The 57671-nt window shown below is 52.0% G+C and carries 46 protein-coding genes (2 of these 46 running past the window's edge); 34 read left to right on the top strand and 12 right to left on the bottom strand.

All coding sequences use genetic code 11. The annotated features are described in order from the left end of the window. The 3 genes from NST44_RS30060 to NST44_RS30050 form a co-directional block, all read left to right on the top strand. On the top strand, positions 1–419 hold the 3' end of the coding sequence (locus tag NST44_RS30060) for a Gfo/Idh/MocA family protein (protein WP_007131537.1). Its footprint begins 604 nt before the window's first position; only the last 419 of its 1023 coding nucleotides appear in the window; its start codon lies off the left edge, out of view; its stop codon occupies positions 417–419. A 150-nt stretch (positions 420–569) separates the two neighbouring features. Beyond that, on the top strand, positions 570–1358 hold the full coding sequence (locus NST44_RS30055) for a glucosamine-6-phosphate deaminase (protein ID WP_251536695.1): 789 nt from the start codon (positions 570–572) through the stop codon (positions 1356–1358). Then, positions 1351–2643, top strand: a complete 1293-nt coding sequence (locus NST44_RS30050) for an N-acetylglucosamine-6-phosphate deacetylase (RefSeq protein ID WP_340901366.1) — start codon at positions 1351–1353, stop codon at positions 2641–2643. The genes NST44_RS30055 and NST44_RS30050 overlap by 8 nt, the downstream gene beginning before the upstream one ends. A 92-nt stretch (positions 2644–2735) precedes the next feature. Here NST44_RS30050 and NST44_RS30045 read toward each other — a convergent pair whose 3' ends face one another. Both NST44_RS30045 and NST44_RS30040 read right to left on the bottom strand, forming a co-directional pair. Then, a complete protein-coding gene (locus NST44_RS30045) occupies positions 2736–3425 on the bottom strand; it encodes a hypothetical protein (protein ID WP_138919351.1) in 690 nt (229 codons plus the stop codon). Between the two features lie 133 nt (positions 3426–3558). Next, a complete protein-coding gene (locus tag NST44_RS30040; RefSeq protein ID WP_007131541.1) occupies positions 3559–4515 on the bottom strand; it encodes a helix-turn-helix transcriptional regulator in 957 nt (318 codons plus the stop codon). A gap of 242 nt (positions 4516–4757) precedes the next feature. On the opposite strand from NST44_RS30040, the gene NST44_RS30035 reads away from it, so the two are divergent. Next, a complete protein-coding gene (locus NST44_RS30035; RefSeq protein ID WP_007131542.1) occupies positions 4758–5246 on the top strand; it encodes a DinB family protein in 489 nt (162 codons plus the stop codon). Positions 5247–5428: 182 nt separating this feature from the next. Here NST44_RS30035 and NST44_RS30030 read toward each other — a convergent pair whose 3' ends face one another. The 3 genes from NST44_RS30030 to NST44_RS30020 all read right to left on the bottom strand — a co-directional run bounded on the left by NST44_RS30030 (position 5429) and on the right by NST44_RS30020 (position 7766). Beyond that, on the bottom strand, positions 5429–6877 hold the full coding sequence (locus NST44_RS30030) for an erythromycin esterase family protein (protein WP_340901364.1): 1449 nt from the start codon (positions 6875–6877) through the stop codon (positions 5429–5431). Between the two features lie 161 nt (positions 6878–7038). After that, positions 7039–7233 (bottom strand): helix-turn-helix transcriptional regulator, encoded by a 195-nt coding sequence (locus NST44_RS30025; protein WP_007131544.1) that lies wholly within the window; start codon positions 7231–7233, stop codon positions 7039–7041. Between the two features lie 23 nt (positions 7234–7256). Continuing rightward, positions 7257–7766, bottom strand: a complete 510-nt coding sequence (locus NST44_RS30020; RefSeq protein ID WP_007131545.1) for a DUF6773 family protein — start codon at positions 7764–7766, stop codon at positions 7257–7259. Between the two features lie 450 nt (positions 7767–8216). Between NST44_RS30020 and NST44_RS30015 the strand changes: the two genes are divergently transcribed. Together NST44_RS30015 and NST44_RS30010 are read left to right on the top strand one after the other, a co-directional pair. Next, positions 8217–9140, top strand: a complete 924-nt coding sequence (locus tag NST44_RS30015; protein WP_007131546.1) for a putative RNA methyltransferase — start codon at positions 8217–8219, stop codon at positions 9138–9140. 113 nt (positions 9141–9253) lie between these two features. Further along, complete coding sequence (locus NST44_RS30010; RefSeq protein WP_007131547.1) at positions 9254–9673, top strand: VOC family protein; 420 nt, start codon at positions 9254–9256, stop codon at positions 9671–9673. A gap of 98 nt (positions 9674–9771) precedes the next feature. Here the strand turns inward: NST44_RS30010 and NST44_RS30005 are convergent, their stop codons facing one another. Further along, entirely contained in the window at positions 9772–10821 is a 1050-nt protein-coding gene (locus tag NST44_RS30005; protein ID WP_007131548.1) for an S-layer homology domain-containing protein, read from the bottom strand. 377 nt (positions 10822–11198) lie between these two features. Here NST44_RS30005 and NST44_RS30000 point away from each other — a divergent pair, with 377 nt between their 5' ends. The 13 genes from NST44_RS30000 (at position 11199) to NST44_RS29940 (ending at position 30883) form a co-directional block, all read left to right on the top strand. After that, complete coding sequence (locus NST44_RS30000; RefSeq protein ID WP_028405814.1) at positions 11199–12107, top strand: hypothetical protein; 909 nt, start codon at positions 11199–11201, stop codon at positions 12105–12107. A 369-nt stretch (positions 12108–12476) separates the two neighbouring features. Continuing rightward, entirely contained in the window at positions 12477–13517 is a 1041-nt protein-coding gene (locus NST44_RS29995) for a LacI family DNA-binding transcriptional regulator (RefSeq protein WP_007131550.1), read from the top strand. Between the two features lie 427 nt (positions 13518–13944). Continuing rightward, positions 13945–15318: an ABC transporter substrate-binding protein gene (locus NST44_RS29990; protein WP_007131551.1), complete on the top strand. Its 1374-nt coding sequence runs from the start codon at positions 13945–13947 to the stop codon at positions 15316–15318. A gap of 66 nt (positions 15319–15384) precedes the next feature. Then, positions 15385–18336, top strand: a complete 2952-nt coding sequence (locus NST44_RS29985; protein WP_007131552.1) for an extracellular solute-binding protein — start codon at positions 15385–15387, stop codon at positions 18334–18336. Positions 18337–18349: 13 nt separating this feature from the next. Next, positions 18350–19318 (top strand): carbohydrate ABC transporter permease, encoded by a 969-nt coding sequence (locus tag NST44_RS29980; protein ID WP_007131553.1) that lies wholly within the window; start codon positions 18350–18352, stop codon positions 19316–19318. A 5-nt stretch (positions 19319–19323) separates the two neighbouring features. Then, positions 19324–20235, top strand: a complete 912-nt coding sequence (locus NST44_RS29975) for a carbohydrate ABC transporter permease (RefSeq protein ID WP_007131554.1) — start codon at positions 19324–19326, stop codon at positions 20233–20235. A 10-nt stretch (positions 20236–20245) separates the two neighbouring features. Beyond that, positions 20246–21691: a hypothetical protein gene (locus NST44_RS29970; RefSeq protein ID WP_007131555.1), complete on the top strand. Its 1446-nt coding sequence runs from the start codon at positions 20246–20248 to the stop codon at positions 21689–21691. Continuing rightward, on the top strand, positions 21688–22308 hold the full coding sequence (locus NST44_RS29965; RefSeq protein ID WP_007131556.1) for a Yip1 family protein: 621 nt from the start codon (positions 21688–21690) through the stop codon (positions 22306–22308). The genes NST44_RS29970 and NST44_RS29965 overlap by 4 nt, the downstream gene beginning before the upstream one ends. Positions 22309–22323: 15 nt before the next feature. Continuing rightward, the gene (locus NST44_RS29960; protein WP_007131557.1) at positions 22324–24900 is read left to right on the top strand and encodes a DUF5696 domain-containing protein; all 2577 of its coding nucleotides are present in this window, start codon (positions 22324–22326) and stop codon (positions 24898–24900) included. Next, positions 24897–25796 carry a carbohydrate ABC transporter permease gene (locus tag NST44_RS29955; RefSeq protein ID WP_007131558.1) on the top strand — a complete coding sequence of 300 codons (900 nt, stop codon included), beginning with the start codon at positions 24897–24899 and terminating at the stop codon, positions 25794–25796. Before NST44_RS29960 ends, NST44_RS29955 begins: the two co-directional genes overlap by 4 nt. A gap of 98 nt (positions 25797–25894) precedes the next feature. Then, entirely contained in the window at positions 25895–26893 is a 999-nt protein-coding gene (locus tag NST44_RS29950) for a carbohydrate ABC transporter permease (RefSeq protein WP_040739841.1), read from the top strand. 226 nt (positions 26894–27119) lie between these two features. Next, entirely contained in the window at positions 27120–28136 is a 1017-nt protein-coding gene (locus NST44_RS29945) for a glycosyl hydrolase (protein WP_007131560.1), read from the top strand. Between the two features lie 185 nt (positions 28137–28321). Next, entirely contained in the window at positions 28322–30883 is a 2562-nt protein-coding gene (locus NST44_RS29940; protein ID WP_007131561.1) for a beta-mannosidase, read from the top strand. 220 nt (positions 30884–31103) lie between these two features. Here the strand turns inward: NST44_RS29940 and NST44_RS29935 are convergent, their stop codons facing one another. The 3 genes from NST44_RS29935 to NST44_RS29925 form a co-directional block, all read right to left on the bottom strand. Next, the gene (locus tag NST44_RS29935; protein ID WP_007131562.1) at positions 31104–31688 is read right to left on the bottom strand and encodes a hypothetical protein; all 585 of its coding nucleotides are present in this window, start codon (positions 31686–31688) and stop codon (positions 31104–31106) included. Positions 31689–31711: 23 nt separating this feature from the next. Next, positions 31712–32269 (bottom strand): matrixin family metalloprotease, encoded by a 558-nt coding sequence (locus NST44_RS29930; protein WP_007131563.1) that lies wholly within the window; start codon positions 32267–32269, stop codon positions 31712–31714. Positions 32270–32666: 397 nt separating this feature from the next. Continuing rightward, positions 32667–34027, bottom strand: a protein-coding gene (locus NST44_RS29925) for an IS1182 family transposase (RefSeq protein WP_213617301.1) whose coding sequence is annotated in 2 segments (ribosomal slippage) — positions 32667–33460 and positions 33460–34027 — 1362 coding nt in all. Because the reading frame shifts where the segments join, the coding sequence is not laid out codon by codon here. Positions 34028–34230: 203 nt separating this feature from the next. Here NST44_RS29925 and NST44_RS29920 point away from each other — a divergent pair. The 5 genes from NST44_RS29920 (at position 34231) to NST44_RS29900 (ending at position 38542) form a co-directional block, all read left to right on the top strand. Continuing rightward, positions 34231–34788: a protein-tyrosine phosphatase family protein gene (locus NST44_RS29920; RefSeq protein ID WP_007131564.1), complete on the top strand. Its 558-nt coding sequence runs from the start codon at positions 34231–34233 to the stop codon at positions 34786–34788. A gap of 532 nt (positions 34789–35320) precedes the next feature. Then, positions 35321–36799, top strand: coding sequence for an Lsa family ABC-F type ribosomal protection protein (locus tag NST44_RS29915; RefSeq protein WP_340901358.1), 1479 nt, complete (start codon positions 35321–35323; stop codon positions 36797–36799). A 219-nt stretch (positions 36800–37018) separates the two neighbouring features. Continuing rightward, positions 37019–37498: a GyrI-like domain-containing protein gene (locus tag NST44_RS29910; protein ID WP_340901357.1), complete on the top strand. Its 480-nt coding sequence runs from the start codon at positions 37019–37021 to the stop codon at positions 37496–37498. Positions 37499–37634: 136 nt separating this feature from the next. Continuing rightward, on the top strand, positions 37635–38120 hold the full coding sequence (locus NST44_RS29905; protein ID WP_007131567.1) for a hypothetical protein: 486 nt from the start codon (positions 37635–37637) through the stop codon (positions 38118–38120). Continuing rightward, entirely contained in the window at positions 38117–38542 is a 426-nt protein-coding gene (locus NST44_RS29900) for a DoxX family protein (RefSeq protein WP_007131568.1), read from the top strand. Before NST44_RS29905 ends, NST44_RS29900 begins: the two co-directional genes overlap by 4 nt. Before the next feature lie 1458 nt (positions 38543–40000). On the opposite strand, the gene NST44_RS29895 is transcribed toward NST44_RS29900, so the two are convergent. The 3 genes from NST44_RS29895 to NST44_RS29885 all read right to left on the bottom strand — a co-directional run bounded on the left by NST44_RS29895 (position 40001) and on the right by NST44_RS29885 (position 44863). After that, the gene (locus NST44_RS29895) at positions 40001–41824 is read right to left on the bottom strand and encodes an ABC transporter substrate-binding protein (protein WP_028407038.1); all 1824 of its coding nucleotides are present in this window, start codon (positions 41822–41824) and stop codon (positions 40001–40003) included. Between the two features lie 74 nt (positions 41825–41898). Next, positions 41899–43407, bottom strand: a complete 1509-nt coding sequence (locus NST44_RS29890; protein ID WP_340901355.1) for an ABC transporter permease — start codon at positions 43405–43407, stop codon at positions 41899–41901. 13 nt (positions 43408–43420) lie between these two features. Further along, positions 43421–44863 (bottom strand): ABC transporter permease, encoded by a 1443-nt coding sequence (locus NST44_RS29885; protein ID WP_340901352.1) that lies wholly within the window; start codon positions 44861–44863, stop codon positions 43421–43423. A gap of 134 nt (positions 44864–44997) precedes the next feature. Here NST44_RS29885 and NST44_RS29880 point away from each other — a divergent pair, with 134 nt between their 5' ends. The 10 genes from NST44_RS29880 to NST44_RS29835 all read left to right on the top strand — a co-directional run. Next, positions 44998–46740 (top strand): ABC transporter ATP-binding protein, encoded by a 1743-nt coding sequence (locus NST44_RS29880; protein WP_028407035.1) that lies wholly within the window; start codon positions 44998–45000, stop codon positions 46738–46740. Positions 46741–47396: 656 nt separating this feature from the next. Further along, complete coding sequence (locus tag NST44_RS29875) at positions 47397–48032, top strand: SGNH/GDSL hydrolase family protein (RefSeq protein ID WP_007131573.1); 636 nt, start codon at positions 47397–47399, stop codon at positions 48030–48032. 771 nt (positions 48033–48803) lie between these two features. After that, on the top strand, positions 48804–49925 hold the full coding sequence (locus NST44_RS29870; protein WP_007131574.1) for a sugar ABC transporter substrate-binding protein: 1122 nt from the start codon (positions 48804–48806) through the stop codon (positions 49923–49925). 141 nt (positions 49926–50066) lie between these two features. Further along, a complete protein-coding gene (locus NST44_RS29865) occupies positions 50067–51557 on the top strand; it encodes a sugar ABC transporter ATP-binding protein (protein WP_340901351.1) in 1491 nt (496 codons plus the stop codon). Beyond that, positions 51554–52549, top strand: coding sequence for an ABC transporter permease (locus tag NST44_RS29860; RefSeq protein ID WP_007131576.1), 996 nt, complete (start codon positions 51554–51556; stop codon positions 52547–52549). Before NST44_RS29865 ends, NST44_RS29860 begins: the two co-directional genes overlap by 4 nt. A 762-nt stretch (positions 52550–53311) precedes the next feature. Further along, positions 53312–53770 carry an acyl-CoA thioesterase gene (locus tag NST44_RS29855; RefSeq protein WP_007131577.1) on the top strand — a complete coding sequence of 153 codons (459 nt, stop codon included), beginning with the start codon at positions 53312–53314 and terminating at the stop codon, positions 53768–53770. Positions 53771–53791: 21 nt separating this feature from the next. Then, positions 53792–54784 (top strand): Gfo/Idh/MocA family protein, encoded by a 993-nt coding sequence (locus tag NST44_RS29850; protein ID WP_007131578.1) that lies wholly within the window; start codon positions 53792–53794, stop codon positions 54782–54784. Positions 54785–54964: 180 nt separating this feature from the next. Further along, positions 54965–56041 (top strand): fatty acid desaturase, encoded by a 1077-nt coding sequence (locus NST44_RS29845; RefSeq protein ID WP_007131579.1) that lies wholly within the window; start codon positions 54965–54967, stop codon positions 56039–56041. A gap of 124 nt (positions 56042–56165) precedes the next feature. Then, the gene (locus tag NST44_RS29840; protein WP_213616688.1) at positions 56166–57299 is read left to right on the top strand and encodes a sensor histidine kinase; all 1134 of its coding nucleotides are present in this window, start codon (positions 56166–56168) and stop codon (positions 57297–57299) included. Beyond that, positions 57296–57671, top strand: the 5' portion of a protein-coding gene (locus NST44_RS29835) for a response regulator transcription factor (RefSeq protein ID WP_007131581.1). Its footprint extends 227 nt past the window's final position; the window shows 376 of its 603 coding nt (coding positions 1–376); its start codon is at positions 57296–57298; its stop codon lies beyond the right edge, outside the window. Before NST44_RS29840 ends, NST44_RS29835 begins: the two co-directional genes overlap by 4 nt.

The following is a 57671-nucleotide window of genomic DNA, read 5'->3' as shown; positions in this document are numbered from 1 at the left end:
CGGCCAAAGCCAAGGCGGTGCTGCGCAGCATCGAGGTGGAGGATACGGTGACGGCGGCGCTGGAATTTGCCAGCGGAGCCCTGGGCATTCTTGAGATTACGACGACGGCCAGGAACGCCAAGGGACAGCGGCTGGCGATTCGCGGCGAGCGGGGTGAACTGGTGATTGAAGAAGACGATATCGTGTCTCTGCAAATCGATGGCGAGGACGTGACGCTGCCTGAATTTGAGGCTTTCCGCATCATCCCGGACGGGCACCGCATGCAGATCGAAGATCTGGCGAGAGCGATCCGCGAAGGGCGGCAGCCGATCGTGCCGGGAACGGAGGGCATCCATTCGCTGGAGATCATCCTTGGCACCTATGAGGCATCGCGACAGCGTAAAGACATCAGCATCGGAGAGAAGGCACCTGCAATATAGAAGGAACGAACCGGATCAGCTGGAGTATAGGGGAAGACTCAGCATGCCGGGAAATGCATGTTCTGAGCAGGTTCTTGCATGCAGGGGAATTAGCCATAATGGGAGAAGTCTTCCAAGCTAGGGAAGTGCACAGATGAAGGAGGTGGGGATATGCACGATCAATCTTTCGGGCTCGTGAATACGCAGGTGAAGGACCGGCTCAAGGTCCGCATCTATGACAGCCGCGAAGCGATGGGAATGGCGGCGGCGGCCGATATCCGCGCTGCGATGCAGGAATTGCTGGCCGCAAAGGAACGTATCCGGATGGTGTTCGCCGCGGCTCCTTCCCAGAATGAATGCCTGGAGGAGCTGGTCCGTTCCGAGGGGCTGGACTGGAGCCGGGTGACGGCCTTTCATATGGATGAATATATCGGGCTTCCGCAAGCTGCACCGCAGCGGTTCGGCACCTTTTTGTCCGAGAAGCTGTTTGACCGGGTTTCCCCCGGAGCCGTGCATCTGCTCGACGGCTTGAATGATCCGGATACGGAGTGTCAGCGGTATGGCCGCCTCCTGGCTGAAGCGCCGATCGATATCGTGGTTCTCGGCATCGGCGAGAATGGGCATATTGCCTTTAATGATCCGCCGGTTGCCGATTTTGACGATCCGGCGCTCGTGAAGCCTGTCGAGCTGGACGAAGCATGCCGCCTGCAGCAGGTGAATGACGGCTGCTTTGCCAGCCTGGATGATGTCCCCAAGCGGGCGCTTACGCTGACGATACCGGCGCTTATGTCGGGGACGCAGCTGTTTTGCATCGTTCCTGGAGCAAGAAAGCGGCACGCCGTGGGGAGAACGTTAACCGGTGATATTAGCGAGGCTTGCCCGGCCAGTATTCTAAGGCGTCATCCGGACTGCACGCTGTATCTTGACCGGGACGCCTATGGGGAAGGTCTCCATGACTAGTAAGGCGCTTGTCCGCGAAGGCCTTCATTACGCAACCGGCGAACGGATTCGAATTACCATAAGTAGCGAAGGTCGCATTACAGAGATAGTTACAGAAGATGGCGTTGGCCGAATAGAAGAGATGTCTGCAGACGGCATAGACAGCAAAATTTCAGGGGCGGCGTCAGCTGAAGCTGGCAGCGATGGCGGCGAGGCTTTGGCCACCTACGGCGAGCATTCGGTTCGCGGCGGCGACGGAGAGGTTTGGATCGCGCCGGGACTGATCGACCTTCAGTTGAACGGCGGGTACGGGATTGACCTTAACTCGCTCCCGCTGACAAGCGAATCCGTCATTCGGCTGACGCGCCGTTTGTGGGAGACGGGGGTAACGACGTATTACCCGACCGTCATTACGAACGGCGACCGGGAGATTGAAGAGCTTGTAAGCGCCATCGATCAAGCCTGCCGGGAGGAAGCGCTGACAGGGAAGAGCATCGGCGGAATTCATCTGGAGGGCCCTTTCCTTTCGCCGGAGGAAGGGCCGCGCGGAGCCCATGATGAACGGTATATCAGGCCGCCCGATTGGGAACTGCTGCAGCGGTGGCAGGATGCCTCCGGCTCCCGGATTCGCATCCTGACCCTGTCGCCGGAGTGGCCGGAAGCACCGGAGATGATCCGCCGCTGCGTGCAGAGCGGCATCATCGTTTCCATCGGGCATACGGCGGCTACGCCGGAGCAGATTCGCCAGGCCGCACTGGCCGGAGCAAGCATGTCCACCCACTTTGGCAACGGCGCGCATCTGACGCTGCCGCGGCACCCGAATTATCTGTGGGAGCAGCTGGCATTGGATGAGCTGTGGTGCGGCTTCATCGCCGACGGTTATCATGTGCCCGATTCGGTCATTAAGGTGCTTCTCCGGGCCAAAGCGGGGAAAGCGCTGCTGGTCAGCGATGCCGTCTATTTAAGCGGCATGGCACCGGGAAGCTACCGAACGCATATCGGCGGCGAGGTGGTGCTGACCCCCGAAGGAAGGCTCCATCTGGCACGAAAGCCTGAGCTGCTCGCTGGATCAGCAATGATGCTGGCCGATGCCGTTCAGCGGCTTGCTGCATCGGGTCTATGCTCATTTGCCGAGGCCTGGGACATGGCTTCCAGCGCGCCGGCCAGAGCAATCGGACGGGAGAAGCTGTACGGGCTTACTAAAGGAGCGCGGGCGGATTTCGTCATGTTCGAGCGGAATGGAGGAAAGATCCGTATTGTCGAGACCGTACTTGGAGGCGTGCCGGTGTATCAGGCGAGCTCCTGAAATCCCGCTGGCGGCAGCCGCGGTTCCAAGCATGAATGGCTGATATTCTAATACAGGGGAGCCCTTCCGGGATGGAAGGGCTCCTTGCCTGATTAACGCTTGGGGTCACTTTCAGCTTGCTTGACTGCCGTGCCGATCTGCTCATATAAATCTTCGGCGGGTAGTCCCGAGATTTCATCAATGGCTTGTATATCTGTGAAATCACGCCGGAATGTAATCCGGTCTCCATTAGCGCTCATCGTTTCCTCCACGGCTAGAGCATTATAGTCAAGATGGCTTTTCCCCTCGGTATCCAGGCGTACTTGGAACGGAACGCTTGCAGGGAACAGCACGTCCCTAAGCTGCGATTTTGTCAGGAACAGCACATAATTTTCCTCTAATCGGATGGCATCGAAATAGGGCAGCTGAATTTTAGCTTCAATTACCTGCTCCTCCAGCGGATATTGAACCACCTCATACTTTGGAATCGCAATTTGAATCTGTCCGTCCAAATCGCCCAGCAGCTGCTCCTCTACGTCAAAAGTATAAATCTCGCTTACGTATCCGGGAGCCATTTCCCATGTCTCGACCGGCTTTATATATCGCCCCCGTACAATGTACTCGGAACGCTCAACGATGCCGGGAATATTCCCATTGACCGCATAGTCGCTTTCTACATGAACCTCAAAGGTTTGCGGTTCATTGGCGGGCTTGCTAACAAAAACCAAGGTTACTAGTAGAGAAACGGAAATGGCAGCGATAAGAAGTGCAAACATCGTCTTCCTTCGACTGGATCTGCTCAAAGGCAATACGCTCCTTAGGGTTCAGCGCGGTTACTGGATATTTCCTTTGCTAAGCTTAAATATATAAGCATCCTTAATGAAAAACAATTACAGCAATCAACGGAAAATATCATAAATAAACGAACTTTTACACTTATACACCCTGCCCATACTTCTCCGTAAGCTCTCTCAGAATATCTCTTATGCTGTCCACGAGCTCCTTGGGCTCCAGCACGACAGCCTCGTTACCCAGCCCGAGGAAAAACTTCGCGAAATAGCGCATTTCACTTGTAGGCACTTCCTGATCGAGCCGGCCGCTTCCATCGGGCTTCACGTCGATCCGGGGGACGGGGCATAATTCAGCCTCACACCGCTGTACGCCCTCTCTCGTCAGTTCGGCAATCATTCGGACATAGACGGCTTTTTCCGCCGCGAATTCTCTCCAGTTTCCCAGATGAATATAGCGGTGATCCAGCGGTTCTACCCCGCTCTCGTCGAAGGCGGCGGAATGCATGCGGTCGCAGCGGAACAACCGAAAGTCCCCGCGCATAAAGCAGTAAGCGGGACAGTACCAGAAGCCGTTGCTGGCATAAATGCCGACAGGCTGGATGCTTCGCTCCGACAGGCCCTGCTTGGTCTCATATTGGATGCTGACGACCCGCTGCTCCACGGCTGCATCCAGCAATACCCCCAGGAATGCCGCCTTCTGCTTCCGGGTATGGGTTAGAAAATCGACCCGGTTCTTCATCTCGTCAATCCGGTCACGCACATCGCCCGGCATGTAATAATAAAATTTCTGGAGCGCTGCGGACGACTCGGCTTCGAAGGGAAGGAACAAATAATGGCGAAGGGCGTGGCTGGCAAAAAACATCGCGACCGCTTCCTCCTCGCTAAACGCGATCGGCGGAAGGATGCGTTCTCTTAGCACTTGGTAGCCGCCATGCGGACCTACCTCCGAGTATAGCGGGACGCCAAGCTCGCTAAGCTCTTGCAGGTCCCGCAGGATCGTACGGGCCGAAACACCGAATTGGTCGGCCAGCTCCTTCACCGTAAACTTTCGCATCCGATTGACGGTCATCATCAGTTCGATCAGCCGCTTGGATTTCGACATGGGATCAGCTCCGTTTTTTTGAATGACTATGACAATAGTTGTCACTATTATAGCCTATACTTGTATCATAACCCTAGAGAGAGCAGAATGGAAAATGATACAACATAGCGCGCAGGACGCTACTGAGTAATGATAACCATAACGGCCTGCGGTTGCCGGAAAAAGCGATGCCACGGCTGCGCCTTCCTGTCGCTGAATCTCTTTCCATTATCATTCAAACTAAAAAGCAGGAGTGAACGCCCATGAGTCAACTGGTTGAAATGAAGCAATTGCTGTTTGAGGAGCTGGAGCATATCGTGAAAACCTCCTCCAATCTCATCATGAAAATTTCGGACAAGGATTGGGATTACCGTCCTGCCTCCAATATGCGATCGCTCCTGGAGCTCGTCCATCATCTGGTGTCGGTTCCCGGAGCCGATCTGTTGATCATGCGGGAGAAGCCTGAAGAAGAGGTGCGCCAGCTTGAAGGGGCCATCGCTGCAGACGGCGGCGACAAGGACAAGCTGATCGCATGGATGAACAAGGGGCTGGCCGACTTGAAATCGTATATGGACGGCCTGTCGGATGATGACTTTTTGCATAAAAAGACGACGCCATTCTACTTGGAGCATGGCTCGGCACAAGCCAAATGGCTGATCGAGGTCGTGACGCATGCCCAGCATCACCGGGCTCAAATGTTCAATTACCTCAAAGCCCAAGGCTATGAAGTGAGCATGTTTGATTTGTATTAATTACACAGCAGCTGTGAAGATGATCTTGGGACACCGTCCATAGGTTCGGGCGGTGTTCTTTTGCATTGGTTCAGACCGGGGAGGTAACAAAAATCCCTCAGAATCCGGCATGCGTCATGCTTTAAACCAGACTCTAAGGGATGTCGTGTTGGAATAAGATTATACAAAAATGCCGATTTCTTTTACTCGTCCTGTGTTGAAGCTTTGGATGAAGCGGTCGATCTCAGATATTGGGGCGGATTCACGTCATCGATCAACAATATGCCGTCGTATTGATCCCGGGCGATCAGGCTCTCGGGAATCATGCCCCAGCTGTACGCGAAGCGGGGTTCAAACATCCAGGAGTTTCCGGATTCATGGCTGCGATAGCGAAGATCCATGAAGGTATATGGAGCTCCCGATGCCGCTAGAATCGATTCGATCGATCCCGGCTCCGGCGGCAGCACGTCATGGACGGCACCCGTATTGTCGGCGGTTTTGCCGCTGGCCGGATAAAGACCGATTACATAGCTGTATTTTTTCACCTCGTCCGACAGCATCTCGCCCATCAGTTTAACCGGGTACGGGGAGCCCATCACTTCGGTCTGGGCCTTGCGGATGTGATCGTTATGTCCCCAGACGATGAATTTTTCCGTAGGATATGCCTCGGTGGCAAGCCACATGAGATTATCGTGCATTGCCTGATCCCGCCATTCCATCGTTTCCAGGAACGGCATATAGTCCCCTTTTTCCAAGGCAGCAGTGGATTCGATGGACAGCTCCACATATTCCTCCGCTACCCGGATTCGGTCTCCTAGAGCTCTCTCCAGAAGGAGGGAAAGCTTCGGATTGTCCGGGTAGAGCTGCTTGATATGGGCCTGATTCGCCTCGGTTTTCAATGCTTCCTGAGCTTCCTTGTACACGCTGATCAGATGTTTTTTCTCTTTGCGGTATGCGGCTGCGTCCGTAGCTACCGAATAGTCGGACAGCTTTTTGTCGGCATCCGCAAGCCGCTTCGCGAGAGCTTTATCCTTCAGCCATCCTCCGTCAAGGAGGGGGAACTGGAGCTGCATGTCGAACCCGGTCAGTACAAGCGGTTGTTCGCTGTTATGCGACGCTTTGATGTAATCGAACAACGGCAGCGTTTCTTTGGACCACCAGACGCCGAAAATCGAATCTTTCATCGTCTGCTCAGCGCTGCGGCCGCTGACTTTTCCGTATGCGATGGAGGCAGGAGCCAGCCCGCTCTCGAATGCCAATACGTTGTATCCCATCTCCTGATGGAGGAATTGGATCAAGCGCGTCTTGGCGAGATTGAATTCGGCTACGCCGTGGGAGCTCTCACCAAGGAACACGAAACGTTTGTCATGCAGGAGCGGCTTCAGCATTTCCAGATCTTGAAACGAGTCCGGCTTGCCGTCCGGGCCAACCGGCTGAATCGTATCAAGCTTATAAGCATGATCCGCAGCCCAGGCCTCCCATTCGGCAATTTTCTCTTCATGGGTTCGGGCTGGCCGGATTTCCGTCACCTTCCCCTGAATGGTGTCAGGGGCGGCTGCTTGAGCGCTCCCCGCATAAGACGCTGTGCCTCCAAGCAGGACAGTCGCCAGCATTAGCGCGGTAAAAGCTTTTCTTGTCTTATGTAGTGTCATTTCGAAAGAGTTCACTCCTTGGTCTTTGGTTTATTCAAGTCGTTCATTCGGTCGACGGTTCAAAGGGCAGAAGCACGGCAGTTTACGGCTTTAATAGACGCGGCATCCCCTCCTTTCAAAAGTCATGAATGTCTTGACGAATGTACGGGTTTCCCCATAACTCATTCATCCCAGAACAGGTCGTCCAGCGTACGGGACAGCGCCTTGCATATGGCAATGCAGAGGCTGAGTGAAGGGTTGTATTTGCCGAGCTCGATCAATCCGATCGTTTGTCTCGATACCCCGACGATCCGGGCCAATTCTTCCTGCGAGAGATCCTTTTCCACCCGGGCCATTTTCAGCTTGATATTTTTCATGCAAAATCACCTTGTCTCCCTTCTTATGAGTCCAGTTGGTCATTTTGCGATATTTTTCGGCTCACTCGATTCGCGAAATGGTGAATGGCCGTCATCGTTCCGGCAAACAGCGGGATGTAGAAGATTAGCGAAAACAGGAATACGGAAAGGAAATACTTCCAAGCGGTCTGACTGCTGCCATCCCCATATACGACGGCGCTTCGTATCCCTAAGATGAGGGCGAGGATCAAGCCGATGGCCAGTCCGGAAATCGCCGTGCGCCGGCTAAACGACATTTTGTTGCGCTGGTCATGTACCTCCACCTCATCGGAGTATATCCCCATCGCCACGCTTCGGATGCTAAAGTACAAGCTGCCTCCCAGGATGACCAGCATTTCGGTCAGAACGGATCCGCGGTCCGGTAAAAACCAGGTTTTGATTACGGCCGAAACGCTGCAGATCAGCATGATCAGAATATAGGCCTCTTTATAAATGCTGTTTTTCAGGTTGACGATACGTTCGTCATCGACTGCTTTCTTTTTAAACCAATTCATTTGTGTACGGCTCCTTTCTAGTAAAAGACAAGTTCGTGCGTTTATTACTTATCCGTATTCTACAGCTATGGATGTCATTATGCAATATATATATGTCATTTTGTTAAAAATAATAATCATGCATGAGCTTGTCCATCCACGTAACTGCCAATTCGTTATATAACGATTTCATCATGATAGCAGAAGCGGAGCCCTCATTTTTTGATCCGTTTTGCTAATTTGTTGTTTAGATTCTATCCGCTCTCCAATTGTGATAGAATTGGCAATAGGGCAATTTTGTCCTATTTAAATTAAGGGAGGCTTCGTTATGATCTATTACATTCGGTTGCGATAATCAGAGGTGCAGATTTAGAGATAGGCCCGGTCCAATTTTTTGAAAATTATGGGACAAGGGTTTATTTTGCTGCACCTTTATTCATCGACTAATCGAATGGAAAGGGTGGAAACGAAATGTCCCGTTATAATTCAGAGGAGGCATTAACCAAAGCAAGTTTGGTTGCTTCCCAAGAGCAGCTGTTTCGCTGTCCGATCTGCAAAAGTTCGATGCGCGTCAACCGGTTGTCCAGCCTGGACTGCAGCAACGGCCATTGCTTCGATATTTCGAAGCATGGATATGTCAATTTGCTGCCGCGTCCTTCGAAGAGCAAGTATGATAAATCATTGTTTGTTTCGCGCAGCATGATCAGTAACAGCGGTTTCTTCGATCCGCTGATCGAATATGTATGTGATCTATTGATCCGTAGGCGGGAATCGCATTCCGAGATTCAGACTTTACTGGATGCCGGGTGCGGCGAAGGCTCCCACCTTCGGTCAATTATTAGCAATTTGGAGGAAAGGCCTGGCCGCAAGCGCTATTTAGGAACGGGTATCGATATTGCCAAAGAAGGGATCCTGCTGGCTTCCAAGGCTTCGCCGGACCTGGTATGGTGCGTAGCCGATCTGGCGAACAGCCCGTTTGCTGACCGTCAGTTTGATGCTATCGTGAATATATTGTCGCCTTCCAACTATGCTGAGTTCGGAAGATTGCTGAAGGAAGATGGCTTGCTGATTAAGGTCATTCCAGGGAAGTCGTATTTGCAGGAGCTTCGTCAGCTATTATATGGCAGGAAGAGCAGGGAGCGCGATTCGAGCGGCCATACGATCGAGCTGTTCAGCCGTTACTTTGAGCTCATCGAAACCAAAGAAATTCGGTACCGCAAGAGACTGAGCCCCGAGGAGAGCTCTCTTCTGGTACAGATGACGCCATTGGCATGGGGTGCTTCCCCGGAGTTGAAAATGTCGGATAACCTTCCGAGGGAACTGGAAGTCACGGTGGATTTCACCGTGCTCTACGGCAAACCAAAGCCTGTTCCCGCTGCTGAAGAGAGCGTGTGAACAAGCACATTGCAGGGAATATAAACCAGTTTTGCCCCCGTTGCTAAAACGGCAAGGATTTGGCGATAATGAAAGTCGATACGTACATTGAACAAAAGGTAGGTGGATCCATCATGACACTGCGTTTGAATCCGTACATTATCCTGGATGGAAATGCGAAGGAAGCGATCCGTTTTTATGAGCAGGTACTGGGAGCCGAGACCGTGATGATTCAGACATTTGGCGAAATGCCGGCAAACCCTGATTTTCCGCTGCCTGAAAGCGCCAAGGACCGCATATCCCATGCACTGCTGAAGGTGGGCGGCAGCGAGCTCATGTTCTCGGACACGTTCCCGGGCCAGCCCGTACAATCGAGCAATCAGGTTCAGATTTGCATCATCTCGCAATCGGCAGATCATTCGAAGCGAATTTTTGAAGCTTTGCAGGAAGGCGGGAAGGTTGGCATGCCGCTGCAGGAAACGTTCTGGAGCCCGGCATATGGCATATTGACGGACAAGTACGGGGTGACATGGAATATTTCCACGGAATCCTGATTTCCGCAACAAGCATGACGAAGACCCCCTGGCGGTAAGCCAAGGGGTCTTCGTTCGTTTTTCATATCAATTGGGAATCAAGTTAGAAGGAAGGTGCTTTACGCACGCGACCCGTCCCACCATTTGTAATAAATAAGCACATGACCGGCCGGGCTCGCGACGAGCGGATCGATGACCAGAGTCTTGCCGCTGACTTTCAGCTCAAGCGCCTTTTTATTTTTCTCGGCTGCATCCACCTTGGCCAGGAAGGATGAATCCGCCTCGAAGCCGTATAGGCGAAGCAGGTCAAGCAGCATGCTGCGCTGGGTCTTGTCGGCTGCACTCGACAGCTCGATACCGCTGAAGCCCATAATTTGAGGCTCGAATTGCACGGATACGGCATAGTCCGTCTCTCCGCTTTGTTTCGTGCTGGTCATGACGATTTTGTTCTGGCCATCATCATAGATTCGGTAACCGCTGTAGTTTCCGAATACTTTTTGGCGAATGACGAGATACATTTCATCGCGGAACAGATCCCAAGGCGTCGGGAGCGCGGGAAGCATCGCTTCGGCGCTTGGTGCAGCCGGCCGGTCATATAGATTGGACATGCCGCGTTCCGACAAATTACGAATCAGCTGCAGAACCTCCGCACGGGTAATCGTACCGCTGCCGACATATCCCTCAATCGTATTTTCTCCTTTAATCCGGCCTTGGGCGTACTTTTTCCCCAGAACGTATTGAATGGCCTGATTGCCTGAATAATTGACGCCGTCGGCGCTTGCGATCAGCTCGGCCACATGGGCGCGCGTTATGTATTTGCCTCGCAGGCTTTTGTCAGCAAAGCCATGCACCGGATAGTTCTTAAAGTGCAGATAATTATAGTATTTATCCGACCACAGCTCGGTTAAATAGGTCTCCTGCAGATCTTTTCCCGTAATGCCGACGACGAGCATCCGGATAAACTCCGCTTCGGTTACGTTTTGGTTCGGCATGAACATGCCGTTCGCATACCCGTTCACAATGCCCTTATTGACGCCCCACTCAATGGTCGTTTTCGCCCAGTGGTTATCGATATCACGGAAGGTTACTCCTGCGAAAGCGCTGCCAGCACCAGCGATTAACGAAACAACCAGGAGTATTGGCACACATAATGCCCGTAACTTCAACATCTGTCAACCTCCATCATTATTTGCTAAATTGCTACAGATTCCATTGTATAGGCCTATTTTTCGACCGGTCAAGCGATTCAGGCTGCTGCTAATCAAAGATGGTTAGTTGTAACTAGCTTGCTTCCGATTCATTACTAAAGGACCATAGGACGAAGGATCGGGATGATGGGATCTTAAATGAAGGGAAGACCGTGCCGAACGAAAGGGAGAAGCTGTGTCCTGATGAGGAAAATAGACAGCTCGATATGTCCTTGTCCGAGAAAGCGGTTTCCATGCATCCTAGTCTGAAAGTCAGTGGGTCGTCATGCCTATTGGAAGGCAACTTTCGATTAAGGTACAATAGCCTTTGGTATATATTAGGAAAAGAGGCGATTGTGATGAGATTCATGCGGAAATGGCTGCTCATGGTCTGCGGCCTTTTGCTTGCAGTCTCCAGCATGATGCCGCTGACGGCGCATGCGGCGGACCAGAAATGGATTAATCAGGTATGGAATGATTACAAAGCGTACAATAAGAAAACCGTAAATGCTTATAACAATTACCAGAAGCAAATTGATAAGCAATATAAGCAGTTCTATGATGCTTCCCATGCGTCCTTGGATCAATTGGAGAAGACGCTGCTGGACGATCAGAAGCTATGGAACGAGAAGCTGGAGGCGGATCTCGAGCAGTTGAAGGCGAAGTATGAGGGAAATCGGGATATCCAGGATAAGCTTCGTGAGTATGCCCGGGAGATCAATCCCACCTCGATGAGAAGTTCAATGTGGAAGTATGTCTCGGAGGCGAAACGACATTATATGAGCAGCACATTGTGGAAGCTGGATAAGGAAATGAGCGATACTTATCTGAACAGCATGATGTGGACCTACAAAAAAACGATTACTCCGACCTATTTGAACAGCGCGGCATGGAAAATGTCGAAAAATGTCAATGAAAATTATTTGAATAGTCCGATGTGGAAGCTGAAAAACGGCTCCAACGCGCATTATCTGAATAGCCCGATATGGAAGTATAAAAAAGGACAGATCAGCAAGTCAGCCGCCAAGAGCCAGTACAGCAAGCTGTTTAAGACACAGACTGCTGCCCTGTCCAAGAGCAACGCAGCTCTGAAGCAGCAGATTACGGCTATGGCAAGCGGCACGGAGAAGAAGCTCGGCGAGCTGTATGCGGATTCGGTGAAATCCTTGGAAGCTCAGCGGGAAGAGACGCTGAGCCGAATTTCGAAGCTCCGTGCCGAAATTACGGGTGAGGGCTTTACTTGGGAGCCGCTGCTGATTAAAGAATAACAAGCGTCGAAACATGATCATCCTATAGTAAACGTATAGCCGCTTCCGGCGAGACTGTTAGACAGTCCTTCCGGAGCGGCTTTATTTTATTTTTTATCGATTTATCAAAAGGGCCGCTTATAGGCGAAACCACACGTTCATTCATGGGGCCGGATGAATGCTGGTGATGGCCTTTAGTCCTCCCCCCTCATACGTCCCAAGTCATATTTTTTATGAAAATGAAAACAAGAAAATGCAGGATATACTTTGACTTGCAAGCATTTCTCGAATAGTATTATGAATGTAACCTAACAAAAACTAACACAAATAACACGCATAACACACATGGGTTGGTACGGTTCTACAAATATGCTTAAGTAGGTTGATACGATGAAATCAAAAGTAACCATTCAAGAAATTGCGGATTTTACGGGCGTGTCCAAATTTGCGGTGTCCCGTGCGCTATCCGGCAAGTCGGGCGTCAGCCCGCAGACAAGGGAAATGATACTGAAGGCTGCCGGGCAGCTGGGGTATTTCAAGGATCAGCCCGGACATACGGCCGGTCGTTCCGAGCTTCAGGATCCGGAAAACCGTAAATGGGCAGGGGCTGTTCTCGTCCTCTTCCCTAACGTGCGGTACCAAAATCGGGAGTCTCTGTACTGGGGGCCTGTCTTCGACGGGATCTCTACCCGTTTAAATCAACGGGGCCTTGACATTCTGACACTGACCGAGCCGTCTAATGACCATATGTTCTCGCTGTTGAACCCGCAGGGCCTGCTCGGGATTGTCACCGTAGGCTCCGTGTCGACGCAAAATTTGATGGATATCAAAAAATTGAACATTCCCGTCGTCATGGTGGATCATATGGACCCGGCATTTCAGTCGGATACGGTGTTCACCGACAATTTGTACGGCATGCGGCAAATGATGACCAAGCTGGTGAGCCGGGGATACAAGAAGTACCAGTTCATTGGCAACATAAGCGATGCGCCGAGTTTTTACGAGCGGTATCTTGGGTTCACATCCGTGCTGGCCGATTACAAAATCGAGCATCGTCAAATCCCCGAGCTGATCAGTCCCGAGATTGACCAGGATCTGGCAGCAACGTTGAGCAAGGCTTTAGCAGGTCAAGAGCTGCCGGAGGTGTTCGTATGCAATAACGACATCACGGCAATGTTTGCGATGGATATTTTGAAGCAGCGAGGAATCGAGGTTCCGGGGGATGTACAATTCACCGGATTCGACAATACTTATGATCAGCTGCCCATTCTGGCTACGGTCAATATCGACAAGGAATTGCTCGGAATGAGGGCTGTAGATCAATTGTTGTGGCGGATTACGAACCCGGATTCCGGTTACGAGAGGATCCTGATCCAGGCTGACGTCATCGTCAGGGATCTTCAGCAGCCTTCCCGGGGAGAGACCGATTAGATTATAGCTCCATGGGGTGTATACGCATGGCTCCGATGCGGATTGAAGCATCGGGGCCTTTTTATATTCATAACAAACAAATAACATTTTAGGGGAATGGATGGTGGGAAATCAAGTAGGCGGAAAAGATGTCGATTCCTTGTGTTTAAAGGGGTTTTAAGGCGATGACGACATATTTCAACATACAAAATGAGTTGATTATTAATAACTAGAATGGATTATAATCGAAAAATATTAGGTTTGTTGTTATTTAAAAAATAATAAATATTGACGACTAGAAAAACTGATGTTATATTTTTTGGCAAACATAGATAACGGAATGGAGGGGGCATACCGAGGTTCAAGATGTTCCGTTTATCCAAAACCATCGCATCCGGGAACGACATCAAGTTAAATCGTGCTTTTACAAATAAGGGAGGTTTTTAAAGTGAGAAAAATGAAAGGGCTTTCTTTATTGCTTATCTGCTTGATGTTTGTCATCACTGCCTGCAGCGGCGGAGGCGGCGCCCAGACGGAAGCTCCCAAGACCGAGCCCGCACCGGCTGCGGAACAGGCGGGAAGCGAAACGCCGAAGGAAGAAGAGCCGGCACAGCCGGCGGCCGAGCCGGTTGACCTGGGCGGCCGAGTGATCAAGGTTGCCGCCTGGTGGGACCTGACGCCGGCGGGCAATACGGCCGACGAGAAGGCGCGCCTAGAGAAGATCGCCGAGGTCGAGAAGAAGTACAATGTCAAAATCGAGTTCGTTAACGTGCCCTTCGAGGAATATATGAACAAGTTTACGACGAGCGTGCTGGCCGGCGAGCCGTTTGCCGATATCGTGCAGCTGGAGTACAAGTCGGCTTTGCCTGCGATCATGAAAGGTCAGCTCCTGCCGATCAGCGAGTTTACGACCGATCAGAACAACATAAACAATGAGGCGAATCTGCAGATGAAATACCCTGCCATCGGCGGCGGCGAATACGGGTTCGACAACCCGATCTCCCTCGGGCTTGGGCTGCATTATAACCGCGAGCTGTTCAAGAAGCACGGTCTTCCGGATCTTCAGGAGCTGCATGCCAAGGGCGAATGGAACTGGGATAAGTTCATGGAGATTGCCAAACAGGCAACGAAGGATACGAACAATGACGGCAAGACGGACGTGTGGGGCTTCTCGGGCTGGGCAATCGACGCCGTGAAGCATTTCACCGCAGCCAACGGCGGGAAAATCGTCGACGATGCGAACGGCAAAGAAGGCTTGTCCGATCCGAAAACGCTGGAGGCCGCCGAATTCGTTAACCGTCTCTATAACGTCGAGAAGGTGGTCAAGGTGAAGAGCGGCAACAAGACGAACTGGGAAGAAACGAACACGTTCAAGGACGGAGATGTCGCCATGTTCCCGGCTGCGGAATGGATGCTGGGCGACGTGACCTTCGAAGTCGGCATCGTACCGATTCCGAACGGACCGCAAGGCTCGCCGGAGGCGACCTACGCGAATACGGCCGCTTCCGCGAAGTTCATTCCGAAGGGCGTCGAAGATCCGGCCATCGTCTATCAAATCTATGAAGAAACGTTCGACATCCAATCGACGGAGGAATATCCGGGACAGGACTACCTGGAGGGCATTTACACCAATCAGGAAGATATCGACATGATCCGCGAGCATATTGCGGGAACCGGCGTAATTACGGTTGACGAAGCGTATACGGATTATCCGACGGGTGCATTCATCGAGGACATTATCGTAAACAACCAATCCGTGACGGCGACGGCTGAAAAATACAAGCAGCAGGCGCAGGCCGCCGTCGACAAAATGGGCAAATAAGACGGATGGACGGGGGGCGAAGAGCGGCAGCCTAAGCCTCCCTTCTCCTGATAAGGGGGATGAACATTGACACGCCAATTGCAGCTGAAAAAATGGATGGGCAGACTCCTGATCCTTTTGTTGATCGTCGCGGCCCTGATGCTGTTCTTCAACCGGGGCAAGGATGATCCCGGCGAAATGCTGATCGGTGCTCCGGCGGAATGGAAGCTTGAACGTCCGGCCTCTTTGATACAGACCGGTGCTCAGGCCGGCAAAGCGATGCCCTACGTTCAGTATTTGTCGAAATATGAAGGTAGCGGTCGACCGGGACAAGAAATCATCATCCCCGCTTCCGAGTACAGCCGTGCAGAAGGCGGAGAATTCCGGAAGCTCGACCATTATGAAGGCAGGCCCGGCACATCGCTCTACACCGGCGAGAAGGGCGAGGTGGAGTGGAAGCTCCGAGTGCAGGAAGAGGGACTATACAATCTGTCCGTGCTGTATTACCCAGTAGAGGGAAAAAGCTCCTCGATCGAGCGCTCGCTTCGGATCGATGGCAGCATTCCTTTTCAGGAAGCCGCTTATTTACAGTTCGACCGGATTTGGGGCAATGCGAAAGACAGTGTGGACCGGGACAATCAGGGCAATGACCTTAGGCCAAGGCAAATAGAGCACCCCGCGTGGATCGAGGCGGTATTGAAAGATGCGGACGGCTATGAAACCGAGCCGTTTCTATTCTACTTCACGGAGGGCGAGCATACGATCTCGCTTACCGCCGCCAGGGAGCCGATGGTGATCCGGGAGCTGAGGCTGCTTCAGCAGCCGGAACCGCTTCCTTACTCCGAAGCGAGAGCCAAATACGAAGCCGAGGGAACACCGCAAACCGAGGGAATCCTGCTTGAGATCCAAGCGGAAGCGTCAACGGCCAAATCCTCCCCGACGCTGTATCCGCTGAGCGAGCGTGCAAGTCCGAGCGTGCGCCCGTACAGCGCATCCGAGGTACGGATCAATACGATCGGCGGCTTTAACTGGCGACTGCCGGGTCAGTGGATCGAGTGGGAGCTGGACGTGCCGGAAACGGGGCTGTACAAAATCGCCTTCAAATCCCAGCAAAATTTCGTAAGAGGGATATATTCCACGCGGAAGCTGACGATTGACGGGAAAGTGCCATTTGACGAGATGAATCGTATTCCGTTCCGCTTCAAGAACGGGTACCGAATGGATGTGCTTGGCGGCGAGGAGCCGTACCTGTTCCACTTGACGCGCGGGAAGCATGTGCTGCGCCTTGAAGTGAGCCTCGGCGAATTCGCTCCGCTGATTCACGAAGTGGAGGACAGCTTGCTGAATCTGAATGCGATGTACCGCAAAATTTTAATGATCACCGGCACCAATCCGGATGAGTTCCGGGATTATCGGGTGGAGCAGCGCATTCCTGAGCTGATTGAGACTTTGCAGTTTGAAAGCGACAGATTGAAAGCGATCGCCGCCCGTTTGGTAGAGCTGTCGGGACAGTCCGGCGATCAGGAGGCGCTGCTGAAGACCATGGTGCTGCAGCTCGATGAGATGATTGCCAAGCCCGACACGATTCCGCGCCGGCTGGAGGCATACAAGACCAACACCGGAGGCCTCGGTACATGGCTGCAGCAGGCCAGGGAGCAGCCGCTTGAGCTCGATGCCTTATATGTCGCTTCTCCTGACGTCAAGCTGCCGAAGAGCGGAATGGGGGCAGGAGATAAAGTAAAGCACGAGCTGAATACCTTTGCCAGCTCCTTCTTCATCGATTACAACAACATCGGCAATGTGACGGATGGGAAGAATCAGCATTCGATTACCGTATGGATCGGCAGCGGCCGGGATCAGGCGAATACGGTAAAGGCCATGATTGACGAGACCTTTACGCCCGAGACAGGGATCAGCGTCAATCTGAAGCTGGTCAACATGGGTACGCTCCTGCCCGCAACGCTGTCCGGTCAAGGACCGGATGTTGCCATGCAAATCGGCAACGACCTGCCGGTGAACTTCGCGATGCGCAATTCGGCGGCGGATCTGACGCAGTTTGCAGATTTCGATGCCGTTGCGGGCCGGTTCCGGGACAGCGCGCTGGTACCGTATCAATACCGCGGGGGCGTATACGCCCTGCCGGAGACGCAGACGTTCAACATGATGTTCTACCGGAAGGATGTGCTCGAGGAGCTTGGGCTGGAGGTGCCGGAAACGTGGGACGAAGTGGCAAGCATGCTGGCCGTGCTGAACAAGAACCATATGCAGTTCGGGCTTCCCGTCGTTGCGCAGGCGCCCGACCAGTGGACCACGCTGCCGCCAAACTCCATGTTTGCGGCCCTGCTCATGCAATCGGGGGGACAGTTCTACCGCAACCATGACCGGGAGTCGGATCTGGATTCGAAACCCGCGCTCGAAGCCTTTAAGCGATGGACCGAGTACTACACCGACTACAAGCTTGAGCGGGAGTATGATTTTGCGAACCGCTTCCGTACCGGTCAGATGCCGATCGGCATTTCCGATTACACGACGTATAATCAGCTGTCCGTCTTTGCACCGGAGATTCGCGGCGTATGGGGATTTGCCCCGATTCCCGGAACCGTACGAGAGGATGGAACGATTGACCGGACCGTACCGAGCGGAGGCAGCGCAGTCCTGATGCTCGAAGATGCGAAGGATAAGGAGGCCGCCTGGGAATTCCTCAAATGGTGGACCAGCGACATGACGCAGACGAACTTCGGGCGGGAGATGGAAGGATTGATGGGGGCCGCCGCGCGTTATCCGACAGCAAATATCAAGGCGCTGGACAGCCTGCCTTGGCCCGTGGCCGATTATGAAAATTTAAAAGCCCAGTTTGAATGGGTTCGGGGAATTCCGGAGGTGCCGGGAGGCTACTCCACGGGAAGACATCTGTTCAACGCGTTCTACCGTGCGGTGATCAGCGGTGTCGAGCCGCGGGAGGCTCTGATGGATTCTGTTCAGTATATTCATGATGAAATTCGAACCAAGCAAGAAGAATTCGGCGTGCCGGAGGGATAGGGGGGAATCCAAAATGCATAATGCCGGGCTTCAAGACCCTGAGACGGCGATGCCCGCCGCGGTTCGCCCCGTCAAGCCGCAAACCTGGCGGAGCCGGAAGCTGGCGGAAATCAAGGCCAGCAAGCATTCGTATATTTTGCTTGCACCATACATGATCCTGTTTACGTTGTTTACCGTGCTTCCGGTCGTCATTTCCATGATCCTCAGCTTCACGTACTTTAACATGCTGGAGTTTCCGCGGTTCGTCGGATGGGATAATTACACACGGCTGTTTCTCGAAGACGATATTTTTCTGATCGCACTTAAAAATACGCTTCTATTCGCTGCGATCACCGGGCCGATCAGCTATTTGGCATGCTTCCTGTTCGCTTGGGTCATCAATGAGCTCGGACCGAGGATGCGGGCCTTCATGACGCTGATCTTCTATGCGCCTTCCATCTCGGGGAACGTCTACTTCATCTGGCTTATGATTTTCTCGGGAGACCGCTACGGCATCATGAACGGGATGCTGATCAAGCTCGGGATCATCCTGGAGCCGATTCAATGGCTGAAGACGGAAGCCTTCATCATGCCGATCATCATTCTCGTGCAGCTGTGGCTAAGCCTGGGAACCGGATTCCTGGCCTTCATTGCCGGCCTGCAAACCGTTGACAAGACCTTGTACGAGGCCGGCGCGGTTGACGGGGTCCGCAACCGGTGGCAGGAGCTGTGGTATATTACGCTGCCGTCGATGCGGCCGCAGCTAATGTTCGGCGCGGTGATTCAGCTTACGACCTCTTTTGCCGTCGCCGACGTCTCCATTGCGCTTGCCGGATTCCCGAGCGTGAACTATGCGGCGGAGACGATCGTCACGCATCTGATCGATTTCGGCACGACCCGGTTCGAGATGGGGTTTGCTTCCGCGATTGCCACGGTGCTGTTCATCCTGATGGTCGGCACCAATCTGATCGTTCAAAAACTGCTGCGCAAGGTAGGTGAGTAGCACTCGTGAAAGCTGTATATGAACTGCCGAAGAAACGAAGCGGCCGCCTTCTAAGCCTATCGCTCAAGCGGCGCAGGAAGCGGGTAAACCGTTCTTTCATGGGCACCTTCTCCCTGTTTGCGCTCTTGGCGGTGTTCGGCGCCTTCATGGCGCTGCCGCTCGTGTACGCGATCAACAATGCGTTCAAGCCGCTGGACGAGATCTTCATGTTCCCGCCCACGCTGTTTGTCCGCAACCCGACATGGAACAACTTCTCCGATCTGATCAATCTGCTCGGACAATCGTGGGTGCCTTTCTCCCGATATATCTTCAATACCGTGTTCATCACCGGGATCGGCATCGTCGGGCATGTCATTCTGGCCTCGGCTGCGGCTTATCCGCTCGCGAAGCATCGATTCCCCGGGAAGACGTTTCTGTTTCAGGTCGTCGTACTGTCCCTCATGTTCACGCCGGTGGTGACGGCGACGCCGAACTACATGATTCTGTCGTGGCTTGGCATGATCGATACGTATTGGGCGGTCATTATTCCGGCATTCGCTTATTCGCTCGGCCTGTATCTAATGAAGCAGTTTATGGAGCAGATTCCCGATGCCCTGCTGGAAGCCGCGAAGATCGACGGGGCCAGCGAGTACCGGATATTCTGGTCGATCGTCATGCCGAACGTGAAGCCTGCCTGGCTGACGCTCATTATCCTGCTTTTTCAAATTTTGTGGGGGACCGACGGCAACGGCTTCATTTACAGCGAGCAGCTGAAGACGCTGCATTACGCGTCCAATCAGATTATTCTCGGCGGCATTTCCCGGGCCGGCGCAGGCGCCGCCGTGGCGGTCATCCTGATGAGCGTGCCGATCGTGCTCTTCCTGTTCTCGCAGAGCCGGATTATCGAGACGATGGCTACCTCCGGGATGAAGGATTAGGGGGGATAACATGTCAGCGAAACGATGGCTCATTTCGCTTGCGGCGGTCTCCCTGCTGACCGTCCTGATTCCGGGAACAGCCGCCGCCAGCGCTCCATACGAGAGCTATAACTACAATTATTGGGAGGAAGCAACGCCGGCTCCGGCACCGTATCTTCCGGTTCGCTCGGTTACGGGAACGGAGCTTGGGATCGGCGAATTCGCGGATCCCGGCGATATGCACGTGTCCGGCTCCGGCCATGTTTATGTGCTGGACAGCGGCAACGGGCGGATCGTCTGCCTGGACGACAGCTGGAAGGTGGTCCGCGTGATCGATTCCTTCATCCGGGAAGGGAAGGAGGAGACCTTCGCGAATCCATCCGGCATTTTTACGGACGATAAGGAACAGATTTATGTTGCGGATACGGATAACCAGCGGATCGTGGTGCTAAGCGCTGAAGGCAAGCTGATCCGGGTCATTGAGCAGCCGCAGTCCGACGTTCTGCCGCAAGGCTTTCAATTTATTCCGCTGAAGGTGACCGTGGACCAGGCGAACCGAGTGTTCGTTGTTGCCCGCGGGGTTTACGAAGGCATCATGCAATTCGAGGAGGATGGGACGTTCCTCGGCTATGTCGGCACGATCAAAGTGAAGCGCGATTACGGGGATTATTTCTGGAGGCTCATTTCGACCGATGCGCAGAAAGCGCAGATGCGGCTGTTTATACCGACGGAATTCTCCAATCTGGATATTGACCGTAAAGGATTCGTCTACGCCACGAACATCGACGTCGGATCGAAGGAGCCGATCAAGCGCCTGAATCCTTCAGGGGAAGATGTGCTTAAGCGGTTCGGTTATTTCCCGGTGGCCGGCGATATTTACTACCGGCGAGCCGTCGGCCCGTCGAAATTCGTGGATATCAAGGTGCTGGGCGACGGGATGTACAGCGCGCTGGATTCCACGCAGGGACGTATTTTCACATACGATGATACGGGCAATTTGCTCTATGTGTATGGCGGAATCGGCAACCAGTTAGGAGTATTCAAGACGCCCGCGGCAGTCGAAATGCTCGGGGAGCATCAGCTGGTGCTCGATCGAGGCAAGGGAAGCATCGTGGTGTTTGAGCCGACGGCATTCGGACAGAACGTCAATCAAGCGGTTCGCCATCATTACCGCGGGGACGATGTGGAAGCGCAGGCTTATTGGGAGCGGGTGCTCCAGCTTAACGCCAATTACGACATCGCGTACATCGGGATCGGGAAAGCGAAGCTTATGAAGGGGGAGAACAAGGAAGCCCTGCATTACTTCGAGATGGGGATGGACCGCAAAAATTACTCCGTCGCCTTCAAACGATACCGCCGTGAAGTAATGAAGGAGCATTTCGGCACCTTCTTGTCGGCAGCGACAGGCGCCGTGCTGCTGTATGCCGTATATCGGACGGTTCGACATCGAAACAAGAGGAGGGTGAAGGAGGCATGAGGCAGGAGTATTTTAAATTCCCTCTGCATTTGATCGTTCATCCCTTTGACGGATACTGGGATCTGAAGTATGAGAACCGCGGACGACTCGGCGTGGCGTTCTCCGTGCTGGCCCTTGTCGTCATCGCGAGCATCGTGCAGCGGCAGTATGCCGGGTTCCTCGTAAACTTCAACGATCCCCGGAGGCTCAACAGCTTCGATGAGCTGCTGTATATCGTGCTCCCGTTCTTTCTATGGTGCGTGTCAAATTGGTCGGTGACCACGCTGATGGGCGGGGAGGGAAAGTTCAAGGAAATCGTGCTCGCCAGCGCCTATGCGCTCATTCCGATGGTGCTGATTAACCCGCCGATGACGCTTGCAAGCCGGTTCATGGTTCAGGAGGAGACCGTGTTCTATTATCTCCTCACCATGGTCGCGACGATCTGGTTCATCGGGCTGCTCTTCGTCGGATCCATGACGATCCATCAATACTCGGCGGGCAAGACCGTTCTGACGATGTTCCTCAGCGTCATCGTGATGCTTATCATCGTGTTTCTTGGAACGCTTGTCTTCAGCATGATGCAGCAGATCTACACGTTCCTCGTGAACGTCTACCGCGAGATCATATTTAGACAGTAAAGGAGGCCTTAAGCCGTGAAATCAAGAAAATGGCTCTACACGGTGCTTGCATGTGTCGTCATCGCCGGCATTGCAACGGGCTTTCTGATCGGCGCGAACCGGGGCGCGCCGGCGGTGGACGTTGCTGCTTATGCTGCAGGAGCCTCGGAGCCGGCGCCGGGGAAGGAGCTTACCGTTCTGCCGGACCGGACCGAGGGCGTACCAGGCATGAGCCTGGTCGCAGAGACGGCCGGGCTTGGCCTGTACTACCATCCGGAGACGACCGAAATCGCGATTCGGGACAAACGAAGCGGCCGCATATGGTACAGCAACCCGGCGGACCGGGCGGAGGATCCGATCGCATCGCCGTTCGAGAAGGAGGCTCTGTCCTCGCAGCTGACGGTGACGTTCCGCGATTCGATCGGCACGCTCGAAACGTATCCGAACTACACATGGAGCGTAACGAACGGGAATTTCCAAGCCGAAAGCATTGAGAACGGCATCAGGGTTACATACACGCTGGGCGATGTGTCGCTGGGCATCGATGCCCTGCCGAAATATATTACGCCCGATCGGCTGCAGGAGAAAGTGCTCAGCAAGCTGGATGCCACGTTGGCTAAATACGTGCAGGCCCGCTACTACCCGATGAAGGATAACCCCGCCGTGCTGGAGCGCCTGGACGAACAGATCAAGAAAGAGCTGGTCCTGAAAAAAATGCTGGGGGCGTTCGAGCAGGCCGGATACACCGCAGATGATCTGGCCATCGACAATGCGTCCGGGGGTGGGGAGGCGGCAAGCGCAGATTCAAAGCCGCGGTTCACCATTCCGATCGAATATCGCCTCGACGAGGATTCCCTGATGGTGTCGGTGCCGCTTGGCCAGGTAACCGAAAGCGAGACCTACCGGCTGCGCAGCCTGGAGCTCCTCCGCTATTTCGGGGCGGCTGGTACGAAGGAGCAGGGGTATATGCTCGTTCCGGACGGCAGCGGCAGCCTGATTATGCTGAATAACGGCAAGGTGAAGGAAGAGCAATACGTGCAGCGGATATACGGCACCGATCCGAACCATAACAGCGAAAGCCGGGGACAGGTTGCCGATCCGGCCCGCATGCCCGTATTCGGAATGAAGAGCGGAGACGGCGCATGGCTTGCCATCATTGAGGAAGGGGATGCCGTCGCGAGCGTGTCGGCCGATATCAGCGGCAAGCAGAACTCGTACAATCATGTGTTCAGCAGCTTTGCCGTCCGGGGCGAGGATATGCTGGAGCTGTACACCGGAAGCACGGTTCAGGAAATCCAGCTGCTGAGCGACAAAATGTACGACGGCCATCTCTCCGTCAGGTACAGCTTCTTATCCGGCGGGGATGCGACTTACTCGGGAATGGCTCGCTTATACCAGCAGCGGCTGGTTAAGGAAAACAAACTGACGCCGCTGGCGGAAAGCGATTCGCTTCCGTTCTATCTCGACATGCTCGGCAGCGTGGATAAGCAGCGATCCTTCCTCGGCGTGCCGTATCATGCCGTCGTCTCCATGACGACATTTGACCAGGCAGGGGAAATTGCCGGTAAGCTTATGAAGGATGGGGTATCGAATTTGCGCATGCGCTATCTCGGCTGGTTCGGCAAAGGCGTTCATCATAAGCCGCCGGTCAACGCCAAGACGGACGGGGCCGTCGGCAGCGTCTCGGAGCTGAAGGAGCTGGCGGCGGAGCTGCAGGCCGCAGGCGGCGGATTGTACCCGGATGTTGCGTTCCAGCATGTTTACCGGGACGATGGTTCCTTTACGCCGGCATCGGATGCCGCCAGGTTCGTCACCAGGGAAACGGCGGAGCTGCATCCTTACGACCGCAACATGAACCGGATGGATTCGTATTACGGCACCTACTATCTTATGTCCCCGGCGAAGCTTCCGCATTACGTGAGCCGGTTTGCGGATTCCTACGGCCGTTACGGCATCGCTTCATTATCCTTGCGGGATCTGGGCGATGTTCTGAGCTCCGACTACCGGGTACAGCGGGTCGTATTCCGGGAGACGGCCAAGCTGATCGCCCAAGATCAGCTGGAGCGGCTGCGGGAGGCGAGCCCGGATCTGATGGTATCGGGCGGCAATGCATACAGCTGGCCGTACGCGAAGCATCTGATCGATGTTCCGGCGGCAAGCAGCAAATTTGGCCTTACCGATGCCGAGGTGCCCTTTTACCAGATGGTCATTCACGGCTACATCGATTATGCGGCGGGCGCGTTCAATATCGGCAACGAGCAGAATCCCCGCAAGCAGCTGCTCCAGTCGCTGGAGATGGGCTCGGCTCCTCGCTATCTGTGGTCCTACGAGAAGAGCTCGGAGCTGAAATACACGCGGTTCGACGAGATGTATGCAGCCGATTACCGGGATTGGTACGAGGAGGCCGTTGCCCTGTACAACGAGCTGAACGAGGTGCTCGCTCCGGTCCGAACCGAGCGGATGGTCGAGCACACGCAGCATGCGGATGGCGTGGTCGAAGTGAAGTATGAGAGCGGCATGTCGATTCTGATCAATTATACCGACAAGCCGGCCTCGGTTCGCAGCATTACGGTGGAGCCGCAATCCTATGCAGTAGGTGGTGACCGGGCATGAAATTAAGACTGTCCTTAACGCAAAAAAGATCCATGCTCGGCCTGCTGTTCATTGCACCATGGCTCATCGGCTTTGTCTTTCTGTTCGCCGGGCCGCTGCTTCAGTCCATTCTGTTCAGCTTCAGCAAGCTGGTCATTTCCCCGGGAGGGTATGAGCTGGAGGCTGTCGGCTGGCAGAACTTCAAGGATGCGCTGTTCGTGGACGCTAACTTCAACCGGATTTTGACGGAATCCATTCTGGGGACGGTCGTGGATGTGCCTTTAATCCTGTTCTTCAGCCTGTTCTCCGCAGTCCTGCTCAATCAGAAATTCAGGGGCCGGGCGCTGGCAAGGGCGATCTTCTTCCTGCCGGTCATTCTGGCCTCCGGAGCGATTTCTGCTGCCGAAACATCAGGGCTCATCAACCTGGTCGGAAACGCGTCCGTGGCGGAGGAGCTCGGCACGGCATCCGGACAGTTTAACGTGCTCTCCATGGTGCGGATCTTGACGGAAGCCGGATTCCCGATCACGATCACCGATTACATCGTCGAGGCCGTCATGCGGATCTATGACATCATCAGCAGCTCCGGCGTTCAGATTCTGATCTTTCTGGCGGCGCTGCAGGCCGTGCCGAGCTCGATGTACGAAGTGGCCAAGATCGAAGGCGCAACCGCTTATGAATCATTCTGGAAAATTACGTTCCCGATGGTGAGCCCGCTTATCCTGACCAACATGATCTACACCATCATCGACTCGTTTACGGACAGCACGGTAACCCGAACGATCTATGAGACGGCCTTCAAGACGCAAAATTTCGGACTCAGCGCGGCGATGGCCTGGCTGTACACGATCGTGGTGAGCCTGCTTCTGGTCATCATGGGCATCATCGTGTCCAGAAGAACCTTTTACCAAAACTAAGGCTGTCACATTTACGATCGGAACAAGGAACGGGAGGAAGGGAGGAGCAACGCATGGCAATTATTCGGGATCCGTCGAAAGAATCGGTTCAGGCACGCATGAACCAATCGGTTAAGGCGCGCGTGAACCAATCGGCTCAGGCACGCATGAACCGGATCAGGAACAAGACGCTGCCGATCCTATGGTCGGTATTCCGTTATCTGCTGATCATCGGCATCACCTTTATCATTATTTATCCGATCATCTCCAAATTCTCGGTTGCGTTCAAGGATAAGCAGGACATTTATAATCCGACGATTTACATGATTCCGGTACATTTCACGCTGGATAATTTCAAAATCGTGCTGGACCTGCTTGATTATTGGCCGCTGCTGCTCAATACGATGATCTATGTGTTTATTACGATGCTGCTTACGACAATGTCGACGGCGCTTGCGGGCTATGGATTTGCACGGTTCACCTTTCCGGGGAGCAATCTGTTGTTCGCGCTGGTCGTTCTGACGATCCTGATACCGATGAGCACGCTGATGGTGCCGATGTATTTGCACTTCCGAAGCTTTGACGTGCTCGGGCTGGTCCGGCTGTTCAGCGGCCAGGAAGGAATCAATCTGCTCAACAGCTACTGGCCGTCCATCATTACGTCGGCTACGGCGACCGGGCTGAAAGCCGGGCTGTTCGTATATATTTTCCGCCAGTTCTTCCGCGGCTTGCCGAAGGAGATTGAGGAGGCGGCGCTGATCGACGGAGCGGGCGGGCTCAAGACCTTTTTCGCGATTATGCTGCCGAATGCGATTCCGCCGCTCATTACAGTCACGCTGTTTTCGTTCGTATGGCAGTATAACGACACGTTCTATACCTCGCTCTTCATGAGCGAAGGGGCGCTCATGCCGCTGAAGATCGCCTCGCTGCCCGCTGATGCGAATCAGTTCCTGCCGTCCATCATGGGGCTCGGCTCGTCGGCCAAGGCGGATCCGAACTATGTGGCCTTGGTGGTGGACACCGGCATTTTGCTGGCGATTTTGCCGCTCATCGCCCTGTATCTGTTCGTGCAGCGCCATTTCGTGGAAAGCGTAGAGCGTACGGGGGTTGTAGGCTAAGCGTGAAAAGATGGAGCATATCAGAGTCGTAGGCTAAGCGCGGCAAGATGGAGCGTCCGGAGTAGTAGGCTGCCCATGAAAAGCATGGGGTATGGGCTTTGTGGACTAAGCGTGATGTTGTGCAAAGAGTGGCATGAAATTAAGGGTGTGCGCGGAAAGCGGATAATTGAGGGCCGGTAGCTACTGCCAAGAATTGTCCCATAACGACAGGTCAGGAGAGAAGACAATGGCGAAAGCTAATACTTCCCGATTCGAGGTTGCGCCCGAGTTGATTAATCCAAGGGCCTCCGAGGGCGCGAAGCGATTGATGCGTTATTTGTGCAGCATTTACGGAAAGCGGATGCTGACCGGACAGCAGATCGGCGTCGTATCGACGCCTGAATTCGAGATGATTCACAGGGTAACGGGAAAGTACCCTGCGGTTGGCGGCTTCGACTTCATGAATTACTCGCCGTCCAGGGTGGAACGCGGTGCTGAATGCCGCGACACCGATCTTGCAATCGATTGGTGGAACCGCGGCGGGATCGTCACCTTCTGCTGGCATTGGAATGCCCCGAAGGATCTGATTGATCTGCCGCCGGACCGCACATGGGGGAGCGGGTTTTATACGAAAGCCACAACCTTCGACGTTCAGCGGGCGATGTCGGATCAGGACTCGGAGGAATACCGCCTGCTTATCCGCGATATCGATGCAATCTCCGATCAGCTGAAACGGCTGCAGGACGAAGGGGTGCCGGTGCTGTGGAGGCCGCTGCATGAGGCGTCGGGCGGATGGTTCTGGTGGGGAGCGAAAGGGCCGGAGCCCTGCATCGCTTTATGGAAGCTGATGTACGAGCGGATGACCCATGTTCACGGGCTGAACAACCTGATCTGGGTATGGAACGGCCAGCATAAGGACTGGTATCCCGGGGATGCGTACGTCGATATCATCGGCGAAGATATTTATCCGCCCGCTCAGGATTACGGCTCCCAAGCGGAGCGATTCCGCATGGCGGAGTCGTATACAGCTGCGAGGAAGATTATCGCGTTGACCGAGAACGGGGTCGTCCCCGATCCAGACCGGATGCTTGCGGATGACTGCCCTTGGGCATGGAACTGCACCTGGTACGGAAGTTTTGTTTTCACCGGGGAAGGAGACGAGCGTGTCTATTCCGAAGAATATACGGATGCGGAGCAGCTCGTGAAGACCTATGCGCATCCCTTTACGGTTACGCTGGATGAGCTTCCGAATTTGAAGGACTAGGGAAAGATTGGGCGGAGGCGATTTTGGCGCTGCCCATCGAATGCTAAAAAAGGATTTTGAATCTATGTGTGTTATGGTGCAGCAATGTCTTTTCGGAGTGGAGAAAACGATGCTGGATCGAAGCCATGCCGCATGCTAAACGATGAGTTCCATACAAAATATAAAAATAGGGCAAGGTGACTACCATGAATAAAAACATTCTGACATTAACGAAGTGGAATTTTAAGGCTAGCGACGAGACGGAGTGGCTTCCAGCCCAAGTGCCGGGCTGCGTTCACACAGATCTGCTGAGAAACGGCAAGATCCCGGATCCGTTCTACGGAACGAATGAGCATGATCTGCAGTGGATTGACAAGAAGGATTGGGAGTACGAAACGGTGGTTGAAATCGATCCGCAGCTACAGTCTCAAGCCAAGGTTGAGCTGGTATTCGAGGGCTTGGATACATATGCGGATGTGTACTTCAACGGGGTGAAGGTGCTGGAAGCGGATAATATGTTCCGCTCATGGCGCGTCGACGTAAAATCACTCGTCAAGGCGGACGGCAACGCCATCCGCATCCGGTTCCGCTCGCCGATCCAGGAGGATTTGCCGAAGCTGGAGAAGCTGGGATACCCGCTGCCGGCGAGCAATGATCAGTCCGAGCTTGGGGGACTGGGCGACCGGAAGGTCAGCATCTTTGCGCGGAAGGCGCCGTACCATTACGGCTGGGATTGGGGTCCGCGGTTCGTCACGAGCGGAATCTGGCGGGAGGCCCGCATCGAAGCCTGGTCGGAGGTGCGTCTGGATGATGTGTTCATCCGCCAGGATGAAATTACGGCCGTATCGGCACAATTGACGGCTGTGGCATCCATTGAGGCCGAGCAGGCGTGGCAGGGCAAGCTGCGCGTGTCGGCAGCCGGACAGGTATGGGAGAAGGAGGTCCAATTGGCGGAGGGCAGCAACACCGTCGAGCTGGAATTGGCCATTGCCGAGCCAAAGCTGTGGTGGTGCCGGGGATTGGGCGAAGCGCATCTGTATGATTTTCAAGTGGAGCTCGTCCGGGATCAGCACACTGCAGCGTCGTACCGGGTGAGAACCGGACTGCGCAGCGTCCGGCTCGTACGGGACAAGGACGAGAGAGGCACATCGTTCTATATTGAGCTGAACGGCACGCCGGTTTTCGCCAAGGGTGCAAACCATATCCCGAACGACAGCTTCATTACGGAAGTGACCGCTGAGCGTTATCGTCACGAGATTGCGTCCGCTGCGGAGTCCAATATGAATATGCTGCGCATTTGGGGCGGGGGCATTTATGAAGAAAAGGTATTCTATGACCTGTGCGATGAGTACGGCTTGATGGTATGGCAGGATTTCATGTTTGCTTGCAGCATGTATCCCGGGGATGAGGCGTTTTTGGAAAACGTACGGCTGGAAGCGGAGGAGAATATCGTCCGGCTGCGGAATCATCCGAGCATCGTGCTCTGGTGCGGCAATAATGAGATTGACTCTGCTTGGGCCCACTATGACGAGAACGCTGGATGGGGATGGAAGAAGGATTATACGCATGAGCAGCGCGAGCGGATTTGGGCCGACTATGAGGCCATTTTCCACCGGATTTTGCCGGAAGCGGTCGCAAGCTATGCGCCCGGCGCGGAATATTGGCCGTCATCGCCACTCGTATCGCTGAGCGGTGACAAGGATCAGCATGCCAATCCATCCACCACAAGCGGTGACATTCACTACTGGGGCGTTTGGCATAACACTGAACCGTTCGATAATTACAACGTGTATGTAGGACGCTTTATGAGCGAGTACGGCTTCCAGTCGTTCCCGGAGCCGAAGACGGTCCGCACTTATGCGGAGGAAGGCGACATGGAGCTGGAATCGAAGGTCATGCTGGCGCACCAGAAGAATGGGGCGGGCAACAGGCTCATCAAGAGCTACATGGAGCAGTATTATCATGAGCCGAAGGATTTTGAAGCATTCCTGCATATGAGCCAGATTCAACAGGGCGAAGCAATGAAAATGGCAATCGAGGCCCATCGCCGCAACAAACCGTACTGCATGGGTACCCTGTATTGGCAGATGAACGACTGCTGGCCGGTCGCTTCCTGGGCAGGCATGGACTACCTCGGAAGATGGAAGGCGCTGCAGTACGTGGCTAAGCGCAGCTTCCGGGACGTCAGCCTGTCGGTTGATTCCAGGGAACAGGAGGTCCGCGTTCATCTCGTCTCCGACGTGAACGAACCGGTTCGCGGAACGCTGCGCGTCCAGCTGTTCGATTTTGACGGTAAGGAGCTGTACGCTTCCGAACATCCGGTCGATGCGGAGGCGCAGGCATCCTTTGTGGCGTTCCGGGCGGCAGAAGACGGGCTTCTGCAAGGCCATGACCCGTCCCGGGTAGTGCTGCTGGCGCAGCTGCTTCAGGAGGATGACGTGCTCGACAGCAAAACCCATTACTTCGTGAACGACAAGGCGCTCCGCCTTCAACGCCCGAACATTCGCGTAAGCGAGGTTGATGGCAGCGGGGGTACCGCGTTCGTGCTGGAGAGTGACGTGCTGGCCCGTCATGTGTGGCTGTCCCAGGAGGAGGAAGGCTTCTACAGCGACAACTTCTTCGACCTGATTCCGGGCATTCCGGTGACGGTATCCTTTAACCGCAGAAATGCTGCCGGCGAAACGCCGTTCGTCACGGGCCGCCCGGGGCAGGTCGAGGTCCGATCAATGGCGGACTGCATCGATCCGGCGGCGGTCGTGTCGGTATAGTCAGCTACCTTCTTACCGCTACCAGAATTAAATTCATTCGCACGGATTATACGGATGATTCATTAGCAGCCTCGTTCGTAGTGCATATTAGTTGACAGCGATCAACAGTTAGGGTGAGGGATAACCGCTTCTCCAGCCATATAGGCGAGAGGAGCGGTTTTGTTTTTATACAGAACTTCTTTTGGTAATTACCGTGACGGAGAGATTGGTGGGTGTAAGTTTATTTATTGAATTTCTGAGTGAGCTCTGCTTCAGTCAGGTTCACTTCCTGAAAATCCGCTTTGATAGTATCGTCATTGGTAATTGCGACAACCCTATTGTTTTTCAATTGAAAAATATATGGTTCAATCATACCGTAATAACTTGAAGGACCTGACGGTGAAGGAGCTAATGCAAAGATATACTCACCATTCTTTGTTAAAGTAGCCTGTAAGGGAGTGGATTCTCCTTTGTAGTTTCCTCCAGGAACAGCGACATGAATTTTGCTATTCGGTGTGACATCCCCCTTTAAAACTTTGGTTACCTCAACAGCATAATCCGTTCCTGGAACACTGACGTTCTGGTCTTCTTTCGTCGGATCGACCGAATCCCGTCTAAGGTTTCGGGTTGTTCCCTTATCATCGATAATCTTCCCAATAACTACAACCGGGGAGGTTTCAATTGCTAGATCGATGTTATTTGCCGTGGCTCTTCTTACTTCTCCATTCGACGATCCGCTAACCTGTGCATAAACAAAGTAAACCAGAGTAGCAGCTACAAAAGCCGCCAAAATCGTTAGAGCGTAACTCTTTATTCTATTAACCAATTATATTCCCTCCCTTCCATTGATTAAGGATACATGGCATTAGCACCGTTAATGTCATCTTGTAGTGGTTTAGTATCGGTATAAAGTCCTGTTGCCCACATCACTGTTGGGGAAACCGTAGAGTGCCCTAGACCGATAAAGTGTCCGATTTCATGCAGTGCGGTATTAATCTGCAAATTCGTTTTGTTTAGCGGTCCGGAGTAATTATAGAACCACAAGTTGTTTAGACCTGCATCGCCGCTGCTAGCTTCTGAGGTAAAAGGTTTACAGTATAGATGGGCTCTACCCATATTCGATCCTTCTTCGTTATATATGCCGAAAATATTTGCAGTAAGTAAAGAATAATCATGTGACAGACCAACTTTGGTTGGTGTATCATTCCACCCAACGACAGCAGTGGCAAAAATGTTTCTGTAATCACTTGGCGTGTCCCCGATAAATTTATATTTAATGCTTCCGGGAGAACTCCATTTGCCGCACATGTTGTCTTTGTTGTTGTAAGCAAAAGCATAAGAACCTAACGTAAAAGATAGAACGATTAGGAAAACTAAGGCGTGCATTACTTTTGATTTAGTATTCACCGGATTTCCTCCCATCTGTTTAATTTTTGCGGATTCTAGGGCTGATGCTTTTGTTATCCTCCTTTCTTAACCCAGCGTATCACTGAAGAATCCGCTTAATGAAAACAGCAGAACCAAATGTTTCTGGGTTATGCTATTTCCCTGTATAATACAAAACGCTTTCTTTGGAAAAGGTTACGGTAATATTTCTCTAAAAAATGGGAAAAAACCAATGGACCTGAGCCAGGAGATGCTCATAGAAGCATTGGGATCAGGTAAATGCATGTGTTCTGAACATCAAAATGACAAAGACCCCGAAAAGGGGTCTTTGTCAGATTGTCGAGAAACCCTGTCCTTTTAAAGGATCAGGGTTTCTCTGTATTTCCAAAGTAACTAAGTTAAGAAAAATATGAGGGGGCTACCCCCGTTTTTCCAGGCGATCCAGGTGGATCGCCATCTTCTTCATGTTCTGCACGGCTGCCGTCATCAAGGCCTGTTCCCTGACGTTCTGCAAACCGCGCAAACGGCAATAGCGAAACCCATGGAGCTCTTTGGCATCCGCGAAGCTTCGCTCAATCGTTTCTTTTCGTTTTCGGTAGAGATATTTCCCGGATCGACTCAACCGGTTGCCTCGCACCCACTCTTTGCTGTCCTCCCAGACATGACGGGTTACCACCTTTCGGTGGTTGCGAGACCGTGTGCATTCGTTTAATAACGGGCAGTTCTTGCAATGCTGTGGATCCGAAGCGTACTGCCGGTATCCCTCGCGGTTGGTCGTCGTGTACGGTAATTCGTGCTTCGCTGGACAGACATAAACATTACGCTGTGCGTCATAAGTGAACTTCCATTTTGGGAATAAACCTTGGGTTGAGTGAAATCTTCGGTGAGCAATAACGGCAAAAATATTTCGGCTTTGCAGCCCTTTGCAAATGGGTGAAGTCAAATACCCGGAGTCCAGAGCAACGGCTTCGACTTTAAAACCAAATCGTTGTTGTTGACGATCCAAACGGGATAAATACGGTACAGAATCATGGACATTTCCAGCGGTGACATGTACATCCGTAATCATATTGTATTTCAGGTCCACAGTACGGTGATCTAAGTAGAAAAATCCTTCCGGTTTCCCATCACGGATCATATAACCGCTGTCGGGATCTGTCGTGCTCACTTTGACTTCCTTTTCCTCGATCACGTCCTCTCTAGGCTTTAGCGCTTTTTTCCATGTGCATTCCGGTCAGCCTCCACGGCAGCATTAAGTTCACTCACATAGTCACGGGTGTTTTGTAAAACCTGCTCCTTTGTGTATTTATGCTTGTTCGCACTCGCTTTGACGTGGGTTGAATCGGTAACTAAGACACGTCCGCCCACCATACGGTGCTGGATAGCTTGAAGCACAATCTCATCGAAGATCTCCTGAAAAATCTCGGTGTCTTTAAAGCGAGTGCGACGATTCCAGCTAATCGTAGAATGGTCAGGCACTTTGTCGGTTAGACCTAACCCCAAAAACCAGCGGTAAGCAAGATTGGTTTGAATCTCACGTTCGAGTTGGCGTTCGGAACGGATGCCATAAAAATAACCGAGGAAAATCATTTTAAATAACACGACAGGGTCGATAGCTGGCCGCCCATTATCAGCACAGTAAAGCGGACGAACCTTTTCGTCGATGAAAGAGAAATCGATATACTTGTCCACTTTACGGAGCAGATGATCTTGAGGAACCAATTCTTCAATCGAAACAAATTCGTAAGCCTGCTGTTTTTCTCGATTCGAACGCAACATATGTAACACCCTTCCGAACGGTTTATTTAATACCATTATACAACATTAACGCGGTGTCGTGTTGAATTAAATTCACAAGAAAATAGCTGTCGAGACTTTCTCGACAGCCTGACAAAGACCCCGAAAAGGGGTCTTTGTCTTAGAGCTCGAATATGATATATGACTGTCCGCCTTCTAGAACAAAAAAAGGAGATGGCGTTCATATGAATAAATTCATGATGAAGCTTGCGGAGTGGATAAGTAATCCTAAACATGGGTTCACCGCTGCTTATGAAGGGGAACATTTCGTTTTTGGAGCGCGCCGCCCTGGATTTCCTTTTGCTCGTGTTTCCTCCGTGCTATTGCAAAGGTGGATTGCATTTATGCGGACACAAGGCATAATACGCGTCATTTGTTTATTACCCCCACGTCAATTAGCCGCTTATGAGGATCTGCTTCGAAGTTACCACCAGGAGTTTGGTAAAGATAACGTGCTTTGGGTTCCCGTTGAAGATTTCCAGCTGGTAGAAGAGGACCAACTTATTTATCGTATTTTACCATTTTTGGCGGAGTCAGAGCAGCTGCAACTGAAAACGGTCGTTCACTGCTCAGGTGGAGTAGGCCGGACAGGTCATGTTCTTGCTGCCTGGCTCGTAAGCTGTCGAGGAATGTCCAATGAGGAGGCGATTACGGCAGTAAAAAGACAAGGCAGAAATGCACGTGAATCAAGAGACAAAAGATTGGATGAGCTGCTTGATCGATGCAGGGATTCCTTTTCTTAACGAGGGTAAACGAAACTAAAAAACATCACCATACAATCGTTGAAAAGATGTAAGGCGACAACCATACATTTATTGAGGGGAAAGGATGATTGTATTCCTCAAAAATAATTGTTAATATAAGAACATAATGATGAGAGGACTGATGGATGGACAATGGTTAACTAATCTATATTTTTATTTGAGTTGAATAACTTCCAAATACAAAATATAGGGTTAGTCTATCCATTTCTATAAATCAGTGTACATGTCATGAATTTAATGGCAAACTACAAACTTATTTATGAAAATTAACGGCTAATCCTTCCATATCCATTTGGGAGGATTTTTTATTCTCTCATAGGGTGAGCTGTGATGTTTTTAAAATCTAAATATAAAGGGGAGAGAGAAATGAGTAGTTCGGACACGATCGTTACGCATGTAATACTCCGTATAAGTCGTTAATATCCATCAAACTTATGCGGAGTATGAAAATAGATGGATTTACCGACTTTGTATACAGAAAGAAGTGCGATATACAAAGGAGGAATTTTTCATGTCAATGATAAAAGTTCAAGACTTAACGTTTTCTTATCCAGGCAGCTTTGACCATATTTTCGAAGGGGTAAACTTTCAAATCGATACCAATTGGAAGCTTGGCTTTATTGGAAGAAATGGGCGGGGCAAAACAACGTTCTTTCAGCTGTTATTAGGGAAGTATGAGTATAGCGGGAACATCCTTTCTTCGGTCGAATTTAATTATTTTCCTTATCCCGTTTCGGATCCTAACAAGTTAACTTATGAAGTTCTTGAAGAAATTTGTCCCCAAGCAGAGGATTGGGAGTTTCTTCGTGAAATATCCTATTTGAAAGTGGATGCCGAGGTCATGTACCGACCGTTCAAAACCTTATCCAATGGAGAACAAACCAAGGTATTGCTGGCGGGACTATTTTTGAATGAAGGCCAATTTTTATTGATTGATGAGCCAACGAATCATTTAGACACCGATGGACGAAAGGTTGTCTCTGATTATTTAAGGAAGAAAAAAGGGTTTATTCTAATCTCGCACGATCGAAGCTTCTTAGACGGATGCGTTGACCACATCTTGTCGATCAATCGAGCGAATATCGAGGTTCAAAGCTGCAACTATTCTTCATGGAAGTTAAATTTTGATAGGCAGCAGGAACACGAAGAGGTAATCAATCAGCGTCTGCAAAAGGACATCGGGCGGTTAAAGGAGTCTTCGAAGCGTTCAGCAAATTGGTCTAACCAAGTGGAAGCCTCCAAAAACGGGACAACGAATTCGGGTTCTAAACTCGACAAGGGTTTTGTAGGCCATAAAGCGGCGAAGATGATGAAGAGGGCAAAGAGCATTGAGTCAAGGCAGCAAAAGGCGATTGAGGAAAAGTCCAAGCTGCTAAAAAATGTGGAGAAAACCGAGCCGTTAAAATTAGAACCATTGGAATTTCAGTCAAAAGAATTGATCGTTTTGGCTGACTTGTCAGTGATGTACGATGATCAAATCGTCAATAAACCCGTTAGCTTCACGGTTGAACAAGGTGATCGCATCATACTTGATGGAAAGAATGGAAGCGGCAAAAGCAGTATCCTCAAACTAATATTGGGGAATGAGATACAGCATACAGGCTCAATCAAACGGGGGTCTGGACTTATCATTTCCTATGTCGAACAGGATACTTCTCATCTAAAGGGGCAGTTATCGGACTTTATAGAAGAACATGAGATTGATGAATCCTTGTTTAAGTCCATCTTGCGCAAGATGGACTTTGACCGAATCCAATTTGAGAAGGATATCTCCCATTATTCCGGCGGGCAGAAGAAAAAGCTTCTTATAGCCAAAAGTTTGTGTGAACGGGCTCATGTCTACATTTGGGATGAACCGTTAAATTTTATTGATCTGTATTCGCGCATGCAGCTTGAAGAACTAATTCAACAATTTAATCCCACCATGATTATGGTGGAGCATGATCAGGCATTTCAACAATCAGTTGCAACCAAAATGATATCTGTGTAGTTGAATACGAAGAATGGAAGGACATTACATGTTTAGCGACAAATATGTAATGTCCTTTTTCGTTTTTCAATGTTCCAGGCGGGGGAATCATCCCGTCCGCAACTTTTTCCATCGGCCCCCTAAACAGTATCACTTTTTGACATGATTAAAAGTTATTATAAAGTCAACAAAAGCGATAAGACAATTCAAGCGAAGCTAAAGAAAAGGAAGGGATTAAAAATGGCAAACTACAGTATTGAGGAAAAGGACAGCTTTATCGTAGTAGGGATCGGAACCGAGCTTCAAAGCGATTATACGGATTATGCCGGTATCAACAAGGAAAAGGCAGATTTCTGGGAGGAAGTACAGCAGGACGGAAGGCTGGATGCATTAAAGGTGGCAGCCGCGAATGAATACTTGTTTGCCGTGAACGAAGCGGTGAATAACAAGATGATGTATTATGCTGGCGTCATGACCGATGCAGCTCTACCCGAAACAACCCGGGTCATTCAATTTCCTAAAGGGGAATATCTCGTTGTAAAAGGGGAAGGGAAGACGGCAGATGAGTTGAATCATATGCTAACTGGCATTGCTTTCGGGCAAGTCTTGCCGGAGGCAAAGGATATCGCCTATGTTGGCGGACCGAACGCCACGGTTGAGATGGGGGAGCGAAACGGATTGGTATTTGGTGAAATGTGGATTCCTGTTGTTAGGAAGTAATGCTTCCGGATGCGAGTTTTGCTCGAAGTCGGTTCAAGAAGTACCTCACACAAAACTAAGCTTACGCTTCCGATGCGAGTTTTGCTCGAAGTCGATTCAAGAAGTACCTCACACAAAACTTTTAGGAGAGATGAACATGTCCCATATCGTTGATTTCAAAAATGTATCCACCGCCGGTTTAGAATCTTCACCCGTAGCCGAAGCACTCGCTGGTTTACGAGCCAATGAAGCCCGTTATTTTATGAACAAATATAAGCATGAATTTACGGTTGTACCCGCCAGCGAGAGCCAAGAGGCCCTGGATTACGTGAACCGCATTTTGAAAAAGGAACGTGATATAGAGATTGCGGCCAAACCATTGGAAACATCGCGGTTCCAAGTGGAAAATATCCAATTTACCTATGTTTTTTATGAGGATGGGCTTGCGCTCAATGTCATGTATACGGTTGATGATCCTAAGAAGCGTGCCGTTGGTTTTAAGCTTTCTGAGGGGATGGAGGTACCCGAGGAGCTGGAAGGGAAGTTTAAATTTGCAAGGCAAAAATCAAAATTAGCTGGTACGATTCGTGGCTCGTTTTTTGTAATCAAGAGAGAATATAGCTATGAGGAGGAATCGAAATGAGTAAGCTGATCAGTGCGGAAACAACAATGAAAGGTAATACCCAACCCCGTGGAAGGAAGGTTGCTTATTGGTCGGTCACCATCCTACTCGCAGCAGCTATTACGTTAAGTGGTATCGGCCAGCTGATGCAATTAGGAGGAAATGTCGAATTAGTGACGAAGCTGGGGTACCCATTATACGTAATGACCATTCTCGGGATTTGGAAAGTGCTTGGAGCGATTGCGCTCGTCGTGCCAGGTTTACCGCGACTTAAAGAATGGGCTCATGCCGGTATCTTCTTTTTAATGACGGGTGCGGCATTATCGCATGCATTTGCCAACGACTATGGGGATTACGGGTTTAATTTTATCCTCCCCCTTGCCTATGCTGCATTAAATATCTGCTCGTGGGCGCTGCAGCCATCGAAGAGCCGCTTATCTTAAAGGATGGTAAATATCACGGACGGCTTCCCCTTCGTATCACCAATAGATTTTTAAATCCAAGAAAATCTATTGGTGAAGGGGGGGATATCAGAACAAAACTACGACAATAAGATATGACAGCAGAGCCGCATAACTGCGGCTTTTATGGTTTTAAGCAGCCAAGTTTTTGATCGAACTCATTAGCCAGCGGGCAGGTATATTCATTTAATCCGGTAACGGACATCTCCTAGTCGCAGACTAACTTTCTGTCATGGGTTGGACCTGTTCGCTAAGGACGTCATAGGTTAGGTCATCAATGTTCGAGTGGCCACTTTCAAGTTGTCTTCAGTAATAGCCTAAGTGCTAATGGATTGGAGTAATCTTTTAAGAAGGTATAAACGTTTTGCTTTCCTGTGCAAAAACAGAGCGATATCAAATTTGAATCGGTCTGTTTTTATACCATTACCCGGGAAATTGAGGGAGAAGATCACGATTTCCGAGTCGGACTGCCAGTTCATGTCGAAAAAGTGATGGGTTAGGGGAAGGGCAAAAGACTTCTAGTGCTGCATTTTTGTCTGCAACCAACGTTTGTGAAGCTCCATGCTTCAGGGTCAATATGATTCTACGAAGAAGTAACTGATTATACTCAGCAGGTACAATGCAATAATGATGCAGATAACGATCAGGGTTGATTTTTTCATAGGGGATTCTCCTTGGCAGGTATTAATAAAAAGAGACTGGCCGAGCTGATGCCTCCACAATATTGCCTACTCTCGCACTTTTATCGAGAGCTAGGGAAGGAATCAGTGCAGTATTTACAGAGCATTTCAGCAAACTCCAATGGAACAGCCCTCATGGAAATGAGCTACCATGGAGCCGGCTATCTTCTGACAGAGTCGTCTCGCTATATGCGAGGCTAACCTGTATTTACACATGGAGAAGGTCCCACAAACATCCTTGCTGAAAAAAGTGCCTACTAATTATTGAGATGACTAACTTCTCAACGATTTTATTCCTCTTCCCCTATAGGAAGGGGGAGAGTAGCCTTTGCGTTCTTACGATCCATTGCTGGAAGTGGGGAAAGGGATTAGCACCTTCTGCGGGCAGAGCAACGCAGCAGTGCTCTCTCGGGATCCCTGAATAGCCTCGGCGCAGCAGGCGGAAAGTTGCAGGAGAAGCTTCAGCGGAGCAGGCGGAATGTTCCAGGAGAAGCGCAGCGTGCCCCTTTGTCTCCGGATTTCTACGATGGCTATAACTAGTTCAAGGAAATCTGGGGACAAGAGGGATCGGAGGGAACATCCGCATGCGGAGCGATGCAATACTTTGAGAAACATCCGCATTAGTAACGGTGCAGTCGTGCAGAGCGATGCCTGCAAGGTAAAAGCATGCGAAGCAATGCTAACAACAATCCCCCTCCTAACCCCCAGCACAAAAAAGACGACACCAGCAACAGCTAGTGTCGTCCTTCCCACTTTAAAATTACTTGCTCGCCTTATAAGCAGCCAAGTATTCCTTCACCTTCGCCGGATCCGCTACGAGCTCGTTGCCGGTTTTGACGATCGGGCTCACGGTGGAGTAGGCTTTGATTTTGTTATTGTTGTAGTACGCAAGAATTTCATCCTGGTTGATCGAGTAGAGCACCGCTCTTCTCAGATCTTCGCTGCTTGCCACATCGCGATTCTTCGTATTGAAGAGCAGGTAAGATACCGCGTTGCTCTCAATGGTTTGCAGCTTCAGCTTGCTGTCGCCCTTCACAACGTCGTACTTCGTTTCAGGCACGCCGTAGTAGAGGTGAATCTCGCCGCTGCGCAGCGCGGAGAGCGTGCTGTCGGCGTCCTTGATGAAGCGCACTTTCACTTGCTCGATTTTCGGCTCATGCTCCGTACCCTTCATGTAACCAGGGTTTTTGTAGAAGATGGCCTCGTAATCGTTCTTGTAGGACAAGATGTAAGGACCGCTTGCAAACAGCGTATTGTTGTATTTGTCGCCTTCCGTTACCGTGTTTTGGTCACCGTAAGGGATGTCTTTGTTCACATCGAATTTCTCGACGTCATAGGTGTTGATGGATTCAACTTGTTTCTTTGACACGATCCCTGCGGATTGGTGAGCCAGGTAGTTCAGAACTTGCGGGAACGGCTCAGTGGTCGTCAATTTGATGACCTGATATTTGCCGTCCTTGGTGCTGGCCTGGTTTTTGTCGCTGACCAGGGAAGTGATTTTGGTGTCGAGGCCTTTCTCCAGCGCTTCTTTCACGCTTTCGCCGCCACCGGACACTTTCGTGTTCTCCAGTACGCTCAGATCCGTGACCGCTTCAACGGTATTGATGTGCTCGTGAAGGGTGTAGGTACGGTGATCCGGCACGGAGTTTTTGTCCTTCGCACGGTTCATCGAGAAGATGACATCGTCTGCGCCAACGCGCTCGCCGGAGTCAACGGCTTTTTTATCCGTGATTTTGGCGAAGTTGATATCGTCGCGAAGAATGAAATAGTACTCCGAGTTGCCTTCCGCAATGGCATGGTTATAAGACAGAGAGCCTTCGGACGTGATTTTGTCGTCATCGGTCAGGTTGATCAGACGGACGTTCATGTTGGTGTTGATGATATTGATGGAACCGTCGTTTCCTTTGATCGGGTCAAGGGAAGTCAATTCGGAAATCGATTGGGACAAAATAAGCGGCTGCGTTGCGCGCTTCGACTGGTCTTTGAAATCAACGGCTTCCCATGGCAGGGAGCGGGATTTCGACAGACGGACGGAGTTCTCGTCAAGAACGTCCTTGTTGAACGCCTGGCTCTTCAGAGAGATGTAAAGCGGCGCGATATAGGCTTTTTCCGTCACGAGGCGATCCTCGAGTTTTTTATAAGTGGCAACAGCCTCTTCCGGCGTTTGGGTAGCGGCTTCGTCAATCAGCTTGTCCACTTCTTCATCGGACATAATGCTGTAGTCGCCGCCGGTTTTGAACAAGGAACGAACGGCATAGTCCGGGTTACCGGTAACCGTCGTCCAGCTGGACAGCGCGATATCGTAGTTGCCGGCATCCTGCTGGGCTTTGAAGCTGCCGTAATCAGGCTGAAGATTCAGCTTCACGTTGAAGCCGTTTTTGGTCAGCTGGTCACGGATGATATTGACATCGGATTCGTTAGAGCTCATACCGAGCAGCTCAATCGTCACCGCCGAAGCGTCCGTGGACGAATCCGCTGGTTCTTGTTGGTTTTGCTGCTGTGCGTCCTCTTTGGTTTTTACGTTGCATCCTGCCAGTACGATGACGAGCGAGAGGAACAGCAACAGCAAGGAACTCTTTTTCATGGTGATTCCCTCCTGAGTGATATATATATAAATTTGTTTGAAACCGTTAATTGGGTACTGCTAAGGCCGTCAGGCTAGTCCAGCTTCGGATCGAGCGCATCCCGCAGTCCGTCCCCCAAGAAGTTGAAGGACAGCACGAGGGCAATGATGGCAAGACCCGGATAAATCGCCAGGTAGGAGTTGGTCTCCAGATACGTGCTTCCGATTTTGAGGATATTTCCCCATTCCGGAATATGAGGCTCTACCCCAAGGCCCAGGTAACTCAAACTGCTTGTCGAGATGACCGCCGCACCGATGGTCAACGTCGATTTGACGATCATAGGCGCAAGGGAGTTCGGAACGATATGCTTGAAAATTATCGAAAAATTGCTGGAGCCGAAGGCTCTGGCCGCATCCACGTATTCATACGTGGAGACCAGCATGACATTCGCCCGCATCGTTCGGGCATAGGTCGGGATGGCCCCTACGCTAAGCGCAAGAATAAGGTTGACCGTATTCGCGCCGAATGCCGCGATGATCGCGATGGCGAGCAGGATGCCCGGTATCGCATACAGCACGTCAAGAAGCCGCATGATGATGTTGTCCGTTTGACGGCCGTAATAGCCGGATATGGCTCCAAGGATCCCGCCGATAATCACCGGGATGAGGGTGGATGCGAATCCGACGATCAGCGAGATTCGGGCGCCGAACACGATCCGGGAGAATAAGTCCCGCCCGAAATTGTCGGTGCCGAACGGATACTCCAGACTAGGCGGCAGCAGGATCGCGCTGTAATTGTTGTCGATCGCGATGCTGTAATCAAAGGTGAATACGCTGCATACCGACAGGCAGAACAGAAAGATGACAAAGAACAAACCGGCCATCGCCGTCGAGTTGGCAGTCAGCTTGATCCATACGTCGCTCCAGCGCGTCATCGCCGGATTGCCATTCTTGCGGATTTTTGCCAGCAGGTTAATCCCGAGCACCAGTGCAAAAATGTTGCCGGTTGCCGCTGTAACAATAATCGGCAGCGCGAGCCACACAAGCTTCGGATGCGCATAGTGGCTCGTAACGAACTTAGCAACCAAAAGCAGTGCGATCAGTTGAAGGATTGCAACCACGACGAGGATGAACATCGCCGGTAGAAAAGTGTTCGATACATAAGGCTTGAACAAATTGAGCGCCGAGATAGCGATGACATAGAGCTGGGTTAGCAGCATGTACACCGCAATGGTGTACTCGGGAGGCTTCTGCTGTTTGACGAGGTTAAAACCGAACGTAACGGTAAACAGATTCCCGGTTATGATGCTTAGCAGCTGGATGTATCCGAGCAATCGGGTTGATCGCCTGATGTCCCCGGTCCGAAGAAGGTCCCGCCGGATCAGGAGCGTAATAATCATCTGAACGATCGTAAATAGGGCATACGCAGCAAAGGCGGTAAATACCCAAGGCTTCAGGGCGCCTCCAGCGAAATCAAAGCTGTTCAGCAGCAGGATCACGGACAGAGTCAATGATATAACCCATGTGAAGCTGGCTTGACGGTACTCCGGTGATGATTTCAGCTGGTGTGCAGTGCCTTGCTTAGATTGTAGCTTCTTGATCATGAGTACACCTGCTTTAGTATTGTTTCATCTTGGATCGGATCCGTGGATCGAAGAACGCGTACAAGATATCGATAATGACGTTCACCAGCGATATGGTGATGGCGGTATAAACGACGCCGCCCATAATGGCCGGTATATCAGGGATGAATTGCTTGTCCACGATGTAGCTCCCGATACCGCTAATGTTGAATACCTTTTCCGTAACGGCCGAGCCGCCCATCATGCCCCCGAACTGGAGACCAATGACGGTGATGATCGGAATAATGGCATTGCGGACCGCATGCTTCATGAGAATCGTCTGTTTTCCGAGCCCCTTCGCTCTGGCCGTGATCATATAATCTTCATGGATGACCTCAAGCGTCGAGGAGCGCGTCATTCTGGCTACGGAAGCGGTAAGTCCCGTACCGAGCACAATAACCGGCATCACGATGGACAGCCAATTCTCCGGGTTGAAGGTTGCCGGCAGCCACTGCAGCTTAATCGAGAAATTCAGGATAAGGATTAATCCTTGCCAAAAGTTCGGGATAGACAATCCGATCAGCGCAACGAACATGAACGTATAATCGAAGAACGAGTTCGGTCTGGTTGCCGAAATAATGCCGATCGGCAGCGCGATCGCAATCGCAATAATGAGCGAGATGACGGTCAGCGTCAGCGTGATCGGGAATTTTCGGGCGATGCTGTTCGTAATATCCTCGTTGCCCGAGAACGATTTGCCAAGATCGAAGTAGGCAATGCCCTTGATGTTGTTCCACAGCTGCGTCAGATAGCCTTGATCGAGACCGTGCATTTTATTGAAGGCCGCGATCTGCTCCGGCGTTGCCGTCTCTCCTAAAATATTGGCTGCAGGATTGAACGGCGACAAGTACAGGATGGTAAATACGAGAACCGCTACCCCGAAGATGACGAGAATCGTCATCGCAAGCCGTTCCACAATATATTTCAGATAGGGACTGCGATATAAAAATATAAGAATATACATCAGCAGACCCGGGATCAGTGATATAATGAAGAATAACGGATTGGCGATCAGTCGGTCGAACGTATCGGCCATGGTCAAACGCTTCTTATTATTTAATAGAAGCTCCTTGGTCGTCCGGTCACGGAGCTCCTCCTTAAACCGGGCCTGTGCGATTCGTTCAACTTCCTGCTGGAGCTGCTGCTCGCTGATCTTCTGGTTGAAGAACTCATGCTTGCGCTTCTGCTGCTGGGCAATCTCGCCCTGGAGGGCTTCCAAATACCCGGATGCAAGCATCGCGCTGCGAATGCGGTTCTCAGCGGCTGTAGAGTCGTCCTTCCTTCGCTGAACCAAATAAAAGAGGAAGACCACGAGATTAACGGGTGCTCCCAATAATAATAGTAAGTATTTATAAGAAGGATTCAGAAGGATCTTATGATAAGTGGTGCTTATCGAACCTATGAGTCCGCCTCTTCTAGCTGCTTCCGTCCCCCCCATAAGGTGTCTTTCCTCCTTGTTTCTAAATTGCATTATTCCGAGCGATATAGTATATTTTATTTTGAGATATATTAAAAGTCAATAGATTATTAGCGTCTTACGCGATGACATAATGCATATGGCAGGTGAGGAAGTTGGAACCGATCTTACAGGTTAAAAATTTGAGCGTCGCCTTTCAATCCCGGGATACCGAATTCCATGCGGTGCGCGGCGTCAGCTTCGAGGTGCGTAAAGGAGAGACGCTCGGCATCGTTGGGGAGTCCGGAAGCGGCAAAAGCGTGACAGCTCGCTCGATCATGCGTCTGCTGCCATCCCCGCCTTCTTATATGAAGGATGGGGAAATTCTGTTTCTCGGCCAAAACCTGGCAGAGAAGACGGAGAAGGAAATGGAGAGTATCCGCGGGCGCGATATCGGCATGATTTTTCAGGATCCGATGACCTCGCTCAATCCGACCATTCGAATCGGCGAGCAAATCTCCGAGGGCTTGGTGAAGCATCTGAAGCTGTCCAAGCAGGAAGCGAAGCAGCAAGCGCTGGAGATGCTGAAGCTCGTCGGCATCCCGAACAGCGAAGCCCGGTATAATCAGTACCCGCACGAATTTTCCGGCGGCATGCGCCAGCGGGTCATGATCGCCATCGCCCTGGCGTGCCATCCGGCGCTGCTGATCGCCGATGAGCCGACAACGGCGCTCGATGTAACCATTCAGGCGCAGATCCTGAATTTGATGAAAAATATGCAGGAGCGTTTCGGCTCCTCGATTATTTTAATTACACATGATCTCGGCGTCGTCGCCGGGATGTGCGACCGCGTGGTTGTCATGAAGGACGGCGTTATTGTCGAGACGGGAACGACGGAGGAGATTTTCGAGAATCCCCAGCATCCCTACACCCTGAAGCTGCTCAACGCGCTGCCTCGACTGGACGAGAAGAAGAAGCCGAAGCCGGCCCCTCTGATCGTTCCCGGTACGGATTACAAGGGACCGCTGCTTGAGGTGAAGTCGCTGAAGCAGTATTTTGACATGGGAAAAGGCAAGGTTTTAAAGGCCGTGAACGATATCAGCTTCCATATCCAGGCGGGTGAAACGCTCGGCGTTGTCGGGGAGTCCGGCAGCGGCAAATCGACGACGGGACGAGCCATCCTGCGTCTTCATCAGCCGACGGGGGGCGAGGTGCTGTATCAGGGCATGTCGGTGAACCGGCTTTCGGCTTCGGAGATGAAGGCGATGCGGCGCCATATGCAGATGATCTTCCAGGATCCGTATGCGTCGCTGAACCCACGGCTTAAGGTTCTCGATATTATCGGTGAAGCGCTGGATGTCCACAAGCTGAGCGGCAGCAAGCAGGAACGCAAGAAGCGGGTCGAGGAGCTGCTCGATATGGTTGGTCTGGATCCTTCGTTCGCGACGCGGTATCCGCATGAGTTTTCCGGCGGACAGCGTCAGCGGATCGGCATTGCCCGGGCGCTGGCGGTAGAGCCGAAATTCATCGTCTGCGACGAGCCCTTGTCGGCGCTGGATGTGTCGATTCAATCCCAGATCGTGAAGCTGCTGGAGGAGCTCCAGCATCGATTGGGCCTGACCTACCTGTTCATTGCCCATGACCTGTCGATGGTGAAGCATATCAGCGACCGCGTCGCGGTGATGTATATGGGGAAAATCGTGGAGCTTGCGGAGAGCGAGGAGCTGTACTCCAACCCGCAGCATGAGTATACGAAGTCATTGCTGGCGGCGATTCCGGTGCCTGATCCGAAGATCGAATCGAAGAAAAAGCGGGTAATGCTCGAAGAGCGGACCGGCGAGGATAAGTACAATCTGGAGCATTCGGAGCTGGTGGAGGTTTCGGAAGGCCACTGGGTGGCTATGCCGACCGGGGCTTGACGGTTTGCCGGGTTTCCTGAGGCGCTCGAGCGGCATTGCTCTTGTGAACAGCTTTTGTGGACAGCATTTTGTGAACATATAAATCGTGAACAGCCTCTTCCGGCGGGTTTTGCTGGGAGAGGCTTTTTTGATATACGCTACGTATCTTTTAATACTAATAATGAAGTGCTGCAGCTGCTCACTGAGCAGGCTTATCCGATGAATCTCTTAAATAAACGGTTAAGGAGGGCCCCGGCGTGGCCAGTCTGTCCTGCGTTATATTAGAGTTGCTTACGAGGGCTCGGCGTTGCTGTGCGGCTGTCTAGGGCTGGTGGGGAATTTGGTAATCGGGAGAAGCGCCGGTGTGGCATTTTCGCGGCCTTTCCCTCGATTTCTTGTGATGCCTGATTGCATTCTTTGGGATTTGGTGTATTGAGATTGTATCTTTAACGGCGACCGCGGAAGGCCTTCGTCGATCGTTGCTCGGTATCACATGAAGGTGGTCTAGAGCTGCTGGGGATGTGGAAAAAAACTCCTGAGGAGGGCCATAAAATAGAGGAGTTTGCGGACCGCATGACAAATATATAAAACGTAAAGCGTTCTCACCGGCTGTGACAGCCTGCTAGATTTCCCATTGTACGTACAACAGCTTCGCACTTATGAAGGAGGAACATGAAATGAATCGTTTGCAGCAAGGAGATATTGTACTTTTCCAAGGAGACAGCATTACGGATTGCGGACGTGACCGCAATAATCCGAACAGTCTGGGTAACGGGTATCCGCTGCTCGTCGACTCGTGGTTTGGCATGAACTTTCCTGAAATGAACGTGACTTTTCTGAATAGAGGGATCAGCGGGAACCGCGTGGTCGATTTGAATGCGCGTTGGGAAGAGGACTGCCTGGATTTGAAGCCGAATTGGGTATCGATTTACATAGGCATCAATGATTGCTGGCGCCGTTATGATAGCGGGGATCCGACCAGCACGCAGGACTTCAAGGACGGATATCGGAAGCTGATCGAACGGACGAAGTCGGCCCTGGACGCGAAGCTCATTATGGTCGAGCCGTTCGTGCTTCCGCATCCGGAGGATCGGAGAGCATGGCGCGAGGACCTCGATCCGAAGATCCATGCGGTGCGGGACTTGGCTGCTGAATACGGCGCACTGCTGGTGCCGCTGGACGGGTTGTTTGCTGCCGCTGCGGTGCGGCGCGAAGCTTCCTTCTGGGCGCCGGACGGCGTGCATCCGTCTCCTGCGGGCCATGGCCTGATCGCGAAGGCGTGGCTTGAAACGATGGGTGTGCGTCTTAGCTAATTTAGAATGAGCGTAGAACTTTGAGGTGCGGGAGTATGGCGGGCGCCTTATTTGGCTGGCGCTGGCTTTTACTTTCGGGGTGTGACAAGGCTGCGGGCGGTTGTGTATCGTCCGGAGCCTTTTGTATTTTAGGCAAGCCGGAATTTCTGGTTGGCTATTTATTAGGTAACTTTAGCGGAACAAGTCCCTTTTAAGTACCTGTAGCGGGAGAAAGGCGGTAAGTAGGCGGAACAAGTCCCTTTTAGGTACCTGTGGTGGGAGAATGGAGGTAAATTAGCGGAACAAGTCCCTTTTAAGTACCTGTGGTGAGAGAACGGTGGTAAATAGACGGAACAAGTCCCTTTTAGGTACCTGTGGTGGGAGGATGGAGGTAAATAGACGGAACAAGTCCCTTTTAAGTACCTGTGGTGAGAGAACGGTGGTAAATAGACGGAACAAGTCCCTTTTAAGTACCTGTGGTGGGGAAACGGCGGTAAATGGGCGAAACAAGTCCTTTTTAGGCACTTGTGGCGGGAGAAGGAGGTGAATTGTGCGGAACAAGTCCCTTTTAGGTACCTGTGGCGAGAGAATGGTGGTAGATGGGCGGAGCAAGTTCCTTTTAGGTACTTGCGGCGGGAGAAGGAGGTAAATTGTCCTTTCTCACGCCATCTTATTGCCACCTATCCCTTGTAAAGCATTAACGCGAAAAAATAAGTGTTGACGCTCCTCATTAAATCCTATAGGATTACTTGTATTAAAGTCTTTTTTAGGGGAAACAGGGGGAGAGAGAACATGAGAGGAAGTAAACATGTACGCAGTTTTACGGCGCTCGTGCTCGCATTCGTCATCGTCTTGACAGGCTGTGCCGAATCGGGCAGCGGCGGAGGCAGCAATGCCGGCAAGCTTTCGGACAAGGTGGAGAATCTGCCGGCAGGCATCGCCGAGAAGGATCCGGTCAAGCTGATGGTCGTCCGCAAAATCGGCGGCGATGACCACACGGCGCAATTTTTGGCAGGTGCGAAGCAGGAGGGGGAGGCGCTGGGATTCAAGGTCGATACCTTCTCCGCCAACGGAGACTCCGCGAAGTTTCATGATGCGATCGCTCAGGCGATTGATAGCGATTACGACGGCTTCATCATTTCGCACGGCGACGATCCGGCAACCGTTGAAGACGTGAAGAAAATTACCGCGAAGGGCATTCCGGTCGTTACCTTTGACTCCCTTCCGGAACTTAGCGAAATTGAAGGCGTGACCCAGACCTCGCAGGACGACGAGCAGCTGGCGAAGCTGGCGCTGGACAAGCTGGTGGAAGAGCAGGGGCCGGACGCTAACATTGTGTACCTATGGGTCGACGGTTTTCCGCCGATGGTACGCCGAAATGCGGTTTATCAAGAAACGTTGAAGAATAATCCGGGCATCAAAGAGGTGGAGCGCTTCGGTGTTGCAAGCAACCAAACCTCGCTCGACACGCAGAATGCCGTATCCGCCATCCTGACGAAATATCCGAAGGGCGAGATCGACGCGATCTTCGCGACCTGGGATGCCTTCGCGATCGGCGCCGCGAGAGCGCTTGAGGAAGCGGGACGCACGGAGATCAAAATTTACGGCATTGACGTTTCGAACGCGGACCTGGAGCTGATCCAAAAAGAGAACAGCCCATGGGTAGCGACGGCGGCGGTGGATCCGAAAATGATCGGCGCCGTTAACGTCAGACTGCTGGCCAAGAAGATTGCCGGCGAGGAAACGCCGGAAACCCACAACCTCGAGCCTGTGCTGATTGAACGTTCCAGCCTGGAGGGAGCTTCCGAGGCGGTCAATATGGTGAACCTGGCCAATATTATTCCTGACTGGGGCACCAGCACCGAGTTCGAGGAAGATTGGATGAAGGCCCTTAAAGAAGCAAACGGAAAATAAGCTACGGCATACAGGCGCTCTTATCGGTCATTCGATAAGGGCGCTCTATCCTATTTGAAGGGAAGAGGACATGTGCGAAGCGGTTTGGAGGCAACTAGAACACGCCCGGCTACGGAGCCTGGGGCGGCGCCTTTACTTCAAATGAAGCGAATATCAATTTCATTTCCGGGCGTTAAGGCGCTTGACGCTGTTGATTTTCAGGCGGCCGCCGGAGCGGCGCATGCGCTGATCGGTGCGAACGGAGCCGGTAAATCGACGCTTATGAAGGTTCTATCTGGCGCGTACAGCCATTATGAGGGGGAGATATGGCTGGATGGCCGCCAGGTGAATATCAGGTCCCCGAAGGAAGCGAAGGATCTGGGCATCCAGATCGTCTATCAAGAGGTGGATACGGCGCTCATTCCGAACCTGTCGGTCGGCGAGAACATCATGCTCGACCGGATGGTCCATGATATGGGAGGCCGGCAGGTTATTCGCTGGAACGGGCTGCATCAAGAGGCAGAGGCTGTGCTGGCACGCATGAACATCCGCGTTCCGAGCCGTAAGCTCGTGTCAGAGCTGACCTTGGCGGAGAAGCAAATGGTGCTGATCGCCAGAGCCGTGTCCAAGCAGTGCCGGATTCTGGTGCTGGACGAGCCGACGGCGCCGCTCAGCCACAGCGAAACCGAGCAGCTGTTCAAGCTGGTCCGAAAATTGAAGGAAGACGGGGTAGCCATCATTTTCATATCGCACCGGCTTCCGGAGCTGTATGAAATTTGTGATGATATCACCATCATGCGGGACGGCCGGCATGTCGTAAGCCAGCGGATTGCGGACATCGCTCAGCCGAAGGTGGTGGAGCACATGCTTGGCGCCAAAATGGAGCAGCAGTTTCCGCATATCGAACGGGAGATCGGCCAGGTAGCGTTCGAGGCACGCAGCCTCCATGACCCGGGGAAAGTCCAGCATGTCGATTTCCATATCCGCAAAGGGGAGATCGTAGGCCTGGCAGGCCTCGTCGGCGCCGGAAAAACCGAGCTGTGCCGAGCGGTGTTTGGCGCTTCGAGCACATCCACGGGTGAGATATCCCTGAACGGCAAGCGGCTGCGCATCTCTTCTCCGCACGACGCCGTGCGTCAGGGTATTGCGCTTGTTCCCGAGGAACGGCGCCGGGAAGGCGTGTTCGTGGAGGAGTCGGTATCCGCCAATTTAACGGCTTCTGTACTGTCGCGCTTTACCAAATGGGGCTCGTGGCTCAGCTTCGACAAAGAGAAACAGGCCGCCAGGGACATGATCGACCAGCTTGGCATTAAGACACCGAATGAAAAGGCAAGGGTGAAAAACCTGTCCGGCGGCAACCAGCAGAAGGTGGCGATCGGCAAGTGGCTGCTGGCGGATGCGGATGTGTATATATTTGACGAGCCGACGAAGGGCGTTGACGTAGGCGCGAAGCGGGACATTTTTCAGCTGGTGGCCGAGCTTGCGAAGCGCGGCAAATCCGTGCTGTATGCCTCGAGCGAGCTGTCGGAAATCGTCGGCATTACCGATCGGGTGTACATCATGTATGACGGCGCGATTACGAAAGAGCTGGATACGCGGGCATCCACGGAAGAGGAAATTTTGCTTTATTGCACAGGAGGCGGGTTGACATGAATACAGCAAAACCTTTGAAGGAGAAGCCGGCGGCGAGTTTCGCGTTTGACTTTCTATACAAATACGGCACGCTGATCACGGTCGCGGTGCTCATTCTCGTGTTCGGCACGGTTGCCGACAGTTTCCTAAGCACCAGCAATATCATTAACATCCTCCGCTCGATTTCGATTGTAACGATCATTGCGGTCGGATTAACGGTATCTTTATCGGTTGGCGGCTTTGACCTGTCCGTCGGCTCGACGGCCACCCTTGCCAATGCATTGGTCATCTCCATGTTCGTCTGGCACGGGCAGCAAATCGGCATCGGTATCGGCCTTACGCTGCTAATCTGCTTGGCGGTTGGCTTAATCAATGCCTTCCTGGTCATCAATTTCAAGATCGACGATATGCTGATGACCCTTGCTACGATGTTTATCTTCCAGGGAGTGGCCATGACCTATACCCGGGGGGCAACGATATCGCAAAACATGATCATGCCGAGCGGCGACTTTGCAACCGGAAAAATCCCGACGGCATTCGAAAAAATCGGACAGGTGCCATGGATCATCGTCATTATGGTGCTTGTGGTTCTGATCGTCCACCTGTTCTTGACCTACACCAAGCATGGACGATATATGTACATGATCGGCGGCAATCGCGAGGCGGCGGCGTTATCCGGCATACCGGTGAGCCGATATCGGCTGATCGCATACCTCGTATCCGCCCTGTTCGCGACCATCGGCGGCATTATTCTGGGCGCGCGCGTCATGACCGCAGAGGTGAATTCAGGAGGCCCGTACTTAATGGACGCGGTGGCAGCCGCATTTATCGGCTATTCCGTCTTCGGGGCAGGAAAACCGAATGCGCTTGGAACATTCGTCGGCGCGGTGCTGATCGGAATTTTGCAAAACGGGCTGATCATGCTGTCCGTGCCGTACTATGCCATGGACATCGTGAAGGGCTCCGTACTGGCGCTTGCGCTGGCCCTAACCTATTACAGAAAGAGAAAGTGACGTCCGAGGCGGCAGCTCCTTTCCTTGAGCGGCCCGTTGCAGCATGTGAGGAGATCATCAAGACGAACATTCCGATGTTCGAAAAGGAACCCATTTAAGCCCGGAGCTATAAAGAAAGTTCACAGAACATCGATTACAACCTCAGAATAATCAAAATGGCAGCCGGCGTAACACGGCACCAGAGCAACAGAGCACCAAGGCAACAACAAATGCACCATAGCAACAGAGTGAGCATAGCAAAACAGAGTGAGCAGAGCACCAGAGTATCAGAGAACAATAGCACCAGCACCAGAGCAATAGAGCACCAGAGCAACAGAGCAACAGAGCAACAAAGCAATAGAGCAACAGGCAACAAAGCATCCACAGTTATATATCAAGGAAATAACGATAGAGGCAGTACGGCATAACCCGTGCTGCCTCTTTGCTTGTTCTGGAGAGAGGCTTGCCGACGTGGAGAAAAAGCCGGTAGGTTGGCGGACCTTCCGGCTTTCGCAGCCACAAGGCAGTTGACGGGTCCGGCGCGGATTCATTATCCTTGTAGAAGGCTGACAGATCGGATGAACAATAGAATGAGATGCAGGCAAGGGAGTAAAATGATCCGTAGAAAAGGCAGAGATCGCCTTTGTAAACGGATTTTCTTCCCGAATCATCAGATCAAAATATCGCGGAGCACGGCGATTCAAGCGGCATACATTATGGTCTTGCCCACATCCGGTTCAAATGCACCCGCGGCTTCTTTATTACATAGAAGGGGGACTCATCATGAAAAAACCAACCTTTGTACAACCTGATCCGCAAACCTGGATCGATTCATTCCATTTCGAGATTCCAATCAAAATTCGTTATTGCGAGACGGACATGCTGGGTCATGTCAATAATGTCAGCTACTTCATGTATTTTGAACAGGGACGGATTGAATACTTCGAGCATTTGGGCTTAACCGAGGATTTATTCAGCGAGAAGCATGTATCGGTTGTGGCTGATCTGGAATGCCAGTACCTGGCGCAGCTGTATTTGAAGGATCCGCTTAAGCTGCGCGTCAAAGTGGCTGAGATCGGACGCTCCTCCATGGATGTGCACTACGCCGTAGTCGTGCGCGGCGAGCTGAAAGCCGCCGGGCGGGGGACGATCGTGCTCATCGATACGGCTACCGGCAAGAGTACGCCGATACCGGATGCGGCCAAGGAACGGATTCTCGCTTTTGAAGGAACAAGAACCTAGAGGAAGGGAAGGGATATAAGGATGACTACCCGATTTGCCGTCATCGGCACAAACTGGATAACGGAGCGTTTTCTTCAAGCAGCCCTGGAGGCGGAGGAGTTTCTGCTCGCAGCGGTTTATTCGCGCACGGAGGAGAAGGGACGGGCGTTTGCGGCTAAATATGCAGACCCCGATGTGTACACCGATCTGGATCAAATGCTGCAAGAGGCGGAAATCGACGCCGTATATATTGCAAGCCCGAATTCATACCATGCGGAGCAGGCGATCCGGTGCATGAATCACGGCAAGCATGTGCTGTGCGAGAAGCCGATGGCCTCGAATGCAAGCGAGGTTCAAGCCATGATCGACGCCGCCAAAAGAAATAACGTTCTGCTGATGGAGGCGCTTAAGTCCACTTTGATGCCGAATTTTCAAACGGTGCGGGACAATCTGTACAAGCTTGGCCCGATCCGGCGCTATTTTGCAAGCTACTGCCAATATTCTTCGAGATATGATGCTTTTAAGCAGGGGACTGTATTGAACGCCTTCAATCCCGAGTTTTCCAACGGATCGCTGATGGATCTGGGAATCTACTGTCTCTATCCGATGGTTACCCTGTTCGGCAAGCCGGATACCGTGAAGGCTTCGGGCTATATGCTCTCCTCCGGGGTGGACGGGGAAGGAAGCTTGATTCTGTCATACCCTGAGATGGACGCTGTCATTATGCACTCCAAAATCAGTGATTCCTACGCGCCGGCTGAAATCCAGGGCGAGATCGGGACGATGATCATCGATAAGATCAACCAGCCGTATGACGTGAAGATTCATTACCGGGACGGGACGATCGAGAACGTGACCCAATTGCAGACCCACGAATCCATGTATTACGAAGTGCGGGAATTCATCGATCTCCTAAAATGCGGGGAAAGGGAGAGCGCAGTCAACACCCTGGCGAATTCTCTGATTACTGCAGAAATCATGGAGGAGGCCAGAAGGCAGATCGGACTCGTGTTCCCGGCGGATACACGGAGTTGAGCGGGACTCGAACTTAGCCTAACGAGTCAAAAACCAAGCGGTATATGATATTTGTCATCCCCTCGAAATGACGTTTATGACTACGGTGCACACCTCCCACTGTCTATAATTAAAGAAGACAAGTGCGTGACCGATTCATTTCTAACGTCCTTGCGCCTTAAAACGAGGGGGAAGACAACGATGGCTAAGCCCGATAACAGATTGTCCAGCTTGAAAAAAAACATGACTCCTTTCGAAGTAATTGATACCAAAGCGAGCATTCGCCAGCTGTTGAATACACTGATTCCATTGATACTGCTCTGGTATGCAGCTTACCTGAGCCTTTCGGTATCATATTGGCTGACGCTTCCGATTACGCTGATCGCTTCCGGCTTTGTGGTCCGGACGTTTATTATATTTCATGACTGCTGTCATCAATCGTTCTTTAAGAGCCGCCGCGCCAACCGGATTCTCGGCACGATTACCGGCATTCTGACGCTGTGCCCGTATGAGCAATGGAAGAGTACCCACTCGATCCATCATGCAACGAGCAGCAATCTCGATAAACGGGGAATCGGGGATATGTGGGTGCTGACGGTGGAAGAATACCGCAATGCATCGCTGTGGCAAAGGCTGTCCTACAGAATTTACCGGAATCCGCTTGTGATGTTCGGTCTCGGGCCGATCTGGGTATTCCTCGTCTCTTACCGCTTCAACCGAAAGGCAGCCGGGCGCAAGGAGAAGCTGAACACGTACATTACGAACGGATCGATTCTCGTGCTATACGCTCTGCTATGCTGGGCGACCGGATGGCAGGCATTCCTTCTGATCCAGGCACCGATTTTCCTTCTTTCGGGCATGCTGGGCATTTGGCTGTTCTACGTTCAGCATCAATTCGAGGACACCTATTATGAGCATGATGAAGAATGGAGCTTCGTCAATGCGGCGGTGGAGGGAAGCTCGTATTACAAGCTGCCGCGCCCGCTGCAATGGATTACCGGTAATATCGGATTTCACCACGTCCATCATCTAAGTCCCAAGGTTCCGAATTACAATCTGGAAAAAGCGCATGAAGCTTCTCCGCCTCTTCAGAAGGCAACGACCATCACATTAAAAACGAGCTTCAAATCGATCAGCTTCCGATTATGGGATGAAGAGCGGAAAGTGTTTGTTACCTTCAAGGAGGCCAAGGCGCTGCTGCGCAAGCCGCAAGGATCGGCTTCCGTTCCGGAGGTCAGCGCGATCAAGGGTAGAACGGTCGTGCAGAGTAAATCTTAGCTTGGATTCAGGGTAAGAATAAGGATAGAGGATGTTACGGGGGCACGACGCCCCGCTCAGGCAAGGGAAAGGTATACGGAAGATGAAATTGACCTAATCGGCGGTTACTAAAAGGTGGGACTTCATGCAAAAATGGTATCAGATTTTTCATAGAAGCACGGGGCTGAGCCCTTATGTATGGGTCGTCTTTTATATTCTGCCGTTCTATTTCATCTTCCGGTCAACCTCCACCTACCAGATCGTTATGGGCATCTTGATGATCGGCATGTTCTTTCTATTCTACGTGCTGTCCTTCTTGTCGAAGGGCTGGCTCGTATATTTCTGGACAAGTTTGCAGATTCTCATATCGATCACGATGTCCCTTCTGTTCGGTTACGTGTATTTCTCGCTGTTTCTCGCATTTTTTATCGGGAATATTAAACATAAAGTCGGGTTCATTACGCTGTATTCCATTCATCTGCTGACGACGCTCATTACTGTCAACTACGGCCTGCTGACAAGAAACCCGCTCTTCATTACGCAATTGCCGTTCGTGCTCGTCAGCGTTGTCGGGGTCATCCTGCTTCCGGTCACCAACTATAACCGCAACAAGAACGACCGTCTGCAGGGGCAGCTGGAAGATGCGAACAAACGGATTTCGGAGCTGGTGAAGCTGGAGGAACGGCAGCGGATTGCAAGGGATCTGCATGATACGCTGGGGCAGAAGCTGTCGTTAATCGGCTTGAAGAGCGATCTGGCGGGCAGGCTGATCGCACAGGATCCGGAAAGGGCAAAGGCCGAAATCGACGATGTGCAGCAGACTGCCCGAACCGCCTTAACGGAGGTCCGCGAGATGGTGACCAGGATGAGAGGCACCCGAATTGCGGATGAGATGTTCCGGATTCAGCAGATATTGAAGGCAGCGCAGATTGAACTGACACTAGAAGGTACAACCACGCCGGACAATATCTCGTTAATGAATGAGAACGTCATCAGCATGTGCCTGAAAGAGGCGGTCAACAATATTGTAAAGCACAGCAATGCAACGGTCTGCACCATTTCGATGGAGCAGACCGAGACGGAGCTTATCGTCAGGGTAAAGGATAATGGAACGGGCATTATGGGGCATGCTGTCCATCCCGGCAACGGGCTTCGTGGAATGAGAGAACGTCTGGAATTCGTCAATGGAAGCCTGGAGATTGTGTCGGGCGAAGGGACAACGCTCATTATTCGGGTCCCGAGCGTTCACAGAATGTCGGAAAGGGGGGCGGGGATATGATCCGAATCGTCATCGCCGAGGATCAACGGCTGCTGCTTGGCGCGCTAGCCTCGCTGCTTGATCTTGAACCGGATATGCAGGTGGTCGGAACGGCAGGAACGGGGAAGGAAGCGGTAGAGCTTGTCCGGATCCATAAGCCGGATATATGCATTATGGATATCGAAATGCCGCTCATGAACGGCCTTGAAGCGGCGGAGGCGATCAAGGATAGCGGCTGCAAAATCATGATCCTTACGACTTTTGCGAGACCCGGATATTTCGAACGGGCATTAAAGGCGGGAGCCAACGCCTACTTGCTGAAGGATACGCCAAGCGGGGAGCTGGCCACGTCGATTCGAAGCATTATGGCCGGAAGGCGGATTTATGCTTCGG

It is taken from the genome of Paenibacillus sp. FSL W8-0919 (assembly GCF_038003785.1).
Lineage (GTDB): Bacteria > Bacillota > Bacilli > Paenibacillales > Paenibacillaceae > Paenibacillus_AQ > Paenibacillus_AQ lactis.
This window is presented reverse-complemented; position numbering and strand designations above follow the sequence as displayed.

Coding starts and splice junctions, on each gene's coding strand:
- NST44_RS30055 (WP_251536695.1), top strand. CDS start 570: ATGCACGATCAATCTTTCGGGCTCGTGAATACGCAGGTGAAGGACCGG.
- NST44_RS30050 (WP_340901366.1), top strand. CDS start 1,351: ATGACTAGTAAGGCGCTTGTCCGCGAAGGCCTTCATTACGCAACCGGC.
- NST44_RS30040 (WP_007131541.1), bottom strand. CDS start 4,515: ATGTCGAAATCCAAGCGGCTGATCGAACTGATGATGACCGTCAATCGG.
- NST44_RS30035 (WP_007131542.1), top strand. CDS start 4,758: ATGAGTCAACTGGTTGAAATGAAGCAATTGCTGTTTGAGGAGCTGGAG.
- NST44_RS30030 (WP_340901364.1), bottom strand. CDS start 6,877: ATGACACTACATAAGACAAGAAAAGCTTTTACCGCGCTAATGCTGGCG.
- NST44_RS30025 (WP_007131544.1), bottom strand. CDS start 7,233: ATGAAAAATATCAAGCTGAAAATGGCCCGGGTGGAAAAGGATCTCTCG.
- NST44_RS30020 (WP_007131545.1), bottom strand. CDS start 7,766: ATGAATTGGTTTAAAAAGAAAGCAGTCGATGACGAACGTATCGTCAAC.
- NST44_RS30015 (WP_007131546.1), top strand. CDS start 8,217: ATGTCCCGTTATAATTCAGAGGAGGCATTAACCAAAGCAAGTTTGGTT.
- NST44_RS30010 (WP_007131547.1), top strand. CDS start 9,254: ATGACACTGCGTTTGAATCCGTACATTATCCTGGATGGAAATGCGAAG.
- NST44_RS30005 (WP_007131548.1), bottom strand. CDS start 10,821: ATGTTGAAGTTACGGGCATTATGTGTGCCAATACTCCTGGTTGTTTCG.
- NST44_RS30000 (WP_028405814.1), top strand. CDS start 11,199: ATGAGATTCATGCGGAAATGGCTGCTCATGGTCTGCGGCCTTTTGCTT.
- NST44_RS29995 (WP_007131550.1), top strand. CDS start 12,477: ATGAAATCAAAAGTAACCATTCAAGAAATTGCGGATTTTACGGGCGTG.
- NST44_RS29980 (WP_007131553.1), top strand. CDS start 18,350: ATGCATAATGCCGGGCTTCAAGACCCTGAGACGGCGATGCCCGCCGCG.
- NST44_RS29970 (WP_007131555.1), top strand. CDS start 20,246: ATGTCAGCGAAACGATGGCTCATTTCGCTTGCGGCGGTCTCCCTGCTG.
- NST44_RS29965 (WP_007131556.1), top strand. CDS start 21,688: ATGAGGCAGGAGTATTTTAAATTCCCTCTGCATTTGATCGTTCATCCC.
- NST44_RS29955 (WP_007131558.1), top strand. CDS start 24,897: ATGAAATTAAGACTGTCCTTAACGCAAAAAAGATCCATGCTCGGCCTG.
- NST44_RS29950 (WP_040739841.1), top strand. CDS start 25,895: ATGAACCAATCGGTTAAGGCGCGCGTGAACCAATCGGCTCAGGCACGC.
- NST44_RS29945 (WP_007131560.1), top strand. CDS start 27,120: ATGGCGAAAGCTAATACTTCCCGATTCGAGGTTGCGCCCGAGTTGATT.
- NST44_RS29940 (WP_007131561.1), top strand. CDS start 28,322: ATGAATAAAAACATTCTGACATTAACGAAGTGGAATTTTAAGGCTAGC.
- NST44_RS29920 (WP_007131564.1), top strand. CDS start 34,231: ATGAATAAATTCATGATGAAGCTTGCGGAGTGGATAAGTAATCCTAAA.
- NST44_RS29915 (WP_340901358.1), top strand. CDS start 35,321: ATGTCAATGATAAAAGTTCAAGACTTAACGTTTTCTTATCCAGGCAGC.
- NST44_RS29910 (WP_340901357.1), top strand. CDS start 37,019: ATGGCAAACTACAGTATTGAGGAAAAGGACAGCTTTATCGTAGTAGGG.
- NST44_RS29905 (WP_007131567.1), top strand. CDS start 37,635: ATGTCCCATATCGTTGATTTCAAAAATGTATCCACCGCCGGTTTAGAA.
- NST44_RS29900 (WP_007131568.1), top strand. CDS start 38,117: ATGAGTAAGCTGATCAGTGCGGAAACAACAATGAAAGGTAATACCCAA.
- NST44_RS29895 (WP_028407038.1), bottom strand. CDS start 41,824: ATGAAAAAGAGTTCCTTGCTGTTGCTGTTCCTCTCGCTCGTCATCGTA.
- NST44_RS29890 (WP_340901355.1), bottom strand. CDS start 43,407: ATGATCAAGAAGCTACAATCTAAGCAAGGCACTGCACACCAGCTGAAA.
- NST44_RS29885 (WP_340901352.1), bottom strand. CDS start 44,863: ATGGGGGGGACGGAAGCAGCTAGAAGAGGCGGACTCATAGGTTCGATA.
- NST44_RS29875 (WP_007131573.1), top strand. CDS start 47,397: ATGAATCGTTTGCAGCAAGGAGATATTGTACTTTTCCAAGGAGACAGC.
- NST44_RS29870 (WP_007131574.1), top strand. CDS start 48,804: ATGAGAGGAAGTAAACATGTACGCAGTTTTACGGCGCTCGTGCTCGCA.
- NST44_RS29865 (WP_340901351.1), top strand. CDS start 50,067: ATGAAGCGAATATCAATTTCATTTCCGGGCGTTAAGGCGCTTGACGCT.
- NST44_RS29860 (WP_007131576.1), top strand. CDS start 51,554: ATGAATACAGCAAAACCTTTGAAGGAGAAGCCGGCGGCGAGTTTCGCG.
- NST44_RS29855 (WP_007131577.1), top strand. CDS start 53,312: ATGAAAAAACCAACCTTTGTACAACCTGATCCGCAAACCTGGATCGAT.
- NST44_RS29850 (WP_007131578.1), top strand. CDS start 53,792: ATGACTACCCGATTTGCCGTCATCGGCACAAACTGGATAACGGAGCGT.
- NST44_RS29845 (WP_007131579.1), top strand. CDS start 54,965: ATGGCTAAGCCCGATAACAGATTGTCCAGCTTGAAAAAAAACATGACT.
- NST44_RS29840 (WP_213616688.1), top strand. CDS start 56,166: ATGCAAAAATGGTATCAGATTTTTCATAGAAGCACGGGGCTGAGCCCT.